Origin of the sequence: Aquimarina callyspongiae, from assembly GCF_034322225.1 — a bacterium.
Taxonomy (GTDB): Bacteria; Bacteroidota; Bacteroidia; order Flavobacteriales; family Flavobacteriaceae; genus Aquimarina.
In genome coordinates this window covers 891,244-948,914 of record NZ_JAXLPA010000003.1, presented here as the reverse complement: position 1 = coordinate 948,914, position 57,671 = coordinate 891,244, and the positions used below count along the sequence as shown (strand labels likewise).

Below are 57,671 nucleotides of genomic sequence, written 5' to 3'. Positions count from 1 at the left end.
CGTATTAGAAATTGATAGTGACGGGTATTTATTAGGATTGGTAAAGTAAGAACGCCACTAGCCAGGAGGCTAGCGGTAGAAAAGGAAATTGTTATGGATGATTTAAATAAACATCGATTAATTCTGGAAAAACTCAAAGAAGTTTATGGAGATTTGGACAATCTCAAAACGAATAATGAAATTTTACATACAAGAATCTTTAAAGACGTAAGCACTTTAAAAATTAATAACAGATTTAAATTAAAAAATACGGAATTACCTGTTTTAGAATGTGAATTAGAAAATAGTAATTATGTTTTAGCAACTACAAGATCATTATATAGTATCTATAACGATGCTAAATATGAAATGAAATATACTGAATTTTTAAAAAGTGATAGAGAGTATTTTTTCAAAAATTCAGATATAGCAGTTGGAAACACACGTGTATTTAGGTATTTTTTTATAAACGGGAAAGATTTTTTTTATGAAATAGATTCTTTATATCCTGCAGATATAGTCCATAATACTATTGTACTTAGCAAACGTTTTCAGAGATATGACGAACAAACTAACTCTCAGATTGATCAGAATGAAAATGAATAATTTCCCTTATTAAACCAAGGAATTACAAACTTACTCTATCTAGGGAATTAATACAGATCTATAGATTATGAAAAAAAGAATATTCATATTTATAATAATTAACATAGTTGGACTTTTTATAGCATACGTTTTAACACCTCAATGTCAGCCTTGTATCGGGAGTAGTTATTGTCCTTCTTGTATTGGTAAAGAAGAAGGAATATTCCTTATCCTGCTAGGACTATTAGATGTTTTTTATATTATTAAATATTTCATTAAACTCCCCGCTACTACTATCCAAGAGGCTAGCGGTAGCAGGGGCTAACGTAAATTTTGAAAGTTTGAAAAAATGACAAAAAACTACCCAAGATAAAGGTTCACAATATGGAACTTTTATATTTGATAAAAACGCACCAACTATACTTAAATTATAAGTTATGAAACAAATATTCGCACTTGTTTTTTTAATAATTTTAATACTCTCTGCCTGTAAGAGTTCAAAAGGAAAAGATTTTAATTCTGGAGAAGTTTTGAACGACAAGATAATTGTATTACAACTGGATGTTAACTGTCAAAGCCAAGAAGAATTAAATCTTTTAATAGACAATAATTCCTATGTTTTAGTTCAGCCTAAATTATGTGATATCTTTGGAGATTATATTACTAGTGGGAAAATAGTTAGCCTACATTTAACAGGAAAATTTAATGATTCAATATTTAATATTTACGATGGAAGCTATGGGATTTTAGAATACGATTCTATTAATAAGTCACTTAGCAAAGTTAAAGCTGAAAGGTTGTCATTTGGAAGCATTGATTTTATTAAAGATTTAAGAGAGTATAGAAAAAGTATTTCATATAGAATTGCCTCTTCTGATTTCAAATTAATTAAAAAGGATGCTAATATTAAGAGTGAAACAAAAGCCAGATATAAGTTGATATATATACTAGGAAGTGGTCGGTAGGGTAATGTAGTAAACTGGTGCTTTTGAAAAAGGGCATAAAATGGATATTGATTATCAGATTTATAAAATGATAAAACCCCAGCTCGTCCCCGCTACCGCTAGCCTCTTGGCTAGTGGCGGCCAAGAGTATACTAACTATAAAGATTATAAAGAGACTGTCTTAAAAGGCAGTCTTTTTTGTATTTTGCTGTAATGAGTAGGAACTATTAATGAAAGACAAGAAAATCTACTTTATTAGTCTCAATACTTTAGATAGTATCATACCAGTTATAATTTCATTTACACTTTGAATTCTCGCAATTAAAACATTCTTTTGAAGAACAATAACAGCATTGTTTTAACCAACTAAAAATATTCACACATTATGACGCGCAAAATTGTATTCTTTTGTTTTATTACTTTAATAGGTTTCAGTTGTAAAAAGAGTAAAGAAGTATCAAATCTTCCAAAAGAAAATACAGAGGTTCCGATCCATGTTTCATCAGATGAAGGTAAAAAGTGGAATGTCTTTGGGGTACAGATCACCGGTAAAATCCTAAGTGATCAATCAAATGATGAGTATTCGGTTATTGTAACAGAAACTCCTGCAAAAGGAGGTCCGCCAATGCATACACATACCCATGAAGATGAACTCTTTTATATTCTAAAAGGCAATTTTATTTTTAATTGTGGCGATAAAAAAATTAGTGCCAAAAAAGGAGATTTCATTCGTTTGCCAAGAGGAATACCTCATAATTTTGTGAATATAGATACTGTTACTGGCATTACTATGAATACTATCACTCCTGGAGGATTTGAGAATTTCTTTAATGATGTTGCCAAAGTTTCTAAAGACAAAACCTTGACAAAACAAAAAGTAGACTCCTTAGCACATAGTTATGGTGTAACATTTATCAAGAATTAATTTGAATGATTGTAAACGCTCTTGTTTTTTAAAGCTTATACATAATCATAATAATATTTCTATAGCAACTATCTTGTATATATAACTTTGGCCCAGGTTCCTGTATCTTTTGATTCTTCTGTTGCCATACCAATAGCTTGCAGTTCTTTGACCAAATTTGCATTAGCAAAACTAGAAGTATCATTTTCAATAGCATCAAAAAAATAAGAAACAGATTCTCGCATTCCCGGCCAATCTGCATAGGGTTGTTTTGAAGGATAAAATTTTGTTTGCCCACTGTTTTTTAACCTTGTCGTTAATTCTCCAGTCAGAATATCGATTAATATTTCTCCCTTATCACCAGTTGCTTCTACTTTTATATCCAATGTATCTACACTATCTATATTTACTTTTAATTGACCCCAAACACCATCATAATCCAGAATACAACTACTTTGTCTTTGTCTTCTTCCGTTAAGACCATGACCGTCCAAAAGCAATACACGATTAGGGTACGCATCTAATAAAATATTAAGTACATGAATATACCAAAGAGATAAGCGATTAATAACATTGGTATCTTGATCTGGTGCTGTTCCCCAGTTAGATCGGAGTGATATACAAACAGATTGAATATTGCCTATTTGCTTTGTTTTTATCAGTGTTGCTGCTTTAGAAATGGCAGGTATAAGTCCTAACTCTAAATCGGCATGTGTGATTTGGGGTGCTGTTTGTAATTTTTCCAAAACCTGGTTTATCAAAGTTCTGGTATGTCCTATAGGAGGTTCATAAAAAAATGGTAAACCAGATTGTATAGCTGCTATTATTATTTCTCCGTGCATGGCATCAGGAACTGCTATCATAACCGCATCTATATGATCAGAGTGTAATAAATCTCTGTAGTCATTATATACTGTTACCGAATCTCCAAATTGATTTTTAATAGTTTTGATAGTAGCATCGCTTTTTGCTGAAATAGCTATAATATCTGCTCTGCCGTCATAGGTTATCGCTGGTATATACGAGTTTTTAACCCAGTTGCCGTAACCTATAATCCCTACTTTAATTTTTGTCATCTTGTTTATGCTCAATTAATATTGAGAACAAAACTAGACACCATAAAAACTAATAAATTGTATATTTTAATCAGATTATAATAACTGGAAGTTATAATTAATTACTTCACTTTTATTAATTCCCTGTTTTATTAATGACTGATAATCTGACGGCGTGTGATTTATGAATTTTTTAAATTCTCGAATAAAATGTGCTTGATCAAAATATCCCGATTCTAAAGCTACTGAGGTTAAATTACCACTGGTGAAAATTAAACTGCAAAGTGATTTTCTAAATTTTATAAGACGTTCAAACTTTTTAGGAGAAATACCAATTATTCTGGTGAAATTACGGTTAAGAGTCGAATAATTGGTTTTTATGGTTTTGCAATATGCTTCAATAGAACAAACATTGTCATTCCATCTAAACTCGTTATAAAAATCTCTAATTTGATAAATACTTTTATAAGATTTTTCAGAAAATAGAGTGTTTAATAATTCATAGGTTTTATGAATCAAATCTATATTTGAATCGGTGTTTGAATATCGAAAAGCTTCGTTTGCTTTTGTGAATTCGAATGAGGTGTTGATTATGTTTTTTCCTTCGATTTGCAGAAAAGGAAATAAACCAAAAGCAAAAAACCGAATTCCGATTAGTTTGGTGCCTGCAGGATAGGTTAACATAGTGTTGGTGGAAGAAACTCCTTCAATACAAGGTGAATGAATCCAAACTTGATTTCGTTTATAGATAGAATTACCTATAGGAATTATCAAATTAACATATTGATTAGGAGGAGTTACTATTTTGATGGGTTGCTCATTATTTTCTGCAATCCATATTCGCTCGATTAAATCAGAAAACAATTTAGGTTTATGTTCATGTATCGTTAGCAACTCGGTATGTTATTTAGATTGTATTACCAATATTAATGATTTATATAAAGAATAAGAGTCATTATGGATATAAAATCTCTTTTCATCAAATAGAATAAAGTAAGTTTTACAAAAAGAGTATTTCTTATAGCGCTCAAAAGAGTAGGAAATATAAATTCTATAATAAGTGTGGGGTATACTTTGTGCGTTTTGAAAAAGTATATTGAATTAGCTAAATACACAATAAGTTTTAAAAGTATATTTGTATCCAGTTGTAGCTTACTCAGGAAAATGCAAGAATTCGAAAAACTTTTTACCGCTTTACAAATCACAGAAGAAGATCTTAAACGCGAAATTCTAAAAGTTGGAGTCGTAGATACAGTTTCTAAAGATACTTTTATCGTAGAACAAGATAAATACATAAAATGGCTTGTCATAGTGATCGACGGAAAAGTAAGAGTTTGGCAGGAACAAGAAGATCGACAAATACTATTGTACTATGTAAACCCGGTTCAAACCTGTGTGTTGTCACTTTCTGCTACGTTTAAAGATTGTCTGAGTATCGTATATGCTAAAACTGAAACCGAAACGACCATCATTAAAATCCCGGTTAGATTTGCTTCAGAATGGGGATTTTCTTTTAAATCCTGGCATCGCTTTACTACAAATTCATTTATGGATAGTTATGATGATCTATTACATTCTTATAAAAATTTAGCGTTCAAAAAAATCGATGAACGTTTAAAAGAATACTTAAGATCTCAAACCGTAAAAAATCGATCTCCAATTATTAAACTATCTCATAACCAATTAGCCAAAGAGATTGGTACCACTCGCGAAGTAATCTCCAAGATTCTAAAACAATTCGAATTAGAACAAAAAGTCGAACTTCGGTTTAAAGAGATCGAGGTTATATCACTATAAAAACACCTCTTTTTTCTGCACTTGTACCAAAAGGTACAAATTTTCACCTATTGCCAGATATACATTTGTCTCATAAGAAAACGAATAATCATATGAAACAAAGATTAAAACTGGCAGCTCTTTTCTTATTAGGAATAGTGCCTTTTTGTAATTCGCAAAACAACCTGAAAAAAAGTAAAATTATGAGTACAGAAAAACAAACGTATGTATTAGTGCATTCTGCCTGGTTAGGAGCCTGGCAATGGAGTGAGGTAACGGCAAAATTAGAAGAACAAGGACATACTGTTATCACACCAGATCTTCCTGGACACGGAAATGATAAAACGCCTCCAGTAGATATAACAATGAATGATTATGTCAAAACCATTACAGATATTTTAGATAATCAGCAACAATCAGTAGTATTAGTAGGACATAGCTTTAACGGGATCACCATTAGCAGAGTTGCCGAGTTACGACCAGAAAAGGTGAAAAGTCTGGTATACCTCGCTGCATTTTTAGTACCCAATGGAGGATCTTTTATTAGTGCTGCACAAACGGTAGAAGGATCAAAAGTTGTTGAGAATTTTTATCTGTCAGATAATAAAACCTATGCATTGATAAAAGAAGAAGAACTACAAAGTGCTTTTGCCCATGATATTCCAAAAGAGAATTTTGACGCAGCAAAACCTTATATTGTTCAAGAGCCTGCAGCTCCATTAATGTATGAGTTAGAGATTACTTCAGAAAACTTCGGAAGAACGCCCAAATACTATATAGAATGTACTGAAGATAGAGCGATTCCTATTGAGGTACAAAGAGCAATGTATGACGGAAAAGTTAAAAAAGCGTATAGCATACATTCTAGTCATACCCCTAATTTTTCACAACCTGATAAAGTAGCCAGTATACTATTGGAAATTGGATCTAAATAGAAAGAGATAAAAGATAATAAAACAACAGCGATTTGAATTCTTATTCAAATCGCTGTTTTATGACTTGCTAAAATCAATTTAAACAATTGATATATTCATTAACGTCTCATCGAGTGGTTTTTATCATTAATGATAGTGATTGATAAAATTGTATCGAGATGTTTTTAGAATAGTTATTTCTATTGGATATTGATTTACCTTTTCTTAATTACATTTCCAAAAAAGCACTTGATCACAAGATCTTTGGTAGAATGAGTCTGAGTCAGTAACTTCAAGTAATCTAAATCTTCTTCTGGTTGATCTTTTCAAAAAATCCTTGTCGGTACGTATCTCCAATAGGAATAACATTGCCGTTTATATATACTGATAAGGAATCCGTTTTGTCAATTTGCCTTAAGGAAACAATGTAAGATTTATGGATTTTTACAAAATCAGTATTTGACAAATACGCTTCAATGTTTTTTAAGGTATTATAGGTGATGATCTGTTGATCTTTTAGATGAATAGCTACATAATTTTTAAGCCCTTCGATATAGCAAACCTCGTTAACGTATACTTTTTCGAAGTTATTTTTACCATCAGTTTTTACAAAAAAATAGGCTTCGGTAGGGCTTTCTTTTTTTTCAGAATTTTCTTCTTTTTTGATTTTTAAAATGGCTTCATAAAATCGCTCAAATTCAAAAGGCTTGAGTAAATAATCTACTGCTTGTAATTCATAACTCTCCAAAGCAAACTGTGGATAGGCAGTAGTAAAGATAACTTTGGTTTGACCTTTTATAATCTTTGATATTTGCAGACCTGTGAGTTCTGGCATCTGGATGTCTAAAAAAACAAGATCAACGGTTTCCTTATTGAGAATGGCAAGAGCTTCCAGAGGACTTGTAGTTGCCTTTACAATAGTAAGAAACGGAACTTTTTTAATATAATTCTCCAACAACCGGATTGCAGGCGGTTCATCATCAACAATAAGGCATCGTATAGAGTTCATATTAATTGTTTATAAAAGGTAATTTTAGATGTGCTTCAAAATACGAATCTTTATAACCATAATCTAGCGTATAGGTATCCTTATATATTAAAGAAAGTCTCTTTTTGAGATTTTCTCTTCCGATACCGCTAGAACTATAGCTACGTACCTTTGATATTCGATTTTTGGTATGCAGCTCTAAGTGGTTTTCAAAAATTTCAACCTTTAATTGAGCTTCGTATTGTTTGTCGTTCAATACTCCATGTTTAAAAATATTCTCTACAAAATGAATGAGCACCAACGATGGTATTTTTTGATCTTTAATAAGCCCTTCAACCTGGTAATTTAAGAAAAGTTGATCTTCAAATCGTTCACGGTTAAGATGAATATAATCATCAATAAATCCTAACTCTTCATCTAATGGCATAAAATCCTTTTGAGCTTTGTAAGTAACGTATCGAAGCATTTCTGATAACTTGTGGATGTTTTTGGCCACTTTGGGTTGTGCATCCACAAGTTCTGTGTAAAACACATTTAAAGTATTAAATAAAAAATGAGGCTCTAGTTGTGTTTTAAGCACGTTGAGTTCTGCTTTTTTATGCTCGATCTCTAGTTTATGGATCTGGGTTTTATTTTCAATATATTGCAATAACAGATATAAAGAAGTGCTAAACAAAATAGCTCTTAAAGCATAATACAGGTTGTCAAATACATAATAACCAAAAACACGTTTACTCTCACCATAGTTATGAGAACCGGTAAGTTGATAACCAATTACTTCTTCAAGAAGAAATCGTATTCCGGAAAAAAGAAAAACCAATCCTATCACGGCTATAATAAAGTAACCTAATCGCTTTCTCGATAATAATTTAGGACATACCCAATTGAAATTTATAAAGTAGATACTAAAAAAAGTGATGAAGAAACTGATTTTAAGAAGAGAAGTGGGAAATTCAAAATTCTCTATAAATCGAGTTCTTCCTCCATAAACATAATCAGCATAATAATTTAAAACAACAATGATGATAGTGAGTACCAGATGATATTTCCAGGTTTGTTTTAATTTCATAGCACGAAAGTATCTAATTTCTCTCAAAAAAATCAAAGCTGCGGATCAACCCTCTATTTTCTTATATCAACACCCCAAAAAAGTGATATCAAACCATTGATCTTGTCATAAATGGTGTTGATGTAGTAGATGAGGGAGTTGATATAAATGTACATTGTTTGATGCAGATCGGTACTAGTTTTGGTGACAACAATAAATCATAATATCATGAAAAAAATACTTTTATTATTACTACTAACAGTATGTATACAAACAACTAATGGGCAACAAACTATAGATGTCAAAAAACATTTTGCTACCGTAGGAACTTCTGAACTAATGATGCTAGGTACTTTTCATTTTAACAATCCAGGACTAGATGATTATAAACCGAAACATGATATAGATATTTTCTCTGCACAAAAACAAAAAGAACTACAAGAAATCCTTGAGGTGATTAAAAAGTTTGGTCCTACAAAAATTGCCGTAGAGTCAAGAAAAACCAATCAAAAACGTATTGACTCTTTATATCAGGAATATCTGGCAGGAAGATTTGAATTGCGTGCCAATGAAATATATCAAATAGGTTTTAGGTTAGCCAAAATGTTAGGACATAAAAAAGTATACGCTGTAGATGCTGGAGCTCGTGGTTATAAAAGCGATTTAAGCGATGAAGATTATAAAAAGAAAGAGCAATACTTTGCACAAAAAGCAGGAATGCAAGTGGTTAAAAGAGAACTGTTGATTGATAAAAAATTCAATGAATTATATGAGATTGAAGATGAATTAAAGACAAAAATGTCTTTGTTAGATTATTTCTTACTTCAAAATGATACTGAGCTGGTGATGGCAAGTCACGGTCATTATCTGATCGGTAATTTTAAAATGGGAGAAGGCAATGATTATTTTGGACCTGATAATGCAATCTGGTGGTATAACCGAAATTTAAGAATCTTTCATAACCTGCTAAACATAAATCAACCAGGAAAAGACAAGGTGTTTTTATTAATAGGATCAGGACATTTGCCGATTCTTAATTTTTTGGCAGATGCTTCAATTGATTTTGATCGTAAAGAATTTAAGGATTATGTAAAAAAGTAGTCAATCAAAAATCAAACAGTTAAGAAAGTAAAGCCTGATGACACAAGTTATATGTGTTGTCGGGCTTTATTTAAATAGAAAAATTTATTAAAAATACATTCTGAATACAAGATTAGGGGTGATTCCCAAAGATTCTTGTCTTAGAATATCTAACTCTACATTTCCGGTAGTAGGATTGTCATCAGCCTGATAACTTATTGAAATAGGAATAATCCGATTATAGATATTAAGTATAGAAGCTCCTAATTGACCTCTCCATTTTCCATTTTTATTAAAATCAAACCTATAGATCAGAGAAGCATCTAATCTGTGATAAGCTTCTAATCGCTCTGCATTTGGTGTACCAAATACAATTTCGTCATTTACTAGATCCGCATCTGTAAAAGGAGCGCCAGATCTCCAGGTCCATCCTAATGAAAACTCCCAATTTTCGGTTTCGTAAGTGTTGGAAAACCTAAAGTTATGTGCAATATCATTATTACCAGAAAAAGAAGCTTGCTGTATTTCTGGAAAGGTATATTGTATATCATTATACGTATACCCAATCCAGGTTCTGAAATTATGAAATCGTTTTTTCAATAATACATCAACACCAAAAATTTCACTCTCTCCAGTAGATAAATCTGTATTAATATTATTGAATCCATTGGTTAGTGATGTAAGACCATCGATTGTTTTATAATATCCATCTACTTCCAGATTCCAACCATCCATAGAAAATAAAAACCCTCCAGAATATTGATAACTATCCAGGAGAGGGATTTCATCATTAGCATGAATCCATAGGTTGTTTTCTATTCGTAATTGAGTGTCTTCAAACTCTACCAACTGACTCATTGGCTGAAACCTGTGTTCTCCGGTAGCTTTTAATCGTAGATATTTAGTAACGGGATATTCAATATTTAATCTGGGTTCTATATAAAATTGATCTACAATAGAATAATGAGATACTCGTACACCCAAGTTAATAAAGCTTTTAGGTATTGGTGAAAATTTATAATTGCCATATAAGGTATTAGCGCTGTTTTTTACAAGGTCAGCTTCATTGATAGGGTTTTCAAATTCACTCTCACGAGTAATATTATAAAATACTTCGTTATTAGAAAACTGATACCCTAATAGTGCAATGTTTTTCTTGTTGATTTCATAGGAAATGCTAAAATCTACTCCGATATCCTCAACAGTGTTTTTACGAATTGATTGTTCTTCAATAATAGTATTTTGCGTCTCTACAAACTGATAATCAGAATCAAATTCAGAGTAATATGCTTTTAACTGATGGGTAATACGATTTAGTTTTGTGCCTTCCCATACAAAGCTAGAACCCGCATTCATGATCTCAAGATCATCGGTCTGAATATCCTCTTCATTGATAATTTCAAAGTTAAGATCATTATTGGTATAAAGACCACTGATTAAAATTTTGTCATTTTCAGTAGGATTAATAATCACCTTCATATTCGTATCATAAAAGAAAAAATTACTTTCTCTGATATCTTCTTCAATTTCATCTTCATCCTCATCTTCGTCACCTTCACCACCTCCATTGGTGGTAGGTTCTTCAACAATTTTAGTATTCTGAAATACTTTGTCAAAATATGCATTATAAGTTGGAGTTTCTTCAACGATATCTGCATAAGATCTTCTGCCAGAAACCACTAATCCCACTTTTTTGCCAATAGGAGCTTTGATGAATACATCACTATGTGTACCATTAATACCGATACCACCACTAAATTTTTCAGGCACTTCTTTGTCACTAGAAATATCAATAACACCAGAGACACGATCTCCGTATTGCGGATCAGCACCTCCTTTAAAAATTTTGGTGTCACTAATTACATTAGGGTTGAAGGCAGAAATCATCCCAAAAAAGTGTCCAGAATTATACATTTTAATATCATCCCAAAGAATCAGATTCTGATCAGGAGAGCCTCCTCGAATCTGAATTCCGGTTGCGCTTTCATCAAGGCTATTAATTCCTGGTACTAGCTGTATACTTTGTAAAACATCAGGATCGGTTTGACCTGGTAAAATCCCTAGTCGTTCATTAGTAATATCTAATGAACCGTCTATACTTTTATCGATTCCTTTGGTAATATATTCTACAATAAGAACTTCTTCTAAAGCTGTACTTTCTACAGTGAGTCCAATTTTAGGACAACGAGAATCTTTAAACGAAGCAACAGTCATTGTTTTTTCTTTATACCCCACATATTGTATGGTAACCGTAGTACCGATATCCAAGTGACCTAATTGAAAAAAACCATCTTCATTAGCGATGGTTCCAATACTGGTATCAGCAATAAAAATTGATGCATACGGAAGTGAAGATTGTGTCGTATTATCAAAAAGATACCCGCAAACTTCAACTTTGTTATCTGGGGCTTTAACTATGATTTGCCGATCAGATATTTTTTTAAATTCAAGATTAGTCAAGTTCTTAAGAGATGTCAATATTTCATCTAAAGTTACATTATTGGTGGCAAGCGTAATGATCTTATTCTGTACCGTAGCATTACTAAAGGAGAAAATGAGGTTATAGGATTCTGAAATTTCTTTAAGTACTTGCTCCAATGGAGTTTCTTTATAGTTTGTGCTAATCTGAGCCTGTGCAGTGCAGATTGCAAAAAACATAAATAAAAAAACTTTCTTCATAGTCAAATGGGCTTTCTTCTAAAGTAAATAATAGTTTTGTTAGTTATTGAGAATCATATGTGATGTATAAAACTGAATATGAAATACGATATCAATTGTTATTTATGGAGACGATAATGTAATTGTTGTATTAGTAACTACATATCTAATTCCCATGGGTTCTAAAACTGACTCTAATGCTATCTTAAGATCTGTGTGAATGAATCCACCAGTAAATAATCGATTTTGATCAATACTGTTTCTAATAAAATTAACATCATATTGTCTTTCGATTTCATCCAGGACATTGCCCAATGCTACACGATCAAACAAGCTTTCACCATTCATCCATAAGGGTTCAGAACCTGTAATATTTTTTTCAATCAATTTTTTACCTTCTAATATCGCGGCTTCTCCTTTTTGTAATGTGGTTTTTGCTGCGTCTGTAGACACCAGAACTTTTCCGTGATAACAGGCTACGTTAAATTCTTCTGATCTTGCTTTTACATTAAACTCTGTACCCAAAACTTTGACATCTCCTAAGTTGGTTTTAACTGTAAACGTTTTACCAGGTGCAACTTTAAAGAAAGCTTCACCATCCAGATCAACAGTACGCTCTTTGGACCAGAAAAAACGTTGGTGTGAAAGGGTAGAGGCAGCGTTAAGTTCGACACTGCTTCCATCTGGTAATGTCGCTACAAGTTGTTTTCCGGGATCTGCAGAATAAGTAACCGTATTAAAGAATAATCCCATTATTAATAATATGCAGGCGGCTGCCGAAATAGCATATATAAAAGGTTTAAAATTAATTACTCTTCCTTTTTTTTGAGTGTTTAATTTACCAATTGTGGTTTCCAGAGATTTTTGAGCATCAAATGTGGGTGCATCAAAATATGTAAGTCCTTCGCGAATTTTTTTATAATCTTCATATTCCGGAAGACCTTTTAACTCACTAAGCTCCTCTGCCGAAAGTTCGTCATTCAACCATTTTGCTAAGTATGTATTGTCTTTTTCAAGCATAATATCTGCTTTTATCAGAGTTATAACCGGTGAGTTTTAAAATACCCTACCTTGATTATCAAATAAATATAAAAATCAAATAATCTTTTATCAGATACCTTTGATATGCTGGCGTAGTTTTTTGAGTGCATTGTGCATTCTTTTTTCTACTGCCTTTACAGAAATCCCTAACATTTCTGCAATCTCGTTATATGTTTTTTTATCAATTCTATTTAATAGGAAAACTTCTCGTTGTGCTTCAGATAATTCTGCAATTGCACGTTGGAGCTTATCCATAAATTCTTTTTCTTCTAAAATAAAATCTGGGGATTCTACATTTTTATTTCGATGAGGCAAGCGAGAATATTCTAATCTCACTTTTTGATGAGCAACCTGATTAAGAAATAAATTAGTGGCCACTTTATATAAAAAAGCCTTGGCTTTTTCTATTAATACCTTTTTACAATTGTTCCATAATCTTATGAAAGCTTCTTGCATAACATCCTCTGCCTGATCTACATCACCACACTTGTAATAGATATGATTTCTGATGGTTTGTGCGTGAGTTAGAAATAACTCATTAAACACGGGTTGTTCACAAACAGACTTTGAAGATTCTTCCATTGGCAAGAATTTTTTTTTCAATCCAGGGTAGGGTATTTTTTTTTTGGCTGGTTATATAGCCAAAAATAACTGATTATGAACTCCAAAACAAATTTTAAAATTATTGTAATATCTATATCGATTCTTGCTCTCGTATCGATAGGAATTAAGATAAAACCAGTTCTTGATAACTATGATAATTTTAATCCAGAAGAAGTTTATAAAGTAAATTATAACTACTTCTTTAAATCTGCTAATAAAAATACAGTTGTAAAATCCTATGTTCCAGAAAGTAATCCAAGACAACGAATTTCACATCAAAAAAATATTTCAGACCATTCTCTGAGTTTTTATAAAGAACCTTTAAATGGTGGAAACGAAAGAGCGGTCTGGAAAACAGATAAAAATGATACATATTACTCCTTAAACTATGAGTTTATTTTTGAAGGAAAAGAAAAACGGTATTTCGTCCCAAACGATTTTAAAAGAAACAATAAAGGCTATGAGCTATATACTCTTCCTACCAAAAACATTCAATCAGAAGACTCAAAGATTGGTGCGTTAGCAGCTCAATTAAGTAAAGGTGCTAAAAATGACAAACAAGTAATCAAAAATATTTTTGATCATGTAGTAAATATACCATCAGCACCAATTATTACATTAACCGATGCTCTTACTGCTATTGAGCAGAACAAAGCTTCGTGTAACGGAAAAAGTAGATTGTTTGCTGCCCTAACAAGAAACCTTGGATACCCCACAAGAATCAAAGCAGGAATCATATTAGAAAAAACGAATAAACGAACTTCTCACGCTTGGGTAGAAATACGAATTAATGATCAATGGGTTCCTTTTGATGGATTAAATAACCATTTTGCCTATCTACCAGCAAATTATTTGGAGATTTATATAGGTGATGAATCCTTTATAACTCACACGGCCAATATTCAGTTTGATTATACTTACCAAATCGATAAGGTAAATCATATTGCTTTTCTAAACATGAGTAATGACCAAATAAGTGCATTACCTGGGTTTTCATTATGGAAATTAATAGATAAAGGAATTATCCCGATGAATTCTTTGCGCTTACTATTGTTATTACCATTAGGAGGACTTCTGGTGGCATTTCTAAGAAATATTGTAGGGATTAAAACTTTTGGGGTTTTTCTTCCTGCACTTATTGCTTTTTCCTTAATCCATACTGGATTTGTAGCAGGAATAATCTTATTTGTCGCATTAATTTTATTAGTAGGATTAATTTCTTACCCCTTTGATAAAATCGGATTACTATACACTCCTAAACTGGTAATATCTCTTACGGTAATGGTAACGATTATGATATTGGCAGCTTATATAGGGTTAAAATATAATATTACCTGGTTAACGACACTTACCTTTTTTCCTACTATCATTCTTACCATAGCAGCAGAGCGATTCTCACGCTCAACAGTTGAAGATGGTTATAAAATAGCAATAGACAAGTTGGTACAAACCTTAATTGCTACTGCGATTTGTTATGCTGTATTATCTGCAAGTTGGTTGCCATCTATTTTGGTCATATTTCCAGAAATCATTCTACTTGTGATTACCACTGCTATGATTCTTGGAAGATATATAGGCATACGATGGATAGAGTTCTATCGATTTAAACCTTTACTGGTCGCACCTGTAAATAAATAACAGAAAACTTAAAAAAATAAAACCTATGCTCTCTAAGATATTTAATATAAAATCTCAAAATAAGGATAAAGTTATTGGTCTTAATGAAAGAAACATCCACCTTATTTACCCTAATAATGCCAAAAAGCATTATCCACTGGCAGATGATAAAGTGCTTACCAAAGAAATATTGCATAAGCATGATATCCCTTGTGCAAAAACCTATGCAGTAATTGAAAGTAATAGTCAGATTAAAAAAGCTTGGAATGTATGTAAGCAATATGATAAAATGGCTATAAAACCTGCTAATGGTTGTGGAGGTGGGGGAATCAAAATTTTAAAAAAAGACGACCAAGGCAATTGGATAAGCAGTGGAAAGATAGTCTCAGAACATCAAATATTTCAGCATATGGCTGCTATTGTTATGGGTTTCTTTTCATTAGGATCTGGAGATAGAGTATTGATTGAAGAATGTATAGAGCCGCATCTGTTTTTTCATGAGATTTACCCGCAAGGAGTACCTGATTTTAGAATAATTACACTTAACCAAACCCCACTTATGGGAATGCTAAGAATGCCGACAGATCGGTCTGACGGCAAGGCGAATCTTCATCAAAATGGAATTGGCATCGGCGTAGATATGATCAATGGAGTATTGACAGAAGTCTATGATGGGAACAAATATTTTGACTGCCACCCCGACAGTAAATATGTTGTTAAAGGAGTGCCAATTCCATATTGGAAAGAAATTCTAGCTATTTCTGTGGCCACCGCCAAAGCTTTTCCATTGAATTACTTGGGTATTGATATCGTGATCGATCAATATAAAGGGCCACAAATTATGGAAATCAATGTTCGTCCGGGACTAGGGATTCAACTAGTTAATAAAAAAGGGCTTAAAGAGGTCATTAATAGTAGAATAGGAAATAAATAAAAGAAGAAATATTGTTATGAATACACATAAAATTGTAATCACATTATTAGTGTTGTTTTCAGGGAAAACGCTTTTTGCTCAAAGCAAAAGTAGTTGGGATATCACTACCCTTGGAGGATATGAATATAATTATTTTAAAAGCCCAACAGAAATACGAACAAACGATATTATACTTACAGAAAGTGATCTGATTTCTAGTAGTATTTATCAGGACGTTGAGGTTAAATATAGATATCGATATAAGTGGGATAAGCATAGAATTCGATTTTCTGCAAATCCTTTCTCAAGAATATATTATGAAAACGTTGATGATAGTTATTGGAGCCTGGATGCAAGAGCTAATTACGATTATAAATTCTCTAAAAGAACAAGGCTTTTTGTTAAAACAAAATTTGTAAGAATGAATAGAGAAGGTCTTGGAGGAGATCAGGATGTTTTAATCAACCCATTAGGATATACTATTTATGGTGGTACTGTAGGAGTAGAATTAACACCATTTAAAAATAACGAACTGACTGTAGGTGGCTTTTATAACTTTAAAAATTTTGACGCATTTGGAGCACGAGATTTGCAATTTAATGAATATGGAGTACAGATATCAAGCGTACAATCGTTTAAAGTGGATCGTCTCGAACACGAGATTGGTATCACAGGATATGTCAAAAAACGCTTGTATGATACTTTTAATGCCAGTGATGTAGATAATATTAATATTGGAGAAAGAGATTGGGATTATGCAAAAGGAACCTTGTTTTATACACTACCATTTAGTAAGAATTTTGAATTACGACCAGAATTTAGCTATTATGTAAGAATTGATAACTCAACAAATCGTTCTGGTTTTAATCAGTTAGGACCAGGAATACGAGCAAAATATGATAACAAGAAAACCAAAATACGTACATCTCTTTCTTACATCACCAGAAATTATACCGATATACAAGCCAGAAATACAGATGGAGAAATAGGAGAGAAGCTGAAGTATGGCTACACTAATTTTGAAATAAATGGAGCGCGAGAGATTGGAGGAGGATTTTCAATAACAGGAACCATATATTCTAAAATCAGAAGTACAAATTATACAGATATAGATGCTCGATCTTTTCGAAATTATAGAAATCAATACGCCGGAATAGGTGTCTTGTGGGAGTTTTAGTTTTTCTCCCAATTTTTAGGTTATTTTTTTATAGTTAAGCGTTACTTTTGTAACGCTTAATTTTTTAATGAGAATGTTTATGAAAACTTGTATAAATCTAACCTCATTAAATCACTAGATTAAAAATTTGCTAAAAAGATATTATGGCCAGAGATGAAAAATTAAAAGAACGTTGGGATGCTCTGGTAGCAAAATTATCGACCCAGTTTGCAGAAGGTGAAGATCTGGATCTTGATGGCATCATTTACCTCATTGGTGTGCAGGAACTAGGTCAGATACATCGCTCCTTTAAAAAAGATGAGAAACTGGATCTCATGCATATTGCCATTTGTAGGCTTTTAGAACCTTATGGATATTATGAGTTTGATTATTACGATGATGAAGGATGGCCACATTATAAAGTAAAAGAACAACTTCCTAGTCTTAAAGCAGGGGAACAATCTGTATTAATGAAAGAGGCTATTGTCAATTATTTTTTAGTTAGTAAATACATAGATTAGACAATACTGGTTTATCCTGGAAAATATTTAATTCTGAATTTTTAATCTAAAAATAGATTTTAAAGGATTGATTGTGGTTTTTACTACAATTTACAATCTCATTTTTCTACACCTGATAACTTCGTTGTTTTTTTAAGTCGAATATCGTTTTTACCCAGTTAGCCTCATTAAATTTAGCAGTTTTGATACTGTATCGCGTAGACAATATCAATATTGGTTATAATAAAAAACTGTTACTCCTTTATAATATATAAGATAAAGAAACGCAATTAAAAAGTACAACTTTAGGCGTTTTTTTCGTACCCCTTTCTTAAGTATTCGTCCCCATATTTGCAATGTAATTAAGAACATAATTGTTTAAAAAACATTTAAAAATATGAACATTAAAGAACAAGCAACAAAAATGGACAGCATAGTAGCTCAAGGAGCAATCGTAGATGCTGTAAAACAATTTTTTGCAGAAGATGCACTAACTTCAGATTATAATGGAGTAGCAACTACTACCAAACAACAAATGGTAGAAAAAATGGAAGGTTTTGCAGGAGCAATTGCTCAGGTAAACGGGATTACTCATCATCACACTATTGTTGATGGAAATGTATCTGCTTCAGAATTCACTTTTGATTTTAATATGGCTGATGGTAGTAAAATTTATTGGCACGAAATCATCAGACGTATCTGGAATAATAAAGGAGAAGTAAATCAAGAAGAATATTTTAATGCACAATAATCAATATTTATTAACACTAATAAAAAAATCACAATGAAAAATTTAATAAAAATATCAACAGTAATAGTAGCTTTATTAATAAGTACAGTAACATTAGGTCAGGATAAGAAAGCTAATAATTTAGATAATAGTAATATTGCTCTGCAAGGGTATAGCCCAGTATCGTATTTAGATTTAGGGATTGCTCAAAAAGGATTGAAACAATATAAATCAGAACACGAAAAAGTGATCTATTATTTTACTTCTGCAGATCAGAAAAAAACTTTTGACAAGAATCCTGCAAAATACAAACCCCAATATGGCGGATTTTGTGCTTTTGGAACATATGCAGGAGCTAAATTTAGACCAGACCCAAACAAGTTTATCGTAAAAGATGGTAAGTACTTCTTATATCTTTATAACCTTGAGTTAGATGCTCAACAGCTATGGTTAGCAGAAAAGAACCACAAGAAACTTGTTTCTGTAGCCAACAAAAATTGGGAAAAATTAAGTAAAACTTATAACTAATTCAATTCCCAAGAGAGTAATTTAGATTTTGATGACGCTAGAGCACATTGGTAACTATAAACTGATGTGCTTTAGTTTTTTATAAACATATGATAATAAAATTACTTGATTCAAATAAGGTTATTTAATTAAGGACTTTATTCTATATTTTAAGATCTTATAAGTACATCGGTTATTTGAAAAAACTTTAAATGTTTTAAGAATCAAACAAAATACAACGTATTCGGTGCATTTTTGGTTTAAAATACAATACTTTCCAGATACATATCTTAAATTTGCGCTTCTATTAAGAAAATAGTGATGATTGATAAGATTAAAGAGTATATCTCAGAGGTAGACGAGTTTAAAGCAAAGTCTAAGGAAGAAGTTGAAGCGTTTAGAATTAAGTTCTTAGGTCGTAAAGGAATCCTTAAAGAGTTTTTTGCGGAATTTAAGAATGTAGCAAATGACCAAAAGAAAGAATTTGGGCAAACTATAAATAATCTTCAAAATAAGGTACAAAATAAAGTTGAAGCATTAAAAGAAAACTTAGAATCTAAAGATGAAGAACAGGGAATTTATGGAGATTTAACAAGACCTTCAGAGCCTATAGCTTTAGGAGCACGTCACCCTATTTCTTTGGTAAAAAATCAAATCACAGATATTTTCTCACGTATAGGATTTAATGTAAGTGAAGGACCAGAGATAGAAGATGATTGGCATAACTTTACTGCATTGAACTTGCCAGAATATCACCCTGCCAGAGATATGCAGGACACCTTTTTTATACAAACAGATCCGGATATTTTATTGCGTACGCATACTTCTTCGGTGCAAGTTCGATATATGGAGAATAATAAACCTCCAATTCGTACTATTTCTCCAGGAAGAGTATATCGTAATGAGGCTATTTCTGCCAGATCACATTGTTTTTTCCATCAGGTAGAAGGATTGTATATTGATAAAGGGGTTTCGTTTGCAGATTTAAAACAGACATTGCAATATTTTACTACAGAGATGTTTGGGAAATCTAAGATTAGACTACGTCCATCTTATTTTCCATTTACAGAACCAAGTGCTGAGGTAGATGTATACTGGGGACTTGAAACAGAAACTGATTATAAAATGACCAAAGGCACAGGATGGTTAGAGATCATGGGATGCGGAATGGTAGACCCTAACGTCTTAAAAAATTGTGGTATCGACCCTACTGAATATAGTGGATTTGCTTTCGGAATGGGGATTGACCGTATTGCCTTATTATTATATGGTATCTCAGATATTCGTATGTTAAGCGAAAATGACGTTCGCTTCCTGGAACAGTTTAAGTCATCGCTATAAATAGAATTATATATAAACCAGTTTTCTCTTATTTATAGAGAAGGTTGATGAGAGAAGGATATATGAAAAAAGATATAGAAATACCAGTAGTTGAAAACGTTTACATTGCAGTGACTAAAGAATGGAATGAAGAATTTTTAGCAAAAGACTGGAACTCCTATATTATTAATGACAGAGATACCTCAATCGAAATGGTTTTGGTCGTGACTAAAGGGTATGATGAAGAAAGAAAAACGTCATTATTGAGACATGGTATTGGTACAATAGAGGCCAAATCATCTGCAAAGATTGAACTGCTTCAAGAAGAACTTTTATCAATGAATAATGAATTTTCTGTGACTTTCTTTTCAGGAGGTAAATTGTATGATAAGAAATATATATTTAGAAAAAACACCATTAATGAAAATGCTTTTCAAGAATTGCCTGTGATGGAACAACGAGGTGTTTTGATGAAATAAGATACACACTAATAAAAAAAGCAAACTACTCTTAGTTTGCTTTTTTTATTAGTGCTCTTTATGATTTTATTCTTTTAAATCAAATACAATAGGCATAGAATATTGCACAGCAACAGGGATGCCTTCCTGAATTCCTGGTTGCATTTGTGGTAATTTACTAACCACTCGTATTGCTTCTTGTTCAAGCTCAGAATGATCTGCTCTTGCATGAATATTGGTTACCTTACCAGTATTATCAATTTTAAATTTTACGACAATCTTTTGACGACCTTTAATATCTAGTTTCTCACCTATTTTGGTATTAAATTCAGTAGCTACAAATTGCGAAACTTTTTGACTATAACATTTTTTAGCTTCTTTTTGTGATAGACCTTCACAACCTGGATATACTGGGATTTTCTCTATTACTCCAAAAGGAATCTCTACTAATTCATGCGCTTCCTTATGGATAGGATTAGAAAAATCATCACTTACTAATAAAGCTAATACTTTTAAAGCTTTTTCTTCTTCTGGACTAATGTTGCCTTGTACTTGGATTTGATTGTGTACGGCATCAATCTTTTGAAGGAGTGTGGTTTTTCCTGATGCAAGCTCCGTTTCAGAACTTGTTTGAGCAATACTTTCTTGAGTACAAGAGGTATATACAAGCATAGTGCAAACTACAGGAACTAATAACAAATACTTTAATTGAAAAATTTTCTTTGATCTTGATTTTTGTAACATAACTATTCGATGTTTGATTAATGAATGATTGAAAAATGTATTGATAAATGATATTTTATCAGTTTGAAAGACTTGCGATAACAAATCTTGATAATATTCTTTTTTGTCAACTTCTGAGATAGCTCTTTGATCAGCAATATACTCCTGAAGCATCGCCATTCTCTTTTGATAGACATATACCAGAGGGTTGAACCAAAAGAGAATTCGTAAAACCTCAAAGAAGATTAGATCCAGAGAGTGATATTCTATTACGTGAATTTTTTCATGCAGTAGAATGTTTGTTTTTTTAGCTTCAGAAAGAGTTTCACCTAAAAATATCGTGTTAAAAAAGGAGAAAGCTATATTCGTATCCGGCAGTGAAACCAAATTAAAACGTTTCAAAGAGGTTGTGTTACCAGATTTTTTAAGAGATATGATCTTATAGATCTTATAGGAAAATAAGAATAAGCTGATAACCATTCCCAGATACCAAAGAAATTGAAATACCATGGAAGTTGAGAACGATTCAAAATACCCAGGTGTATGCAGAATAACTTCGTCAAGTATAAATTCGGGTGATTCACTACCACCTATCAGTACTGCTGGTAATTGAATCATATACTCCTCCGGGATATTTTCTTGAATGAGATCAACTTGAATAAAAGGAAGAATAAAACTAAGAATAGGAGTAATGATAAGGTAAGCTCGATTCCAATTAAAAAATGTCTCTTTTTTAAGAAATAGGTCATATACAACTAGAAATAGTAGTTGAAAAGCAAGTATTTGTAAGATATAATGTATCATTTTTTCTTTTCTTCTTTGTTAATCTCTTTAAGAGCATCTTCCATTTCGGTGATACTGATATCATTCTTTTTCATAAAAAATGAGACCATACTTTTAAATGAACCTTGAAAATATCCATCAACAAGCTTATTGATACTCTGATTGCTATAATCGGTTTTTTTAAGCAACGGAAAATAGATGTGTATCCGCCCTTCTTTTCTATAATTCACAAAACCTTTGTCTTCTAATATTCTAACAATGGTTGAAACTGTATTATAGGCTGGTTTAGGTTCTGGCAATTGCTCGAGTATGGAGATTATGCTTCCCTCATCTAAACTCCATAGAATTTTCATAATATCTTCTTCTGCCTTAGTGAGTTGTTTCATCTTTTTGTCTTTTGCATTTATCAATAGTTATTGGGTAAAAACCTAGATGTTTTTTATTGGTTTTTCAAACTAAATGTTTAGTTTGAGAATGCTAATATAAACTAATTTTTTAGTTTGAACTAATAATTTAGTTTGAATTTAAAAAAAATACCTTCTAAATACGGTATCTATAGGGTAGGGAGATGTGGATTATATTATGATTAAAAACAATCAGAACGGTTGTTAGTCCCAGATAAGAGGTCGTTCAATATTGATTATTCTTAAATAATGAAGCATTTGACCGGTATGTACTGATTCGTGATACGCAATTCGATTTAAGTAATCTCCGAGTTTTTTAATTTGTCCTACCTCTGTTCGTTTAATACTGATATTTTCAAGGTCAGAAACAGTAAGTGTTTTAATCATATTGATAAAATCATTCCTGTATTTTTCGGCAAATTTTAATTCTTCTCGTAAAGTAGAATAGGATCTATTTTGCCACGGAGATGCATAATCACCAAGATTTCCTTTGTTTTCGATTATTTTATGATACAAATGTTCTCCTTCTAGTACATGTCGTATCATTTCTATAATACTAAATGCTTCTTTATCAGGTTTCCAATTCATATATTGTTCGGGTATCCCTTGCCAAAGCTTTATGCTACGTCTCCTTATTTCAGAAAAATTGAGCAGTATAATTTCAATTGAATCCATATAGATATAGGTAATCTTTAATCTGTTTTTACAATGTAATATCCAGCCTTTTTCGTAATTCCGTGGCACCTTTAGAAGTAATAAAAACTTCTCTTGAATGTTGAATCTTTCTAATCCAATCATGTTCTAGTATTGTAGAAAAGAAAACAGCTCCTAAAGCTCCTCCTAAATGATGTTTCCTTTCTGTCCAGTCAAGACAGGGAAATGCAAATTTACGCTTCATCTGTTCTACAGTCTTAAGCTGTATTCCTATATCTGAGAACCATTGTTCTCCTGATGGTGTAACTGAATAATTATTAGAATCAAAAACAAGAATTCCTTTGTTTATAAATGCAGTTGTTATTTCTACACCAGCTCTACCGGCAAGATGGTCATAACAGGTTCTGGCATATTGTATTCCTTTAGGGTTTTGTTGGATGATATCTTTTTTTAAATCTGGAACAGGTAGTAAACCAGCAATATTTTCTATTACCAAAGCAACTTTATCGTTTGCAAACCTATAATACTTATGTCTGCCTTGTTTCTCTACAACAAGTAATTGTCCTTTTACTAGTTTAGAAAGATGATTACTGGCTGCTTGTGCCGATATTTCAGCACAAGTTGCTAATTCATTAGCAGTATATGCTCGACCATCTAATAAGTTCCAAAGCATTATAGCTCTGGATTTTTCTCCAATCAAAACGGCTATATTACCAAAGTGTTGTTCTATATTTTCAGGTAGATTATGCATATATACTTTTTGATTGATTTCTTGAAATGACCTTTTTCTTTTTCAAGATTATCTACTACTAAGACAGGTTCATTATCGTAATCGTTATGTTATTTTGTGCAAACCTAATCTGTATTTTTTTGTAATAGTTCATTTTAAAATGAACTATATAATTTATACAAGGAATTTTATTCAGCCATTTGATAGGCTTCTTTTAACCAACTAATAAGTTCAGAATCTACTTCTTCAACTGATGTAATCCGTACGCGATGTGTACACATGGTGCCAAAAGGACCAGAATTTTCAAGACGATCGGTTGTAGGTTTTCCTTTAAGCTTTAAGCCCAGATCAATTCTAGTTTTTGTAGCAGGTTTGATGAGTGCAAATTGTTTTTTTCTAATCATACTTACACTGTCTTTTTTAGGAGTCTTTGTAATATCATTTCCAAAAACCTTTATTGCCTTTAACAGCTCTTCATAAATAGGTTTTAAATGCTCTTTTCCTTTATACTGATTAGTTAATAAATCGGTATCATCAATAGAACCTGCATCTGATTTTTTTGCTTTTAACGCTACAAAATTTGCATAACCATAAGTAAATCCGTGTTCTGATTTTAAAAAATCAATAATAGCTTTATGCTTCTCAATGTTACTTTTTTGAACAACGTCAATCCAATGTTCCAATGATTTGCCTGTTTTTTCTAATAGTCCTTTTTCCATAATTAAAATATTACCAGATGCCCAAAATGGCTCCTATTATTGTTAATGAAATGATACAATATCCTGCATTGATAAGATACGCTTTTAAAGATTGCATTTCAAAAACATATAAAATCCCAAGAAAAGTGGCTACCCAACCTACTCCTGCAAAAAAACCTGCCAAAGCACCAAAAACGAGATCAGCTTCTGCACCAATAAACATTTCTAAATTTACTGTTGCAATAAAAGCAAGTAAAATAGATATCCCAAAAGTTTTGGGGATGCTTCTTTTTTTGAGATCTTCTATTGTAAAATTAAATGCTGCCATCCAGGCTTTACCAAATAAAGGGCCATACCAAATCCCACCAATAATGAATGATGATACAGTCCCTGCAAGTACTGATAACCAGTTAATATTTGTAAATGCTGTTATTAAATCCATAAAGTGTTGTTTTAAAAAGCAATGTTAATAAAACCACTTTTATGGATATAGTAAAAAATTAACCTTCGCGATCTAGCGGAAAAAAATTCTGTTCATCAGGATCAAAATCTTGTTTGATAAACTCTTCTGGGTTAAAACCAGAAAAATGCTTGAATTCTTTTATAAAATGTGATTGATCTGAATATCCACATTGATAAGCAATTTGCGACCAGGAGATTTTTTCTTTTTGCTGGAGTTGTTTGAAAATTTCATTAAAACGTAAGATTCGTTGAAAATACTTTGGGGTTAGTCCAATATATTTCTTGCATTGATCAATCAAATGTTTTTGAGTATTTGGATATTTATTGATTACTGCCGGATAGTTTGTTGCAGATTCTTGTTGCAATGTTTCTAATACTTGTAACAGATCTAAAGGAGGTGTTTTTTGAGAGTCAAACCTGTTTTTTAACCATTTTTCTACCAGAATAAACTTCGATTTAGAGTCGTTTTGTGCGTAAATGTCTTCTCGTAGATTTATAACGTCATCTCCTAAAATTTCCTGGGCGGGAAGAATTTTTTGATTTAACTCATGTATTGGAAAGTGAAAGAAAGGGTGAGCACCAAAAGGTTTAAACTGAATAACAAACATTTCAGAATTGTGATGTGCTGAAATTGAAATATAATTTTTGTGCATTCCTGAAATCCATACTTTAGTATAGGTATTATTAGGTTGCAAAGTTTCATTATCAAAAGTATTTCTAGGGATATTGTCCAATTCAAAAATGATAAAAATATGACCGGTTGGCACTACTCGTTCAATAGAATGATCCGGAATGAAATCTTTAAAATGGAATATTGATTCGATATATTGATCAATAGGTGATGAAAGTACGTGGGTTTCAAAATGCATATCCTAAATATAAATTTTGATTAATAAATGGTATTACTATATGTCATAGATGTCAAGATAACGTAACAGAGAGATTATTTTTTATCTGTAAAAAGCATTTTCATTAAATAAACTTTTGGATAATTGGATTAAAAGCTTTGGAAGCTACAATAACAGTATCACCAGGGTTTATGTCTGTAATTTCTGATGATTGTGCAATGACCTTAACCATCGTATTGCCAATTAAAATACTTACAATATATATTACATCTTCTTTTTGGATTTTAATAACTTCTCCTGTAAACTGAAATTTACCGCTAATTTTATTAGTACTAAAAAGTTCTGCGGGATCACCTTGTTGTATTATTTTACCTTGATCGATACAAATCATGTGATCAGATAATTTTATAATTTCTCCAATATTATGACTGACCAAAATGGTGGTTAATTGATATTGGCGATGTACTTTTAGAATATAATCCTGTAGTTTGTTACGCATGGTTACATCCAATGCAGAAAGAGGTTCATCAAGTAATAGAATTTCTGGTTTTTGAACCAATGCGCGAGCCAGAGCCACTCTTTGTTTTTGTCCACCAGATAGTGTATGCGGATTTCTATGTTGTAATTCACCCAACTCCATAAGATCAATTAGCTCTTCTATACTATGATTATCCTGTCCTTTTTTTAAAGCAAATTCAAGGTTTTTACGGATAGTCATATTAGGAAAAAGCGCATATTCCTGAAAAACATAACCTATTTTACGTTGTTGTGGAGGAATTTGAATTTTTTTTGTAGTATCCAACCAAGTTTGTTCATGTACCAAAATTGTTCCCTTATCTGGATTCATTAGTCCGGCGAGAATTCTTAGAATCGATGTTTTTCCTGCTCCCGATATTCCGTATAAAGACACTAACTGTCCTTTAGTGATTGTACAGTTAATATCTAACACCATATCTCCTTGAGCGGCCTGAAGTGTTTTATAAATACTTAAATCAATCATTTCAAGAATTTTTTTAAATACCTTCCATTAGTAAGATATACCGCTAATAATATGATAAATGTAATCACAAATAAGATAAGAGAATAGGTATTGGCTGCTCCATAATTAAGCGCTTCGACTTCATCATAAATAGCTATAGAAGCAACTTTTGTTTTTTCCGGAATATTACCACCAATCATCAATACAACACCAAACTCACCTATGGTATGAGCAAAAGTCAGTACAATCCCTGTTAAAAGAGCTGGTTTAATATTTGGAAGTAGAACCTTAAATAAGGTAGTCATTTTAGATTTTCCTAAAGTATAAGATACTTCTGCCAATGTTGGAGAGAGACTGGATAAACCAGATTGAATAGGGTGTACCATAAATGGTAAGCTATATAAAACGGATGCTATAACAAGACCAGAAAATGAAAAAATAAGCCGTATACCCAACCATTCGTCTAACCAACTTCCAAAAGCATTTCCAGGACTAAAAGCCATTAGTAGATAAAACCCCAAAACAGTTGGTGGTAATACCAAAGGCATACTCACAAGAGTTTCGATAATAGGTTTGATTCGAGATTTTGAATATGCTAACCAATAGGCTAGAGGTAATGAAACTATCAATAGTATTATTGTAGTGACTAGTGCTAGTTTAAAAGTTAATATTAAAGGCGCCCAATCAATCATGTGATAACATTATTTCATTAATCTTAATCATAACAACAACTTCTTTGTGATTTGTCAAATTGAGGTTGTTGATAGCTTCAGTTGCTATAATAGAAATGATTTCACCTATTTCTGTATCAATTGTAATCTTACTAAGTAATATTCCTTTTTCGATAGTGAGAATAGTACCTTTAATTTTGTTTAATAACCCAATATTAGAAACATCATTTGTCGCTAAGATTACTTCAGTTTCTTTGAACAATACCTTAACAGGATTTTTTAATTGTAAATACGAAGCTGTTTTGGGTGTTTCTACAACAATAGCTTTTAATTCAATGTTTTCATTGATTTTTACTGAAACCAGTGATAAATTGGTATTTACCTGTATGTTTGATATTTGTCCTTGTAAATTGTTCATGGTTGTGATACTAAATATCCGAAATCTTCTAATATTTTTTTGGCTTCTTTAGAAAAAAGAAATTCATAAAACTTTTCTGCATTAGGGTGAAGAGACTTCTGATTAATAAGAACGACTCCTTGCTTTATAGGAGAGTAAATAGCAGGATCAATTTCTGACCAGTTACCTTTCCCTTTCATTTTGGCAGATAAAACAACCGATTTAGAAGTAAAACCTATTTCTGCCGACTTAGAAGTGATAAATTGGTTTGTTTGCGCAATGCTTTCTCCGTATACGAGCTTATTGAGTATTGTATCATAGATGTCATAATTTTGTAAAGTTTCAATAGCCGCTACTCCATAAGGTGCGGTTTTAGGGTTGGCAAGAGCAATATGATGTATTTTAGGATGCATTAACCTATTTATAGATGGTTGAATACTATCATTCATAGACCATAAAACTAATGTACCATAAGCATACACTTTTGGGGGATACACGGCTAGATTACTATGTTGAATCTCTTCTGGGTATTTTAAGTTTGCGGCAACAAATAAATCGTAAGGGGCACCTTCTTTAATTTGAGCAGTAAGCTTGCCAGAAGAACCGATGATCAATTGACATTGAATCCCTGTTTGTTTTGTAAAAGTTTGAACAAGTGAATTCATAGCAAACTGCATATTAGCAGCAGTGGCAATAGTTATATGTTGATTTTTTTCTGTTTTACAACTAGAAAAAATCAGTATAGCTATTACTAGGAAAAGAGTGCTGATGCAGGTTTTTGCAATTTTCATTAATTCATATCTGTACGGATGAAAAATACAAAAAGCTATAGTATTTTGGAGACAACTTTATTTTATTTTAAGACTCCAGAGCAACATATTTAGCAGAAACGATCAGAATTATCGATATAATAATAAAAAATCTCCTCTTCGTAAAGAAGAGGAGATTTGGTAATTATATGTCTGTTATGTCCCCCAACTGGTTCGAATCTTAGGTCTTCCTTCTCAGACAATTCGTACCATACTTCGATATAATTACAAAATGGAGTGCAAAAATAATTTTGCACCAGTAAGTATTATTCAATAACTGATGTATGATCATTAGCCTTTTCAGGACATATTTGATCTATTAACATTGTTCTTAATAGAAGAGTAAGATTAAATAAAGATGTGCCGTGTGAATGCTGTGTGAAGCTCCTTAGGAGAGGCGAATATAGAAATTACTTTTCATAAAACAGCTATTTTATTAACATTTTTTTAAGATTTTCTTTTAATTTTCCTGATTTTTTCTGTTTACCATCGCCATAATATTGACACTAAACGGTAAAGAACTTCACAAGACCACAACTAGAAATAGTTGCCTATGGTCTTGTTTTGTTTTTAAAATACTAATCTTAAAACCGTTTTAATTATGAAAAAATTATCAGTATTAATTGTAGCGATTGTGCTAATTTCTTTCGCGGCTTGCGAAAAAGAAACAATTAAAGAAGAATCAACTGATGTGGAGTTGATTGAAAATGAAAGTAACCTAGAAACAGCCTCAAAAGCAAGTGGGAGAAATTGCTTTTATTATATTGAAAAGGGCTTGAAATTGGGAAGCACTTGTTATTCGCAATTTCACGGGATATGCGATATACACGTATTCTGTATTCCGGATATTTATATTGATCCTTGTGCTTTAATACCTTGTTGGATAGATTTTCTGGATCCGTGGATTATTTATGAGAAAATACGTCCAGAAGAGTTTAGATCTTTTAGAGATAAATTAGAACTAGATATTGACCCAAAAAGAGGAGCAGTACCTTTTGCTTTAAATAAGCAAGTAATGGGTTTACAATATTACTCTCAAAATGAGTTAATGACCGTAGGTGCAAACCCTACTCCTTATCCACACCCTACACCAATATTGACGTATACTCTTAAAGAAAGCGCAACTTTTGATGCAGAAACGAGTAAAGCACTTGGACTACAAGGTAATGTTGTAAAAGCAGGCGAGTATCCTGTGATTTTTAATAGAAAAAATAAAACTTACAATGTAATTCTATCGGTTGAAGAAGGATTTCGCCACTAGGGGATCTTAAAAAGAATCAGCCTATCTAAGCGAATAGATAGGCTGATCTTTATTTTGTTATATTATTTTTGAAATATGCTTTTTTAATGAGTACAAAATATATCATCACAGGAATAAATACACAAATAATAACTGAAGTAGTTTTATAAGTACTTCCTACGCTGTTAAAAAGATTAAGAAATCTAACGGATTTATCAAAAAGCAACATTGAAAAACTCTTAAAACTTTTTATAGTTATTAAAGAAATAAGAATTATTATCGTAAAACCAATCTTAAAATAATGTTTTTTAGAAATTTTATCTAATAAAATTACCCAAGTAAAAGGTATTAGAATAAACCAGATTATGATATTAATTTCTTCATAAGATAAACCTGTTAGTTTTTCTAAAAATTTTAGAAAATCATATATGATTTTAAAGACATCATCCATACAATATATTTATGTAATGATTGTTTTCTTCAAAATTGTATGTATCTAAAAATAGGATAATTAATATCCAACTTTTTCACGTACTCTGGCTAAAACTTTATTTGCGACTTCAGTAGCTTTTTTGGCTCCTATAGCTAGTGCTTCATCAACTTCATTAAGATTTTGCATATAATAATTATAGCGTTCTCTTGGAGTGGCATATGTATCAATAAGCAATTCATACAAAGCTTGTTTTGCATGCCCATAACCATAATTACCACCTAGATAATTTTTACGCATTTCTGCAAGTTGTTCTGGAGACGCAATCAATTTGTATAAAGCAAATACATTGCAAGTATCAGGGTTTTTAGGCTCCTCAAGAGGAGTACTGTCTGTTTCAATAGACATAATCTGTTTACGTAATTTTTTATCAGGTAAAAACAAATTGATGATATTGCCTTTTGATTTACTCATCTTGCTACCATCAGTTCCTGGAACATACATAGTATCTTTTTGTACCTGTGCTTCTGGTAGTACAAACATTTCACCTACTTGATTATGCATTCTAGAAGCTACATCTCTTGTCATTTCAAGATGTTGTAGTTGATCTTTACCTACAGGAACTATATCTGCATCATATAACAAGATATCTGCAGCCATAAGCATAGGATAGGTAAATAATCCTGCGTTAACATCTTCAAGCCGATCAGCTTTATCTTTAAATGAATGAGCTAATGTAAGTCTCTGATATGGGAAGAAACAACTTAAGTACCAGGATAATTCTGTAACCTGTGGAATATCACTTTGTCGATAAAAGACAGTTTTTTCTATATCCAGTCCAAAAGCTAACCAGGTAGCTGCTGTAGAATAGGTATTCTCTCGTAAAATACTTGCATCTTTTATTTGTGTAAGCGAATGCATATCAGCAATAAATAAAAAGGAATCATTTTCAGGTTGATTTGCCATTTTGATTGCCGGTATAATGGCTCCTAATAAGTTTCCTAAGTGAGGAGTTCCTGTACTTTGTACTCCTGTAAGAATTCTGGACATAGTTACTTTTTAGTGGTACTAATTATAATTAATAATAATGCGTTTTTGATACAAAATTATTTGCTTCACGCAAAGGTAATTTTTTTGTTCACATACCTCAAAGCAATTATGTATTTTTGGGGAGATGTCAATTTTAAAGAAAATACTTATTCTGCTGTGGCGCATTTGGTTTTATATTATGATGGGAGTTCCTATCATTATTATGTTTCCAATATTATTAATCTTTACTTCTAGAGAAGAGTGGTATTCTAAGTTTTTTGTAGTGGCTCGGTTTTGGGCCAAAATAGTGTTGTATGGATCTGGTTTTATCCCCAGAGTTACTAAAGAGGCTCAGGTAGATCCTCATAAGAGTTATATGTTTGTTGCAAACCACACTTCTATGACAGATATTATGTTGATGTTATATTGTGTAAAAAATCCTTTTGTCTTTGTAGGTAAAAAAGAATTGGCTAAAATTCCGATTTTTGGATTTTTCTATAAACGCACCTGCATATTGGTAGATCGCAATAATCAACGTAGTAGAAAAGAAGTTTTTGATCGGGCACAAGCAAGGTTGAATGCTGGAGCAAGTATCTGTATCTTTCCTGAAGGAGGTGTGCCAGAAGATCAATCTATTATTTTGGATAATTTTAAAGATGGAGCTTTTCGGCTAGCGATAGATCACCACATCCCAATACTACCTTTAGTGTTTTTTGATAATAAAAAACGATTTTCATATACATTTTTTAGTGGAAGCCCTGGAGTTATGAGAGCGCTTGTTCTTAAGGAAATTTCTACAGAAGGAATGACGCAGGAAGATAAAAAACCATTAAACGAAAAAACTCGGAATACGATTTTGGAAAAATTGAAAACCGATACTCTTTAAAGTATTGTTTTTTTTACGAAACTTATATAAAAAATCAAAGCCATTCCTCCCCAGGAATGGCTTTGTTCATCATTGCTTTTTCAAGCAACAATTCATCTAACCAACTAAATGAACCTAAAACACATTTATTTTAACCATTAAAACTTAAAGCTTACCCCTGTATAAACGCCAAAGTAATAAGGTCTGAAACTATTTGCACTTTCATCAAATGCATTAAATTGATATTTAAAAATGGGCTCAAGATTTATCTGAAATTCTTTAGTTATTTCATAATCAAAACCGAGTCCTATATTTCCACTAAAACTTATATTATTAAGATTGTTTGCTTGCCCAATAGGAGTTTTAAAATCACCTGCTTCAATAGATATTTCATTATCTTGAAGGAATAAGGTACTTACTCCACCAATCATATTTATTCCTATTTTTTTATCGACCAAATTGTATTTCATTTCCAAAGGAACCTCTAGATATCCAATACGTTGATTTAATAATCCTTCATTTTGATTTTGTAACGCATCGTTATTAACATCCGGAGCTAATGAAGGTGGAGTATTTCTGAAATCTGAAACAAAAATGGAAGTAGAATTTGCATTGTAATTGATATTCTCAAGATTTTGAGCAACTACTGATGGAGCAAATCCAACACCTTCGGTATTATAACCAAGATCTACTTTGTGCACTCCGGAGCGAATGCTTAATTTTTTGTTGACATTATAAGATATTTGCACTCCATAACTAAGATTTACCTGACCAGTTTTACCATTGTCAGAAAACTGTCCATCTATAGAAGATCCATTTCCAAAAGAATCGTAATATACAGGAGCAATATTGGGTGAAACATTCCATTTTTTTGATGGTTCAGAATTCTCAGCAAGAGCTTCTTCTTCATCTTTATTAATAGCGTCAAAAATGGATATTTTTGAGTTTTCTTCTACAGTCTTTTCTTCTTGATTTTGAGTTTCTGATTCTTTACCAGGTATTGTTTCAGAATTTTTATCGTTTATCGCAATACCAGTTTTAGCAATGTTATCATTTTTATTATCTGGGTTTACAAACAATGGATTTTCTTCTTTTTGCTTAGGTGATTGCTTTTGATTTTCTGCAATAGCATTTTTCTCTATTAAATCTTCTTTCAAAACATCAGAGTTTTCTGGACTATTGTTTTTTGTAATAGCATTTTTGTCGTTAGAAGACTTGTTAGTGGCCAAAGCATTACTGTTTTTAGTATTTACTTTATCTTCAGAAAAAATAGGCGGATTAACATTTTTATTATTTACAGGAAGTTTTTCTTTTATAGTATTAGATACAATAGCATCTTTTGAATTTGTAGTTCTGGAAGAATTTGTAAACTGTTCTGTTGAAGGATCAGAATCTTTAAGCTTTTTATTCTCATCAGGAGAAATTACAACATCTTGAGTAGTTGTATTATTTTGTTCCTCCTTTGATGTAACAGCATCTTCTGGACTATCGGTATCCTTAGTATTGGTTACTATTTTTTCTTCAGTAGGGTTAGCATCATCAAAAGAAACATTGTATCCTACAGTAAATAGAATAGCAACTAATGCTGCAACTCCCGCAACTCGATACCAAAATGGTATTAAGATTCCGCGTCTACGATTTTTATTCTGACGGGCTTTGATTTTTTCCCAAACAGCGTCATCTGGAGTAACTTCAAAATCTTTGAACTTCTCCTGAAATAATCTGTCTATGTTTTTTTTATCACTCATCTTCATCCTTCAATTGATTGAATATAAGGTTCTTGGTTGGTTTCTATTTTTTCTTTTAAAATGTACCTGGCTCGTGCCAGATTAGATTTAGAAGTTCCGGTAGAAATATCTAACATCTCTGCAATTTCTTTATGTGAATAACCGTCTAATACATAAAGATTAAATACCAATCGATATCGATCTGGTAATTGCTGAATGATTTCTAATAAATAATCCAATGAGATTTGTTCATCGTCTATTTCTACTTCAGCTTCTTCTATTTGCTCTTCATTAATGATCTCAAATACCTTTTGTTTTCGATATTTCTGAAGTGCGGTATTTATTGTTATTCGTTTTATCCAACCCTCAAAAGAACCTTGACCTTTATATTGTTCTATTTTATCAAAAATTGTTATAAAAGCATCTTGCAATGTATCTTCAGCACTCGAGTAATTGTTAGAGTACTTAAGACAGATTGAAAACAGTTTACTGCCATATAGCCTGTACAATTGCTCTTGCGCTTTGGCATCTTGTTTTTTACATTTTTTTATGAGTTGATCTAAACTCACGAATAGCCTTTATTTTAATTAATGATTTCAATTACTACTGTACTACGGGAACTTCTATAGTCAAAAACTGATTTTCTCCTTGATCATTTCTTCCTTGCCAGAACCTGAATACATAAGAATCTTCGTTTCCTACAAAAAAGTCAAAGGAAACATCGATAGTATCAGTTTGATCCAGATTGTCACACGGACGATCTTCAAATACAACATTTACTACAGATACTGTGCGCTCATTACTTAACCTATCATAATCAAATCCACTAAAAGAATGACAAGTAGAAGGTCTGAAATAAGAAGTAGTTATTTGATAAGTTCGTCCTCTTTCAAATTCGTCTGGAATATTAACCGCTTCAATTGGAACTAATTCATAAAAAAAACTAGTTCTCTCATCATCATCAAGTGAACAACCTGTAAAACAAAAGGTTATTGCAATGATTAGGAAAATTTTTATCTCTTTCATATCACTAATTTTGGGGTATATACATACCTAATCTATTAACTAGATGTCATGTGTAGTGTATGGTTGCGTTTAAGGTATAAAAAAATCCTGATCTCTGTAGATATTGAGATCAGGATTAGTATATGTTCTACTAAAGAGAAGTGTTTTATTCTTTTATAATCTTTATAGCTTCTTTAATTTTCTCTTCTAATTCTTCCATTAATTCAGGATTATCATTAAGCAATGTTTTTACTGAATCTCGTCCCTGACCAAGTTTGGTATCTTGATAACTAAACCAGGATCCACTCTTTTTGACAATTTCATAATCAACACCGATATCAATGATTTCACCGGTTTTAGATACACCTTCACCATACATAATATCGAACTCTGCAGTTCTAAAAGGAGGAGCTACCTTATTCTTCACAACTTTAACGCGGGTTTTATTTCCCATTACTTCGCTATTGCTATTTTTGATTTGAGCAGAACGGCGTATATCCAAACGTACAGAAGCATAGAATTTTAAGGCATTACCACCAGTAGTTGTTTCAGGATTTCCAAACATTACCCCAATCTTTTCACGTAACTGGTTGATAAATATTACTGTACAATTTGTTTTGCTAATTGAACTGGTGAGTTTTCTAAGTGCCTGAGACATTAACCTAGCGTGAAGTCCCATTTTAGAATCTCCCATTTCTCCTTCGATCTCACTTTTAGGAGTCAAAGCAGCAACAGAGTCAATTACGATAATATCAATTGCTCCAGATCTGATTAAATTATCTGCTATTTCTAGTGCCTGTTCTCCATGATCAGGTTGAGAAATAATTAAATTATCAATCTCTACACCTAATTTTTCTGCATAAAAACGATCAAAAGCATGTTCTGCATCAATAAACGCTGCGATACCACCAGCTTTTTGCGCTTGTGCAATTGCATGAAGAGTAAGAGTTGTTTTACCCGAAGATTCTGGTCCATAAATTTCTACCACTCTTCCTCTTGGATAACCACCTACACCTAATGCAAGATCAAGACCTAGAGATCCGGTCGAGATCACATCTACTTCCTGAACGGCACTATCGCCCATTTTCATTACAGTACCTTTACCGTAAGCTTTATCAAGTTTATCTAGTGTAAGTTTTAGTGCTTTTAGTTTTGCTTCTTTTTCCGTACTCATTTGTTATTCAAATATACCCTTTCGAGACAATTAGTAAATGTCAGCTAAAGTACTATTTCTTTTCGTAGTTACCTTGTAGATTTTAAAATCGTTATCAACAAAAAACTAACGTATACAAAGAGAAAAAATGCTATTAAAATGATAAGAGTTTTAAGTGTTCTAACAAGTCAAAAAAGAAAAATGTTATTTTTTTCTAAAAATTTACGCAACCTTTTATTTTGAAGTGCATCTAGTAAGAAAGCAAACTTGAACAAAAATTTAGAAAGAAGGAATGTTAGATGAAATTTCTTAAAAGAGTCATAAGACATAACCTTGATGGTTGTACAGTTACTAAGATTAGTAATTGTATAGTAGAAGGTGGCTAGCTTCGTTATTATAATTAGTTGTAATTAAATTAATTAGATTAACGAATTAGCTCAAAAAATGCCTTGGTAATATGTCAAGGCATTTTTTTATGAAATAGGTTTCTGAGTATTATTAAAATACGTCTACAGTTGCCCATCCTCCCAGAGCTTCACATTTATCTCCTAGTGCCCTTACTCCTTGATAATCGTGTTCTGACACAGTGCCTATAAGCCAATGCCTATCATCCTTACAACAAAACACCCAAGCACTTCTCTCGGATCCTATTTCTAATTTTCCTCCCTTAAGATTTTTTAATTCTGTTTTTTGAAGTTGTTTCACTCCTTTTAAATTCTCGATTTTTTTTAACATAACTATACTTTTTAATTAATAATCGAACTGTTATAAAAAAGAAGATTTTGTTACCCAGTTTTTTCAAAAAAATGACAAAAACACACGGGATTGAGTGTAATTATTTGATTTGCAAATTGTTATAATTGAAACTAAAACTGCTAAATATACTTTTTAGATGATTTTTATCTTCAATAAAGGGTTAGTTTATTTTATATACTATTTGTACTTTTGCCCGAAATAAATTATTTCTTTTAACTTAAAACATTAGTATAGCATGCAACTGTACAATAAATTAAGTGCAAAGGAAAGAGCAGCACTTATTGATGAAGCCGGAACAAACCGACTTACGCTATCTTTCTATCAATATGCACATATCGGCAATGTCGAAATCTTCAGAAATCACCTTTTTATCAAATGGAATGAACTAGATGTTCTTGGTAGAATTTATATTGCTAACGAAGGAATTAATGGACAACTTTCAGTACCAGCGCCTAATTTTTTAGTTTTTAAAGAACATCTTGATAGTATTTCCTTTTTAGAAAATGTACGGCTTAATATTGCCAGAGAACAAGACTTGAAATCTTTCTTAAAACTAAAAGTGAAGATTCGTCATAAGATTGTTGCTGATGGATTAGATGACAATACATTTGATGTAACTAATAAAGGAGTTCATGTGGATGCCAATGCTTTTAATGAATTAATAGAAGATCCGAATACAGTATTGGTAGATATGCGTAATCATTATGAAAGTGAAATCGGGCATTTTAAAGGTGCTGTTACACCAGATGTAGATACTTTTAGAGATTCGTTAGATATTATAGAGGAAGATCTTAAAGATCACAAAGAAGATAAGAAACTGGTAATGTATTGTACTGGTGGGATACGTTGTGAGAAAGCTAGTGCGTATTATAAACATAAAGGTTTTAAAAACGTTTTTCAATTAGAAGGAGGGATTATTGAATATGCACGACAGGTTGAAGAAAAAGGTTTAGAAAATAAGTTTTTAGGAAAGAATTTTGTCTTTGACCATAGAAGAGCAGAGCGTATATCTGATGATGTGATTGCAAATTGTCATCAATGTGGTGCAACTTGTGATACTCATGTAAATTGTGCAAATGAAGCTTGTCATCTTTTGTTTATTCAATGCCCTAATTGTGCAGCAGAACTAGAAAATTGCTGTTCAACAGAATGTATGGAAATAAACAGACTACCTTATGAAGAACAAAAGGCATTGAGAAAAGGTCAAGGAAACAGCAATAAAATATTTAAAAAAGGACGCTCAGAAGTGCTTAAATACAAGCAGTAGCACTAAAATAACTTTGGATACTATGGTAGATACGTTTTTTCATAGTATCTTTATCAATTAAGATGTCAGATATAAGAAAATTCTGACTTAAGTAAGAACCGTATTTGTTGTAATCTTTTTTAAGATTGCAGACAAATTTCAATATAGCAGGAAAATATGGGGTGCAGTAGTTGTTCTTCCGGTAAAGACGGACAACCAAAGGGATGTAAGAATAATGGTACTTGTGGTACAGATGGTTGTAATAAGTTAACGGTTTTTGATTGGCTATCCAATATGTCGCTACCTAGCGGGATTACACCTTTTCATTGTATCGAAGTACGGTTCAAAAATGGTAGAAAATCTTTCTTTAAAAACACAGAAAATCTTTCTTTAAGTATTGGTGATATCGTTGCTACAGAAGCTTCTCCTGGACATGATGTGGGTATAGTAACACTTACAGGTGAACTGGTGAGGATTCAGATGAAAAAGAAGAAGATAGAAGTTGATGACGAGGAAATCAAAAAGGTATACCGAAAAGCTTCACAAAAAGATATAGATATTTGGCAAAAAGCACGTGATCGTGAGGAGAGTATGAAAGTTCGTGCTCGCGAAATTGCAATCAGGCTTAAACTGGAAATGAAAATTTCTGATATCGAATTTCAGGGAGATGGTTCTAAAGCTACTTTTTATTATACGGCAGAAGAGCGTGTAGATTTTAGACAGTTGATCAAAGAGTTTGCTCACGAATTTAGTACCAGAATTGAAATGCGTCAGGTAGGATTTCGTCAAGAAGCTGCAAGACTGGGAGGTATTGGATCTTGCGGACGCGAATTATGCTGTTCTACGTGGCTTACAGATTTTAGGTCAGTTAATACCAGTGCAGCTAGATATCAGCAGTTATCATTAAATCCTCAAAAATTAGCTGGTCAATGTGGAAAGCTAAAATGTTGTCTTAATTATGAATTAGACGCATATATTGATGCTTTGCACGAATTCCCGAAAACAGAAACCAAATTGCATACTGAAAAAGGAACAGCAGTTTGTCAAAAAATAGATATTTTTAAAGGGTTATTGTGGTATGCTTATGAAGGAGAATGGATGCATTGGCATAAAATTACAGCAGAAGATGCAAATGAAATTATTGCTGCCAATAATAATAAAGAAAAGATAGCAAGTTTGGAGGAATTCGCTTCAGATTTAATAGAAGATACTAAAACTGATTTTGAGAACGTTGTAGGACAAGATAGTCTAACAAGGTTTGATAAGCCCAAGACGAATAGAAGAAGACGAAAAAATCGTAATAAAAAAAGAAATTCAGGAAAAGGGAACGCACCTGTAAAGCAGAATGCAGCACCTAACAAGTCAAAAGAAGGGAATACTGAAAACAAAAAATCAAATAGGTCAAAAAATCAACGTAATAAAAAAAGAAGACCTCAGCAGAGAAATAATAATGACAAAGCTTAGGATTATTTTGATATTTTATGGACTTATGAGTTTGATTTCCTGTGATGATCATCAGGTATTTGATAATTATCAAACAGTATCAGATTCATGGGAAAAAGGGGAGAAAGTACAGTTTAATCTACCTAAACTGGACTCCACACATGCCTATAACTTATTTATTAATATTCGAAACGATAATTCATATAGATATAGTAACTTATTTTTGATAAGTGAAATGAGATTTCCTAATGGAAAAGTAATAACGGATACGCTTGAATATGAAATGGCTATGCCAGATGGCACTTGGTTAGGAACCGGATTTACAGACTTGAAGGAAAACAAATTGTGGTATAAAGAAAATGTGAGTTTTACCGAAGAAGGAGAATATAATATAATTTTGCAGCACGCAATGCGCAAAAATGGAGAAGTAGAAGGTATAAACTCATTAGAAGGCATTACAGACGTTGGTTTTAGAATAGAATATGCTAAAAAACCTTAAAAACACATGGCAAAAGCAACACCCAAATCGAGAAAAAAAACATCAAAACCGGCTCAAATAAGTGTGTTAAAATACATTAAGTGGTTTTGGATCACCTTTGCAACGGGAGCACTTTTATTAATCTTATTGTTTTTGCTGGCAAGCTGGGGAGCTTTTGGCGAAATGCCAACTTTTGAAGAACTAGAGAATCCACAAAATGATCTTGCTACTCAAATCATTTCTTCAGATGGGGTGCAAATAGGAACTTTTTTTAAAGAAAATAGAACTCCGGTCAATTATGAAGATTTACCGCAACATCTGGTAGATGCATTAGTAGCAACAGAGGATGCTCGTTATTATGATCATTCTGGGATAGATGCCAGAGGAACATTACGTGCTTTTGTGTTTTTAGGAAAAAAAGGAGGAGCAAGTACAATTACACAACAGTTAGCAAAACTTCTTTTTCATGGAGAACGAGCAAAAGGTTGGCAAAAGTATACTCAAAAAATTAAAGAATGGGTAATTTCTGTTAGATTAGAAAGACAATATACTAAGGACGAGATCATTGCTATGTATCTTAATAAGCAAGGCTTTCTCTTTCAGGCAACAGGTGTTAGTTCTGCTTCCAGAATTTATTTTAACAAAAGTGTAAATGATCTAAAAATAGAAGAAGCTGCCGTTTTAGTAGCGATGCTTAAAAACCCAAGGCAGTTTAATCCACATAGAGAGATTTCTAAGAAAAAATCTCTGAATCGCAGAAATGTGGTTTTTAGTCAAATGGAAAAATATGGGTATATAAATAGTAAGCAAAGAGATAGTTTGCAACAATTACCAATGGTGTTAGATTTTTCGCCAGAAGGACATTCTGATGGAATAGCTACTTATTTTAGAGAATTTGTAAGAAGTTGGATGCAAAATTGGGTAAAAAACAACCCTAAAGGAGAAAATGAAGAAGGTAATACCGAGTATTATGATATTTACAGAGATGGCCTTAAGATCAATGTAACCATTGATTCTCGTATGCAGAGATATGCTGAAGAAGCTGTGCAAGAACATATGGCTAACCTTCAAAAAGAATTTGATAAACAAGAACTAAAAAATAAAACATCTCCTTTTAGAGATCTTACCAAACAACAAGTAGAAGGTATCATTAAAAGAAGTATCAGAACTTCAGCCAGAAGAAAGGCAATGTTGAAGGAGGGTAAAAGTGAAAAAGAGATACTTGCGTCTTTTAATGAAAAAACAGAAATGAAAATATTTTCCTGGAAAGGAACTATAGATACTATAATGACTCCCAGAGATTCTATTCTGTATTATAAAAGATTCTTAAGATCAGGAATGATGTCTATGGAGCCACAAACAGGACAGGTAAAAGCTTGGGTAGGTGGTGTAGATATTAAGCACTTTCAATATGATCAGGTGTATCAAGGTACCCGTCAAGTGGGATCAACATTTAAGCCGTTTGTATACGCAACAGCAATTGATCAGTTAAAACTTTCTCCTTGTGATACCATTCCAAGATCTCAGATCACGATTGCTGCCGGGACTCATGGTGTTACAGAAGATTGGACACCTAAAAACAGTGATGGTAAGTATGAAGGATATATGAGTCTTAAAAGTGCTCTTGCGCAATCGGTAAATACTATTTCTGCCAGATTAATGGATAGAATAGGACCAGAACCTATTGTACGTTTGGCAAAAAGAGCAGGTGTTACTTCAGATATTGTTGAAGTAGCATCGATATCATTAGGATCTGTAGATTTAAAGCTGTCAGAAATGGTAGGAGCATATAGTACATTTGCTAATAAAGGTATCTATACAAAACCTGTAATGATTACTAGTATCCAAGATAAAAATGGTACGGTATTATATCAATTCGTTCCAGAAACTCGCGATGTGATAAGTAAAGAAGCAGCATATGTAACCATTAATCTAATGGAGGGAGTTACGCAATCAGGATCAGGAGTGCGTTTGCGTACAGGCCCATCTAATAGATATGATATAAAGAATGTAGTGACGGGCCATCCTTATCTATTTGATAATCCGATTGCAGGTAAAACAGGAACTACACAAAACCAGAGTGATGGTTGGTTTATGGGGATTGTTCCAAATCTATGTACAGGTGTATGGGTAGGTGGAGAAGAACGATCCGTCCACTTCTCGACTACTACTTTTGGACAAGGAGCAGCTATGGCATTACCTATATGGGGTTTATATATGAAAAAGTGCTATGCAGATAAAACTTTAAAAGTGTCAAAAGAGGCATTTGAAAAACCTGAAGGACTTACGATCGAAGTCGATTGTAAGAAATTTAAAGAAGCGATTATAAAGGATGAAAATCCAGAAGATGAATTTGGGTTTTAATGCAGAACATCTTTCCTTAAATATTTGTAAAACTTAGTAGTGTTCAAACGATATAGTTCTGTTTTTTTAGTACTTTTAGGCTGCTAAAATTACAACACTATGATTCGTAAAACGGTAAGCGGAGTTACCGAAGCTTTGCAGGGAGTCGATGATAATATGACTTTAATGCTTGGCGGTTTTGGGCTATGTGGTATTCCTGAGAATGCTATTGCAGAACTGGTTAGGCTTAATAATAAAGGTCTTACCTGTATTTCTAATAATGCTGGAGTCGATGACTTTGGATTAGGGCTTTTACTTCAAAAGAGACAAATCAAAAAAATGGTTTCTTCTTATGTGGGAGAAAACGATGAATTCGAACGGCAGATGCTAAGCGGTGAGCTAGACGTAGAATTAATTCCGCAAGGAACACTTGCAGAGAGGTGTCGTGCAGCTCAAGGTGGTTTTCCTGCGTTTTATACACCTGCCGGTTATGGTACAGAGGTAGCAGAAGGAAAAGAAAGCAGAGAATTTAATGGTAAGATGTATATTTTAGAAAAGGCTTTTGAAGCTGATTTTGCTTTTGTAAAAGCCTGGAAAGGTGATGAGGCAGGAAATTTAATTTTTAAAGGAACAGCAAGAAACTTTAATCCGTGTATGTGTGGAGCTGCAAAAATTACTGTGGCAGAAGTTGAAGAATTAGTACCAGCAGGAAGTTTAAATCCAGATCACATTCATGTTCCCGGAATTTTTGTACAAAGAATTTTTCAGGGAGAACAATACGAAAAAAGAATTGAACAAAGAACAGTTCGTAAAAAATAACAAATCAACAAGGTTAATAATACTTTGTTACAAATTAATATAACACACAAATCATGGCAGTATTACGATTAGGTGATGAAGCACCAAATTTCAACGCACAAACTACAGAAGGAGAAATTAATTTTCACAATTGGTTAGGAGATCATTGGGGTATTTTATTTTCTCATCCGGCAGACTATACACCTGTTTGTACTACAGAGCTAGGTACCGTTGCCAAATATGCAGATGCTTTTAATAAACGTAATGTAAAAGTAGCAGCATTAAGTGTCGATGGAGTAGAATCACATCACGGATGGATTAAAGATATTAATGAAACGCAAAGCACTACAGTCAATTTTCCAATCATTGCGGATGAAGACAGAAAAGTATCAGAATTATATGATATGATACATCCTAATGCGGATAGTCAGCTTACAGTGCGTTCTGTTTTTGTAATAGGACCTGATAAAAAAATCAAATTAACTATTACATATCCAGCTTCAACAGGTAGAAATTTTGATGAGTTACTAAGAGTTATTGATTCATTACAGTTAACGGCTTATCATAAAGTAGCAACACCTGCAAACTGGAATCATGGAGAAGATTGTGTAATTGTACCTTCGGTTACTAATGAGGAGATTCCAGAGTTATTCCCAAAAGGGCATAAGGAAGTGAAACCTTATCTAAGAATGACACCACAGCCTAATTTAAATTAAGTTAGAGGTTAAAAATGGAGTTGGATGAGGTTAGAATATACATGCGCAGGTTGTAAAAAACAAAATAACTTTACCCCAGTAACCACTACTAGAGGAGATTTGCAAATGAAAGTGGGAGATGAGGTGAATATCAATTGTGATCATTGTGGTAAAGATGATATAAAACATATCAATAGAATTGATGCTGTAGTAGATAATAGAAAAATATTGATAGCATTAGCAATAAGTGCAGTGATTACAATATTTCTTTGGAGCTTTTACGGAGCAATTGGAACGATAACAGGAACGATACCAATTTTTGTTTGGATCTATGAGAGTAGAGCAACCAACGATTTTAATTCATATAAGATAAGAAGAAGATAAAATTATGCTAGACAAAAACGGAATAGCAAGAAGAATAGCTAAAGAACTTAAGGATGGATATTTTGTAAACCTGGGGATTGGTATCCCCACTTTGGTTGCTAATTATATACCAGAAGGAATAGAAGTTGAGTTTCAAAGCGAAAATGGAGTTTTAGGCATGGGGCCATTTCCTTTTGAGGGAGATGAAGATGCTGATATTATCAATGCAGGTAAACAAACTATTACAACAATGCCTGGTGCATCATTTTTTGATTCTGCTACGAGTTTTGGAATGATTAGAGGGCAACATGTGGATCTAACTATTCTTGGTGCAATGGAAGTGGCAGAAAATGGAGATATTGCCAATTGGAAAATCCCAGGTAAAATGGTAAAAGGAATGGGAGGAGCTATGGATTTGGTTGCTAGTGCCGAAAACATAATAGTGGCAATGATGCATACAAACCGTGCCGGGCAATCTAAACTTTTGAAAGAATGTTCACTTCCATTAACAGGAGTGAACTGCGTGAAAAAAGTGGTTACTAATATGGCAGTACTTGAAATTACCAGTAATGGATTTAAACTTTTGGAAAGAGCTCCTGGAGTTAGTGTAGAAGATATCCAAAACGCCACAGAAGGTAAACTTATTATTGAGGGAAATATCCCCGAAATGATTTTAGATTAATAGGCAAATTCTAAAAATGTAACTACGATTATCTGCCTAATCTCTACGAATAATAAATTTTAAAAAAATACGTTCTTAGTAAATAGATTGTAAAATCATTGATTTTGTAGTATTTTTCCTTCAACATCAACGGTTTTTTTATGGCCTTAAAGTAATGCTTTAAGCAGTAAAACCGGTTATATCTTATCAAAATGTTAAAATTATGTGTATTTTATCGATTTTATCCGTACTTTAACCTTAATGTGTAAAATATTTTGCATATTAGTGATCCCTGAAAAAATAACCCCCGTTAGTGGTGTTTTATTTTTTAAACAAATAAATTTTTAAATTAACCACACATTTGCCCTATTATGAAGAAACGTATAAATCGCCTGCAGAAATCAGTAAAACCTACTGTCGAATTAATTTCTAACTGCATGTACCTGGCGAAAAAAGTATTTTTGTTGATGTGATTTTTTGTTGTTAATCAATCGCAGTTTCCCCGAATCGCGATGAATTAGACCTGTTAAACTTATAAAACAAGCTTAACAGGTTTTTTTATATCCCTTTAGGAATGGCATCAATAAGTTTTTGGGTATATTTCTTTTTTGGGTTTTCATAGATCTCATCAGCATCTCCGTGTTCTTCAATTTGACCCTTGTTCATCACTAATAATTGATCTGACATATACTTTACTACAGCAAGATCGTGAGAAATAAAAATATAGGTGAAACCAAAGTTTTCTTTTAATTCATTAAGTAAATTTAAAACACGAGCTTGTACAGATATATCGAGTGCGCTAACAGATTCATCACATATGATAAGTTTAGGTTGTAGTGCAATTGTTCGTGCAATACCTACTCGTTGCCTTTGCCCTCCACTAAATTCGTGCGGATACCTATCAAAGTGAACAGCTGTTAATCCTACACGTTCTAATAGATTAATTGTTTTTTCCTTTCTTTCAGCATCATTATTATATAATTGATGTGCCTGCATAGGTTCCATGATTGCTTTTCCAATAGGTAACCTTGGATTAAGCGATGCAAAAGGATCCTGAAATATTAATTGAATCTCTTTTCTAAGTTTTCTTATTTGAGCAGAATTGAGTTTGGTAATATCCTCGCCTTTATATAAGATTTGTCCAGAATTAGCTTTATCAAGCTGTAAAATAGTATTTCCTAAGGTAGATTTACCACATCCGGATTCTCCTACCAAACCTAATGTCTCTCCTTCATAAAGTTTAAAGCTAACGTTGTCAACGGCCAGAAATTCTGATTTGCCAAACAAACCAACTTTTGAAAGATAACTCTTTTTTACATCGACAACTTCTAATAATGGAGGTTGATCATAAAGTTCCTTATGATGCTGCTCTCTTTGCGTTTTGGTAATTATTTCATTCTGATAGTTAGTATTGTCAAGAAAATCTGCAATCGTGGGTAGTTTTTTTAACCTGGTATCCAGAGAGGGTCTTGAACTGATTAGTGCTCGGGTATAATCTTGTTTAGGATGATGAAATATTTCATTAGCAGAACCACTTTCTACTATTTTTCCCTGATACATGACCAAAACATTGTCGGCAATTTCTGATATCAAAGAAAGGTCGTGAGAAATAAACAAAATACTCATATTATAAGCCTTCTGTAATTCTTTGAGTAAACCTATAATATCTCGTTGTACAGTTACATCAAGTGCAGTAGTTGGCTCATCGGCGATCAATAACTTAGGTTTACAGGCAACAGCCATGGCAATCATAATACGTTGTTTCTGGCCACCACTGAGTTGATGCGGATAGGACCGAAAAGCTCGATCAGGATCGGGTAATTTAACTTTTTGAAATAAAGTAATTACTTCTGCTTTAGCTTCAGTTTTGGATAAATTAGTATGTTGAAGCAATATTTCTATAACCTGCTTACCACATCTCATAGAAGGATTCAGAGAACTCATGGGTTCCTGAAAAATCATAGCTATTTCATTTCCTCTAATTTTTCTAAACTCTTTTTCCTTTAATTCTAACAATGAAACATTCTTGTAGAAGATATTACCTCTTGGAATCTTAGCTGTTTTTTTTGGTAACAACCCTAAAATAGCTAATGAAGTTACAGATTTACCACTTCCTGATTCACCTACAACTCCCAGGATTTCATCGGTATGAATATCAAAAGTAATATCGTGTAAAACCCGATTCTCATTTCCTGAACTAGGAAAACTTACATCAAGATTTTGTACAGAAAGTAAAACAGTATTTTCCATAAATATAAGTGATAGGTAAATTTAGGGAATTCTATATTCTTTGGTATTTCTTTTCAAAAGTATTTTGGTGTGATATTTGTTATCTTTACCTACCAAAAAGTAATATAAACAAATCTACCTGTTTGGCCGGATCCATTATTTCTGTTTCATAAGAAATAACTAACCCTTTCTATATATGAAGTTGTTAAAACTCTCTCTTCGTACACGAATTTTTATTTCTATGACCTTTCTGGTTTTAATAGCATCAATTCTTATTGCGGCTGTTACAATTTATCAATATAGAGAAGAAGCTCAGGATTATCACAGAGAACGATTAGAGCGAAAAGAAAGTGCAATTAGAGAGAACATAGATTTAGTACTTAGAAATACCACTTTTCAAGTTATTACTGAGAAGGTGCCGTTTATTTTTAATGAGCGTAATCGTATTAATATTTATGAATTGTCGGCAATACACAAGTTGCCGATTGATATTTATAATCTAGAGGGAGAGTTACTTATTAAATCCAAAGGTACGTTTGCTAATGATACTGCGGATTTTCAAATAGATACAAATGTTCTTAATGAGTTAAGAACAAATTTTGATAGGAGACATTTGGTTAAATTTCAGAAAGATGATATAGAATACCAATCTTCATATACCTATATAAATGATAGTAATTCAAAATCTATTGCTATACTAAAGCTTACCTATGTTCAAGATGATGATTTGATCACACGTGAGCTTCGAGAGTTCTTACAACGCCTGGGTGAAATCTATGTTTTAATGTTATTGATTGCTATCGCACTAGCGTACTTTTTATCAAAATATATTACAAGATCTTTGAAAACGATCTCGGAAACTATTGATCAAACTCGTCTGGACAAAAGAAATAAACGAATTGAAATTGGTGATGCTAGCGAAGAGATATATTCTTTGGTCAATGCATACAACAGTATGATAGATGAGCTAGAAGAAAGTGCAGCTATGTTGGCTAAGAGTGAGCGTGAAGCTGCTTGGCGTGAAATGGCGAAACAAGTTGCGCACGAGATCAAAAATCCATTAACACCGATGCGACTTACGGTTCAAAGTTTTCATCGAAAATTTGATCCTAATGATCCTAATGTTAACCAAAAAGTACAAGAGTATAGTGATACTCTGATACAGCAAATAGATACCATGAGTTCGATAGCTTCTGCATTTTCAAATTTTGCTCAGATGCCAGCACAAAAGAGCGAAACCCTGGATGTAGTAAAAATTGTTAGGCTGGCATTGGATATCTTTAATGAAGACTATATTATTTTTCCGGTCGTTAGAGATGAGGTAATTGCTAAATTTGATCGTACTCAATTGATACGAGTGGTTACGAATTTGGTAAAGAATGGTATACAAGCTATTCCAGAAGATCGTGTTCCTAAAATTTTAGTTGATGTATTTTCTGAAAATGGAGAAGTTGTAATTACAGTTGCCGATAATGGAGTCGGGATCGATGAAGAAAATAAAAAGAAAGTTTTTGAACCTAAGTTTACAACCAAAACTAGTGGAATGGGATTAGGGTTAGGAATGGTAAAAAATATTGTGGAAACCTATCAAGGAAGTATTACCTTTACTTCCAAAGAAGGAAAAGGAACAGTCTTTAAGGTTAAGTTTCCAAAGGAATATACTCCTTAATAAGTTCTGGTTTTAGTTCATTTTTATTCTAATACCTGTTATTTGTGAAAAAAGTTAAATGGAGAAAATACGCATTTGAATTTCTATCGATATTTATTGCTGTGCTATCTGCATTTACTCTTAATAAATGTAATGAAAACAGAGCTGATAGACTTTCTGAAGAGAAAATTCTTAAAGAAATAAAAAATGGTATCGAATTAGATCTTAAAGATTTTAATGGTAATACTTATGGTCATCTCAAGAGTTTAGAATCTAATCAATTATTTAGAGACTTGATTAATAATAAAAAAGTTAACCAAGACTCGATAGATATAGCATATATAACTCTATTTAGAGATTATGCACCTATTGTGAATTTATCAGGATATGAATCTCTAAAAGCAAGTGGTCTTAAAACGGTCGAAAAAGATGCATTAAGAATTGAGATTATAACATTGTATGATTATTATTATAAGATCATTACTATAATTGAGAATAATGTAGATGAAATGAAATCTTTTTCTAACTATTTTAAACCTGTAAATGACATTCTTAAAAAATACATGGTTTTTGATACAAAAGGAAAATTGGTTGAGATTAAGCAACCTATTGAAATATCTTTGAATCAAAAAAATGAAATTTTAAGTTATTTATGGCGTCTGGAGACAAATAGAAACTATAGATTGAAAAAATATAAATTGGTTGAAGAAAAGATGAAACTATTGAAACATCACATAGAACAAGAATTAGAATAAGAAGATTAAAACAAATAAGATTAACTCATGTATACAAACATTATCACGTCTCAAAACAATGGGATTACTACAATAACCATAAATCGTCCTTCAAAGTTAAATGCGCTTAATACTGAAACTATTCAAGAATTACATGCAGCTTTTAGAGTGGCAGATCTAGATGCAGATACCAAAGTTATTCTAATAACGGGTAGTGGAGAAAAAGCCTTTGTAGCAGGAGCAGATATAAGTGAGTTTGCAGATTTTACAGTAAATCAAGGAAGAGAACTAGCGGCAAACGGACAAAAAGTATTGTTTGATTTTGTTGCAAACCTATCAACACCTGTGATTGCAGCTGTAAATGGATTTGCATTAGGAGGAGGATTAGAATTGGCTATGGCAGCACACTTTAGAGTTGCTAGTGATAATGCCAAAATGGGGTTGCCAGAAGTTTCATTAGGAGTGATTCCTGGATATGGTGGCACGCAACGTTTAACTCATCTTGTGGGAAAAGGTAGAGCCATGGAAATGATTATGACAGCAGGTATGATTGATGCTAATCAGGCACAACAATACGGTTTAGTTAATTATGTAACTACCCAAGAAGAGCTATTACCATTGGCAGAAAAATTGGCAAGTAAAATAAAGCGTAACTCCTCTGTAGCTATAAGCTCAGCTATACGAGCAATAAATGCTGTTCATGAAGATGGAGTAAATGGATTTAATGTTGAAATTGAAGAATTTGGTAATTGTTTTGGAACCGAAGATTTTAAAGAAGGAACTACTGCGTTTTTAGAAAAACGCAAAGCTGACTTTCCTGGTAAGTAATAAGAAAAAAAGCCTTGAAGGTTTTCAAAATCTTCAAGGTTTGAAAATTACTTTTGATTAGCGATAAAAATTCATTTTATCAATATACTCCCAGGCTTCTATAGGTAATAAAGGCTTGATGTTTTTATTTTCTGCAATTGATTTTCTTATAAAAGTAGAAGAAATTTCCATTATTGGAGCATTGACTCTATGGATCTTAGGATGTTCTTTAAATTGGTTTTCTACTTTTCCTTCAGCAATTCTGGGATACACATAGATATGATGATTCTCTAGAATCACTTCATAGTTTTTCCACTTATGAAAGCTGTTAAGATTGTCTTCACCCATAATTAGATTAAACATATAATCAGGATACTTTTCTTGCAAATGAGCTAATGTATATACGGTGTAATTTGGTTGCGGTAACTTAAACTCAATATCACTTGGTTTAAGTTTTGGGTATCCTTCTGTAGCTCGATATACCATCTCATACCGATGGTGATTATCAAGAAGAGAGGTTTTCTTTTTAAAAGGGTTATGAGGAGTTACTACCATCCAGATTTCATCCAGATCAGAGAACTCTGCCATATGATTTGCAATAGTTAAATGGCCAATATGAATTGGATTAAAAGTGCCAAAGTATAATCCTATTTTTTTCATGAAAACGTAGTTTTCGTACCTGTTCAACTGCGATCAGATTACTTAAAAATAAACTTTTTAACCAATTGATACACCTCGCTTTTAGCTTTTTCCAGATCATCATTGGTTACAATAGCATCAAACTGAGGTGCAGTAGCCATTTCTGTAGAAGCTTTGGCTACTCTCATATTGATCTTGTCTTCAGACTCTGTCTTACGCTTTTTTAAACGAATTTTTAGTTCTTCTATACTAGGCGGTTTTACAAAAACAGCCAATGTTCGATCGGGGTATATTCTTTTAATATCTAAACCACCTACAACATCGATATCAAAAATTACATGTTTACCATTATCCCAAAGTCGTTGAACTTCCGTTTTTAAAGTACCGTAAAAGTTATCACGATATACTTCTTCCCATTCAAGAAATTCATCTGCTTTAATTTTATCTTTAAACTCGCGTAGAGATAAAAAATAGTAATCTTTTCCGTGAATCTCACCACCTCTTGGTTCTCGAGAGGCTGCAGATATAGAAAACCCTAAGTTCAATTCTTCCTGATGAAGTAAATATTTTACCAAAGTAGTTTTTCCACTACCTGATGGTGCCGAAAGTACGATAAGCTTACCTTCCTTCATTACACTATAATACGTTTAGCAGTTGTTCTTTAATTTTCTCAAGTTCATCTTTCATTTGCACTACCAGCTGTTGCATAGGTGCATAATTAGATTTACTACCAATAGTGTTGATCTCACGACCTATTTCTTGAGTAATAAATCCAAGTTTTTTTCCATTGGATTGAGAAGAATTTAAGGTAGTAGTAAAATATTCTAAATGATTGGCAAGACGAACTTTCTCTTCAGTTATATCAAATTTTTCAAGATAATAGATTAGTTCTTGTTCAAAACGATTTTGATCTACTTCTTCTTTTAGATCAGAAACGGCTTTATGTAATCGTTCTCTAACAGCATCCATACGCTCAGGATCCATTTCAATTACCTGATCAAGTAGCTGACCTATATTTGTTTTTCTAAGGTTAAAGTCCTTTTCAAGTGCTTTTCCTTCGTCAACCCTATATTCTTCTATAGCCTTTAATGCATCTTTTAGAGAGTTCTCAATAGCGGTAAACTCTTTTTCATTAATCTCTTCACGTACAGTTTTTAAAGCATCAGGCATGCGAACAGCCATTTTGATCAGTTCTATAGTTTCTCCAGAATTGTGAATTGCCTCTAACTGTTTTATATAATCTTTTACTACTGCTTCATTGATTTTTGTAGAAGTTTCTTCTGCAGTAATTTCTACATATAGACCAAAATCTACCTTTCCTCTTACAAGAGTTTTGGCAATGGTATTACGCATTTGTAATTCTTTTTCTCTGTACTGCGATGGAATTCGAGCGTTAAGATCTAGATTTTTACTATTAAGTGATTTTACTTCAATAGTAATTTTTTTTGTAGGAAGTTGAAGAATCGACTTCCCAAAACCTGTCATAGATTTGATCATATAATTATGCTAAAAGTTGCACGAAGATAAGGAAAAGTTGGAAGTACGAAGTAAATATGATTTTAGTTTTCAGAAACTTCTATAGACATGATAATCTTATCGATGTATTTTTGCTTTTCATGAAAGAAGTTCTTGATTCTTCCTACTTCTTTGAATCCAGATTTTTTGTATAGTGTTCTTCCTGCATTGTTTGTTTCGTAAACTTCTAACCAGATAGTCTTGAGTAAGTCATTCGTTTTGGACCAATCCATCACATTCTGAATTAAAAGTGTTCCTAAACCTTGATTTTGCCATTGTGTATGAATCCCCATTCCTATTACCGCAGTATGTTGCATTTTTTTTCTCCAACTTCCGGTGAGATCAATGTTTCCTACAATAATTCCTTTATACTCTGCTACTAATAAAATACTATTCTGTTGTTTATGATAGTTTTTAATCAATTCACACTCCTCTTTAATTGTATTAGAATACTCATAATCAAACAAGGGTATCGTATTGGTATCCTTTAGATATTGATGTTTTAGTTTTAATAATTGCGTTGCATCTTCAGGAATGGCTTCTCTTACCGTAATTGGTTTATTAGACTTGGTTTGATATGTTTTTGAAATAAAATCCAATATCGAGTAGTTAAAATGAAATTATAAGCGATTTTTTAAAAATTAAGCTTCGGGATTTTTATCTCTGATTCTTTTGTAGAGTCTAATTCCTAGCATTAATGCTATAGAGAGTGAGAGAATACCAATTACACCAAATATCCAGTTTACCGCGTCTCGAACAACAACCAAAAAAATTACAGAGAACAAAATAATGGTTGAACCTTCATTCCAGATCCGCATTTGGTTAGAAGACCATTTTACAACATCTTTTTGTAATTGTTTGTAGATATGATGGCATTTTAAATGATATATAATAAGTAATACAACAAATCCTAATTTTACGTGCATCCAAGGTTGTTGTAACCAGCCAGGCATTAAAATTAAAAGCCAAACCGCAAATAAAGTTGCTAATATAGCCGATGGCCACGTTATTATAAACCATAACCGCTTAGCCATTAGCTTAAGTTGTTTTCCTAATATTTCTTTTTCAGGAGAAGGTTTTTGAAAAGCCTCAATCTGATAAATAAATAATCTTGGAATATAAAAAAGCCCTGCAAACCATGTGATTACAAAAATGAGGTGTAGAGATTTTATGTAAGGGTAGTATTCTAGCATTCTTTGTTTTTAAGATAACAAACAATAAAGTTTAGTTTCAAAAGTAAGAAATCTGAAATGATTTACTACTGCACTTTTGCGAACCTGCTTAAAATGCTTGATCTGGACAACTCTTTATTTTGATTAACAGAATGTCATAAAGACAAGAAAGCCTTTGTAATTAGTATACAATGGCTTTCTTCTTTTTTTCCATATTAGATAAATATCTGATATTTTAGTTTGGTAATTCTTATTCTTTAATAGACAAGTAGTTTAATTGTAATGTATTAAATTGAGTATTAAAACTTTTGATTTCTTCTGAAATGAGTTTGTCAAAAGCATTTAATTGCTTATTTATTTTTTGGGTCAGTTCATTTTTTACAGCAATATCTTGTGCAGTTGGACCAAAATCACCCATACCAACTAATGAATTTAGGTGTCCTAATTTATTAGTCAATTTAATCGGAAAATTAAGAGGATCTTGCCCGCTTCTGTTTTTAGTTTGGTATAATGCTTTTTCAATTTCACCAAATTGCTTTTGTAAGTCTTTTGCTTTTTTAACGAGTTCTTCTGTAGCAGTGTTGTCTTTGTATTGTTTTGCAAATGCTTTAAGCTGTGTATTGATCTTTCGGATCTTTTTAATGGATTTATGTGCCCTGTCTACAGTTTCATTTACACTAGTGATAAAATCAAACTGTGCTTGCATTTGCTGAGGAGTAGATTCGGCTCTTGGGTCAGCAATAATAGTAATGGGTTGAGAAACTTCTGATCCATTTACATTAAGGCTTACCTTATAATTTCCAGGAACTGCTTTTGGGCCGTTAAGATTTGCCCACCATAATATCATTCCTTTTAATCGTTCGGCACCATCGCCTCTCATATTCCAGTTAAATTGATTACCCCCTTTTTTAAGATCTTTTAATTTATCTTTTTCCTCTTTTGCTTTATTACTGAAAGATTTAATAGTGTCATTTTTTGAGTTAAAATAAGTCAATGAAATGGTGTCTTTCTTTGCATCATAATTCTTGAGGTAGAAATAAGTTACTACTCCAGATGGATGATTCGTTCCTTCGGTTTTGGACCCTTTACGACTTCCACCTGCCATTCGATACGTTTGTTTTGGTTTGAATAAAATGTGATCTTTACTTTTTAATGTGGTGTTAAGTTGATGTAAAAGAGTGAGATCATCAATGATCCATAGGCTTCTTCCCTGAGTTGCAACAATAAGATTGTTTTCTTTAATAGTTAAATCGGTAATAGGAACGATTGGAAGATTTAACTGAAAAGGTTGCCAATTGGTTCCATTGTTAAATGATATATACATCCCGGTTTCTGTTCCGGCATAAAGTAACCCTTTACGTTTAGGATCTTCTCTAAGTACTCGAGTAAAATGTTCCGGTTGTATCCCGTTAGTGATTTTGGTCCACGATTTACCGTAATCAGTGGTTTTGTATAGATATGGCGCAAAATCTCCGGATTTATATCGTGTTCCCGCAATATAACAGGTGCCTTCATCAAAAGCACTGGGTTCAATACTATTGATCATCATCCATTCTGGCATGCCTTTAGGTGTAGCATTATTCCATGATTTTCCTCCATCTTGGCTTATATGTACTAACCCATCATCGCTTCCTACCCATAGTAACCCTTCTTTAAGAGGGCTTTCTGCGGCAGCAAAAATTGTACAGTAATATTCTACTGATGTGTTATCCTGGGTAATAGGACCGCCAGAAGATTTTAGTTTTTCCGGATCATTTCTTGTAAGATCAGGACTAATTACTTCCCAACTTTGTCCTTCATTTTCGGTTACGTGTACATGATTTGAGAATGTATACAATCGATTAGGATTGTGTTTGGAAAACAGTATAGGAAAATTCCATTGGAAACGATATTTCATGTCTTCTGCTCCGTGCCCCATTGGATTATCAGGCCATACGCTAATTGATCTAACGGTTTCAGTTTTGTGATTAACTCTCGTTAGAAATCCATCATAACTACCACCATAAACAATATCATTATTTTTTGGATCTACAGCTATATGCGCAGATTCTCCACCAGCAGTTCTTTCCCAATCATTTTCAGAAATAGAAAACCCTGTACTTCTGTGATTGATTCTTATAGTAGAATTATCCTGTTGTGCGACATAGATCCTATATGGAAAACTATTGTCTGTTGTTACTCTATAAAACTGTGAGGTAGGTTGATTATGATACGTACTCCAGGTTTTGCCACCATCATAGGTGATTTGTGCTCCACCATCATCTCCTATAATCATACGTTTAGGATTTTCAGGGGATATCCAAAGATCATGATGATCTCCGTGAGGTGCTCTATAACTACTAAAGTTCTTACCTCCATCCTTACTTTTGTGATACGATACATTTACCACATATACAACATCTTTGTCTTTGGGATCGGCATAAATCCTGGAATAATACCAGGCTCTTTGTCTAAGGCTTCGATCACTATTGAGCTGATTCCAGGTTTCTCCGCCATCATCACTACGATACACTCCACCTTTTTCTTTGTTTTCTACAATTGCCCACACACGTTCACTATCCACCGGAGAAACGGTTACTCCGATAATACCTAGTGTATCTTTGGCAAAACCTTTATTTTTTGAGATTTCCTTCCAATTTTTTCCACTATCTGTACTTTTCCATAAAGCAGAACCATCTCCTCCTGAGCTTAAACTGTAAGGAGTTCTTCTGGCATTCCAGGTAGAGGCATATAGAATTCGCGGATTATTAGGATCCATAATCAGATCAACAGCACCAGCATCTTGATTAGCAAATAAGACTTTGCCCCAGGTTTTTCCTCCATCTGTGCTTTTATACACTCCACGATCTTGGGTAGGCTTATAGATGTTTCCTAAAACTCCGGCATAAACTATATCTGGATTTGTAGGATGAATTGCTATTCTAGGAATATGCCTGCTTTTAGGAAGTCCAGATTCTGTCCAGGTTTTTCCTGCATCCACACTTTTCCAAACTCCATACCCTGAAGAAACATTACCACGAAGTGTTTTTTCTCCTCCACCAACATATATAACATTAGGATCGCTTTTGGAAACAGCAATAGCACCAATAGAACCACCAAAGAAACCATCAGAAATATTCTCCCAGGTTCTTCCGCCATCAGTAGTTTTCCAGATACCACCACCGGTTGCTCCAAAGTAGAATAAATTAGGTTTTCCTGGTACCCCAGTAACAGCGGCACTTCGACCGCCTCTAAAAGGACCAATTAGGCGATACTCTAGGGCATCATAAAGTTCTGAATTATAGGTTTGTGATTGTGAGGTAAAAAGACTTCCAAAGACAAAAAAGATGATGAAAATTACTTTGGTGAATTGTGAATTCATGTTAGTTGAGTTTTAGTTAAAACCAAGATATATAAGAGATAATTAGAACAAAAGTAGATTTGATGGGATACTAAAGTCAGGAATTAAAAATTATTCCAAAAGATTTTCACGTAATTTTAACCTTGATGTATGTATGAACCTTATACCATTTCTCAAATGAAATTACCTGCTAAGATCATATCTTTTTACTCTATACTTCAAAATAAAATACATCGATAGCGTTGCTAGCCCAGAATTTTCTTTTTTGTCTAAATCAAAAATATTTCAATTTAACCTACGGTAATTTCATATAAGAATTGGTATTACTATTTTTGAAAAATGTTGCAGCAAGGATTTATATTGGTATTAAGTTGTTTGGGATTGGCTCAAGCACTCTTTTTATGTTTCTACCTTTTTACTT

Annotated in this window: 60 protein-coding genes (2 of these 60 only partly in view); 29 read left to right on the top strand and 31 right to left on the bottom strand. The window is 32.6% G+C overall.

Annotated elements, in window-relative coordinates; genetic code table 11:
- From U0D62_RS16430 to U0D62_RS16415, 4 genes are all read left to right on the top strand, one after another.
- Positions 1-49, top strand: the 3' end of a protein-coding gene (locus U0D62_RS16430; protein WP_322288397.1) for an REP-associated tyrosine transposase. It extends 521 nt beyond the left edge of the window; the window shows 49 of its 570 coding nt (coding positions 522-570); its start codon lies off the left edge, out of view; the stop codon is at positions 47-49.
- A 44-nt stretch (positions 50-93) separates the two neighbouring features.
- Positions 94-585, top strand: coding sequence for a hypothetical protein (locus U0D62_RS16425; protein ID WP_322288396.1), 492 nt, complete (start codon positions 94-96; stop codon positions 583-585).
- 416 nt (positions 586-1,001) lie between these two features.
- A complete protein-coding gene (locus U0D62_RS16420) occupies positions 1,002-1,529 on the top strand; it encodes a hypothetical protein (RefSeq protein ID WP_322288395.1) in 528 nt (175 codons plus the stop codon).
- A 364-nt stretch (positions 1,530-1,893) separates the two neighbouring features.
- On the top strand, positions 1,894-2,433 hold the full coding sequence (locus tag U0D62_RS16415) for a cupin domain-containing protein (protein WP_322288394.1): 540 nt from the start codon (positions 1,894-1,896) through the stop codon (positions 2,431-2,433).
- Positions 2,434-2,501: 68 nt separating this feature from the next.
- On the opposite strand, the gene U0D62_RS16410 is transcribed toward U0D62_RS16415, so the two are convergent.
- Together U0D62_RS16410 and U0D62_RS16405 are read right to left on the bottom strand one after the other, a co-directional pair.
- The gene (locus U0D62_RS16410) at positions 2,502-3,488 is read right to left on the bottom strand and encodes a Gfo/Idh/MocA family protein (RefSeq protein WP_322288393.1); all 987 of its coding nucleotides are present in this window, start codon (positions 3,486-3,488) and stop codon (positions 2,502-2,504) included.
- Between the two features lie 75 nt (positions 3,489-3,563).
- Complete coding sequence (locus U0D62_RS16405; protein ID WP_322288392.1) at positions 3,564-4,361, bottom strand: AraC family transcriptional regulator; 798 nt, start codon at positions 4,359-4,361, stop codon at positions 3,564-3,566.
- Positions 4,362-4,550: 189 nt separating this feature from the next.
- Between U0D62_RS16405 and U0D62_RS16400 the strand changes: the two genes are divergently transcribed.
- The gene (locus U0D62_RS16400) at positions 4,551-5,264 is read left to right on the top strand and encodes a Crp/Fnr family transcriptional regulator (protein WP_322288391.1); all 714 of its coding nucleotides are present in this window, start codon (positions 4,551-4,553) and stop codon (positions 5,262-5,264) included.
- A 92-nt stretch (positions 5,265-5,356) separates the two neighbouring features.
- Positions 5,357-6,178 (top strand): alpha/beta fold hydrolase, encoded by an 822-nt coding sequence (locus U0D62_RS16395; protein ID WP_322288390.1) that lies wholly within the window; start codon positions 5,357-5,359, stop codon positions 6,176-6,178.
- A 280-nt stretch (positions 6,179-6,458) separates the two neighbouring features.
- On the opposite strand, the gene U0D62_RS16390 is transcribed toward U0D62_RS16395, so the two are convergent.
- Both U0D62_RS16390 and U0D62_RS16385 read right to left on the bottom strand, forming a co-directional pair.
- The gene (locus U0D62_RS16390; RefSeq protein ID WP_322288389.1) at positions 6,459-7,166 is read right to left on the bottom strand and encodes a LytR/AlgR family response regulator transcription factor; all 708 of its coding nucleotides are present in this window, start codon (positions 7,164-7,166) and stop codon (positions 6,459-6,461) included.
- Position 7,167: 1 nt separating this feature from the next.
- On the bottom strand, positions 7,168-8,214 hold the full coding sequence (locus U0D62_RS16385) for a sensor histidine kinase (RefSeq protein WP_322288388.1): 1,047 nt from the start codon (positions 8,212-8,214) through the stop codon (positions 7,168-7,170).
- 207 nt (positions 8,215-8,421) lie between these two features.
- Here U0D62_RS16385 and U0D62_RS16380 point away from each other — a divergent pair, with 207 nt between their 5' ends.
- Complete coding sequence (locus tag U0D62_RS16380; RefSeq protein ID WP_322288387.1) at positions 8,422-9,294, top strand: DUF5694 domain-containing protein; 873 nt, start codon at positions 8,422-8,424, stop codon at positions 9,292-9,294.
- 87 nt (positions 9,295-9,381) lie between these two features.
- On the opposite strand, the gene U0D62_RS16375 is transcribed toward U0D62_RS16380, so the two are convergent.
- The 3 genes from U0D62_RS16375 to U0D62_RS16365 form a co-directional block, all read right to left on the bottom strand.
- Positions 9,382-11,952 carry a carboxypeptidase-like regulatory domain-containing protein gene (locus tag U0D62_RS16375; protein WP_322288386.1) on the bottom strand — a complete coding sequence of 857 codons (2,571 nt, stop codon included), beginning with the start codon at positions 11,950-11,952 and terminating at the stop codon, positions 9,382-9,384.
- Positions 11,953-12,054: 102 nt separating this feature from the next.
- Entirely contained in the window at positions 12,055-12,951 is an 897-nt protein-coding gene (locus U0D62_RS16370) for a FecR family protein (RefSeq protein WP_322288385.1), read from the bottom strand.
- 90 nt (positions 12,952-13,041) lie between these two features.
- Positions 13,042-13,554: an RNA polymerase sigma factor gene (locus tag U0D62_RS16365; protein WP_322288384.1), complete on the bottom strand. Its 513-nt coding sequence runs from the start codon at positions 13,552-13,554 to the stop codon at positions 13,042-13,044.
- A gap of 75 nt (positions 13,555-13,629) precedes the next feature.
- Here U0D62_RS16365 and U0D62_RS16360 point away from each other — a divergent pair, with 75 nt between their 5' ends.
- The 8 genes from U0D62_RS16360 to U0D62_RS16325 all read left to right on the top strand — a co-directional run bounded on the left by U0D62_RS16360 (position 13,630) and on the right by U0D62_RS16325 (position 20,797).
- On the top strand, positions 13,630-15,213 hold the full coding sequence (locus U0D62_RS16360) for a 7TM domain-containing protein (RefSeq protein ID WP_322288383.1): 1,584 nt from the start codon (positions 13,630-13,632) through the stop codon (positions 15,211-15,213).
- A gap of 25 nt (positions 15,214-15,238) precedes the next feature.
- Positions 15,239-16,126, top strand: a complete 888-nt coding sequence (locus U0D62_RS16355) for a sugar-transfer associated ATP-grasp domain-containing protein (protein WP_322288382.1) — start codon at positions 15,239-15,241, stop codon at positions 16,124-16,126.
- 16 nt (positions 16,127-16,142) lie between these two features.
- Positions 16,143-17,282 carry a porin family protein gene (locus U0D62_RS16350; protein ID WP_322288381.1) on the top strand — a complete coding sequence of 380 codons (1,140 nt, stop codon included), beginning with the start codon at positions 16,143-16,145 and terminating at the stop codon, positions 17,280-17,282.
- A 143-nt stretch (positions 17,283-17,425) separates the two neighbouring features.
- The gene (locus tag U0D62_RS16345) at positions 17,426-17,782 is read left to right on the top strand and encodes a hypothetical protein (RefSeq protein ID WP_322288380.1); all 357 of its coding nucleotides are present in this window, start codon (positions 17,426-17,428) and stop codon (positions 17,780-17,782) included.
- Between the two features lie 376 nt (positions 17,783-18,158).
- Positions 18,159-18,512: a hypothetical protein gene (locus tag U0D62_RS16340; protein ID WP_322288379.1), complete on the top strand. Its 354-nt coding sequence runs from the start codon at positions 18,159-18,161 to the stop codon at positions 18,510-18,512.
- A gap of 33 nt (positions 18,513-18,545) precedes the next feature.
- Positions 18,546-19,019 (top strand): YHS domain-containing (seleno)protein, encoded by a 474-nt coding sequence (locus tag U0D62_RS16335; RefSeq protein ID WP_322288378.1) that lies wholly within the window; start codon positions 18,546-18,548, stop codon positions 19,017-19,019.
- A gap of 300 nt (positions 19,020-19,319) precedes the next feature.
- On the top strand, positions 19,320-20,339 hold the full coding sequence (pheS, locus tag U0D62_RS16330) for a phenylalanine--tRNA ligase subunit alpha (protein WP_322288377.1): 1,020 nt from the start codon (positions 19,320-19,322) through the stop codon (positions 20,337-20,339).
- 62 nt (positions 20,340-20,401) lie between these two features.
- The gene (locus U0D62_RS16325) at positions 20,402-20,797 is read left to right on the top strand and encodes a hypothetical protein (RefSeq protein WP_322288376.1); all 396 of its coding nucleotides are present in this window, start codon (positions 20,402-20,404) and stop codon (positions 20,795-20,797) included.
- Positions 20,798-20,863: 66 nt separating this feature from the next.
- On the opposite strand, the gene U0D62_RS16320 is transcribed toward U0D62_RS16325, so the two are convergent.
- The 11 genes from U0D62_RS16320 to modA form a co-directional block, all read right to left on the bottom strand.
- Positions 20,864-22,303 carry a M56 family metallopeptidase gene (locus U0D62_RS16320; protein WP_322288375.1) on the bottom strand — a complete coding sequence of 480 codons (1,440 nt, stop codon included), beginning with the start codon at positions 22,301-22,303 and terminating at the stop codon, positions 20,864-20,866.
- On the bottom strand, positions 22,300-22,668 hold the full coding sequence (locus tag U0D62_RS16315) for a BlaI/MecI/CopY family transcriptional regulator (RefSeq protein WP_322288374.1): 369 nt from the start codon (positions 22,666-22,668) through the stop codon (positions 22,300-22,302). Before U0D62_RS16315 ends, U0D62_RS16320 begins: the two co-directional genes overlap by 4 nt.
- Before the next feature lie 222 nt (positions 22,669-22,890).
- Positions 22,891-23,361 carry a DinB family protein gene (locus tag U0D62_RS16310; RefSeq protein ID WP_322288373.1) on the bottom strand — a complete coding sequence of 157 codons (471 nt, stop codon included), beginning with the start codon at positions 23,359-23,361 and terminating at the stop codon, positions 22,891-22,893.
- Positions 23,362-23,389: 28 nt separating this feature from the next.
- Positions 23,390-24,091 (bottom strand): ArsR/SmtB family transcription factor, encoded by a 702-nt coding sequence (locus tag U0D62_RS16305; RefSeq protein ID WP_322288372.1) that lies wholly within the window; start codon positions 24,089-24,091, stop codon positions 23,390-23,392.
- A 167-nt stretch (positions 24,092-24,258) separates the two neighbouring features.
- On the bottom strand, positions 24,259-24,789 hold the full coding sequence (locus U0D62_RS16300) for a DUF5655 domain-containing protein (RefSeq protein ID WP_322288371.1): 531 nt from the start codon (positions 24,787-24,789) through the stop codon (positions 24,259-24,261).
- A gap of 10 nt (positions 24,790-24,799) precedes the next feature.
- Positions 24,800-25,210, bottom strand: coding sequence for a DUF1761 domain-containing protein (locus U0D62_RS16295; protein ID WP_322288370.1), 411 nt, complete (start codon positions 25,208-25,210; stop codon positions 24,800-24,802).
- Between the two features lie 58 nt (positions 25,211-25,268).
- Positions 25,269-26,099 (bottom strand): helix-turn-helix domain-containing protein, encoded by an 831-nt coding sequence (locus tag U0D62_RS16290; protein ID WP_322288369.1) that lies wholly within the window; start codon positions 26,097-26,099, stop codon positions 25,269-25,271.
- 103 nt (positions 26,100-26,202) lie between these two features.
- Complete coding sequence (locus tag U0D62_RS16285) at positions 26,203-27,078, bottom strand: ATP-binding cassette domain-containing protein (RefSeq protein WP_322288368.1); 876 nt, start codon at positions 27,076-27,078, stop codon at positions 26,203-26,205.
- Positions 27,075-27,746 carry a molybdate ABC transporter permease subunit gene (gene modB / locus U0D62_RS16280; RefSeq protein ID WP_322288416.1) on the bottom strand — a complete coding sequence of 224 codons (672 nt, stop codon included), beginning with the start codon at positions 27,744-27,746 and terminating at the stop codon, positions 27,075-27,077. The genes U0D62_RS16285 and modB overlap by 4 nt, the downstream gene beginning before the upstream one ends.
- The gene (locus U0D62_RS16275) at positions 27,742-28,146 is read right to left on the bottom strand and encodes a TOBE domain-containing protein (RefSeq protein WP_322288367.1); all 405 of its coding nucleotides are present in this window, start codon (positions 28,144-28,146) and stop codon (positions 27,742-27,744) included. Before U0D62_RS16275 ends, modB begins: the two co-directional genes overlap by 5 nt.
- Positions 28,143-28,916: a molybdate ABC transporter substrate-binding protein gene (modA, locus tag U0D62_RS16270; protein WP_322288366.1), complete on the bottom strand. Its 774-nt coding sequence runs from the start codon at positions 28,914-28,916 to the stop codon at positions 28,143-28,145. Before modA ends, U0D62_RS16275 begins: the two co-directional genes overlap by 4 nt.
- 619 nt (positions 28,917-29,535) lie before the next feature.
- On the opposite strand from modA, the gene U0D62_RS16265 reads away from it, so the two are divergent.
- Positions 29,536-30,195 carry a hypothetical protein gene (locus U0D62_RS16265; protein WP_322288365.1) on the top strand — a complete coding sequence of 220 codons (660 nt, stop codon included), beginning with the start codon at positions 29,536-29,538 and terminating at the stop codon, positions 30,193-30,195.
- A 490-nt stretch (positions 30,196-30,685) separates the two neighbouring features.
- Here the strand turns inward: U0D62_RS16265 and trpS are convergent, their stop codons facing one another.
- Positions 30,686-31,654, bottom strand: a complete 969-nt coding sequence (gene trpS, locus U0D62_RS16260; protein WP_322288364.1) for a tryptophan--tRNA ligase — start codon at positions 31,652-31,654, stop codon at positions 30,686-30,688.
- A 124-nt stretch (positions 31,655-31,778) separates the two neighbouring features.
- On the opposite strand from trpS, the gene U0D62_RS16255 reads away from it, so the two are divergent.
- Positions 31,779-32,519, top strand: a complete 741-nt coding sequence (locus U0D62_RS16255) for a lysophospholipid acyltransferase family protein (protein WP_322288363.1) — start codon at positions 31,779-31,781, stop codon at positions 32,517-32,519.
- A gap of 137 nt (positions 32,520-32,656) precedes the next feature.
- Here U0D62_RS16255 and U0D62_RS16250 read toward each other — a convergent pair whose 3' ends face one another.
- The 5 genes from U0D62_RS16250 to U0D62_RS16230 all read right to left on the bottom strand — a co-directional run bounded on the left by U0D62_RS16250 (position 32,657) and on the right by U0D62_RS16230 (position 37,118).
- On the bottom strand, positions 32,657-34,246 hold the full coding sequence (locus tag U0D62_RS16250) for a hypothetical protein (RefSeq protein WP_322288362.1): 1,590 nt from the start codon (positions 34,244-34,246) through the stop codon (positions 32,657-32,659).
- Between the two features lie 2 nt (positions 34,247-34,248).
- Positions 34,249-34,794, bottom strand: a complete 546-nt coding sequence (locus tag U0D62_RS16245) for an RNA polymerase sigma factor (protein WP_322288361.1) — start codon at positions 34,792-34,794, stop codon at positions 34,249-34,251.
- Between the two features lie 34 nt (positions 34,795-34,828).
- Positions 34,829-35,251 (bottom strand): hypothetical protein, encoded by a 423-nt coding sequence (locus tag U0D62_RS16240; protein WP_322288360.1) that lies wholly within the window; start codon positions 35,249-35,251, stop codon positions 34,829-34,831.
- A gap of 145 nt (positions 35,252-35,396) precedes the next feature.
- The gene (gene recA / locus U0D62_RS16235) at positions 35,397-36,404 is read right to left on the bottom strand and encodes a recombinase RecA (protein ID WP_322288359.1); all 1,008 of its coding nucleotides are present in this window, start codon (positions 36,402-36,404) and stop codon (positions 35,397-35,399) included.
- A gap of 477 nt (positions 36,405-36,881) precedes the next feature.
- Positions 36,882-37,118 (bottom strand): hypothetical protein, encoded by a 237-nt coding sequence (locus U0D62_RS16230; RefSeq protein ID WP_322288358.1) that lies wholly within the window; start codon positions 37,116-37,118, stop codon positions 36,882-36,884.
- A gap of 256 nt (positions 37,119-37,374) precedes the next feature.
- Between U0D62_RS16230 and trhO the strand changes: the two genes are divergently transcribed.
- From trhO to U0D62_RS16190, 8 genes are all read left to right on the top strand, one after another.
- On the top strand, positions 37,375-38,406 hold the full coding sequence (trhO, locus tag U0D62_RS16225) for an oxygen-dependent tRNA uridine(34) hydroxylase TrhO (RefSeq protein WP_322288357.1): 1,032 nt from the start codon (positions 37,375-37,377) through the stop codon (positions 38,404-38,406).
- Between the two features lie 156 nt (positions 38,407-38,562).
- Positions 38,563-39,849: a PSP1 domain-containing protein gene (locus U0D62_RS16220; RefSeq protein ID WP_322288356.1), complete on the top strand. Its 1,287-nt coding sequence runs from the start codon at positions 38,563-38,565 to the stop codon at positions 39,847-39,849.
- Positions 39,836-40,327, top strand: coding sequence for a gliding motility lipoprotein GldH (locus tag U0D62_RS16215; protein ID WP_322288355.1), 492 nt, complete (start codon positions 39,836-39,838; stop codon positions 40,325-40,327). Before U0D62_RS16220 ends, U0D62_RS16215 begins: the two co-directional genes overlap by 14 nt.
- A 6-nt stretch (positions 40,328-40,333) precedes the next feature.
- Positions 40,334-42,670, top strand: coding sequence for a penicillin-binding protein 1A (locus U0D62_RS16210; protein ID WP_322288354.1), 2,337 nt, complete (start codon positions 40,334-40,336; stop codon positions 42,668-42,670).
- Between the two features lie 99 nt (positions 42,671-42,769).
- Positions 42,770-43,468, top strand: coding sequence for a CoA transferase subunit A (locus U0D62_RS16205; protein WP_322288353.1), 699 nt, complete (start codon positions 42,770-42,772; stop codon positions 43,466-43,468).
- Between the two features lie 53 nt (positions 43,469-43,521).
- A complete protein-coding gene (locus U0D62_RS16200) occupies positions 43,522-44,163 on the top strand; it encodes a peroxiredoxin (protein ID WP_322288352.1) in 642 nt (213 codons plus the stop codon).
- Between the two features lie 24 nt (positions 44,164-44,187).
- Positions 44,188-44,526 (top strand): hypothetical protein, encoded by a 339-nt coding sequence (locus U0D62_RS16195; RefSeq protein ID WP_322288351.1) that lies wholly within the window; start codon positions 44,188-44,190, stop codon positions 44,524-44,526.
- A 4-nt stretch (positions 44,527-44,530) separates the two neighbouring features.
- Complete coding sequence (locus U0D62_RS16190) at positions 44,531-45,187, top strand: CoA transferase subunit B (protein ID WP_322288350.1); 657 nt, start codon at positions 44,531-44,533, stop codon at positions 45,185-45,187.
- Positions 45,188-45,724: 537 nt separating this feature from the next.
- Here the strand turns inward: U0D62_RS16190 and U0D62_RS16185 are convergent.
- The gene (locus tag U0D62_RS16185; protein ID WP_322288349.1) at positions 45,725-47,416 is read right to left on the bottom strand and encodes an ABC transporter ATP-binding protein; all 1,692 of its coding nucleotides are present in this window, start codon (positions 47,414-47,416) and stop codon (positions 45,725-45,727) included.
- A gap of 175 nt (positions 47,417-47,591) precedes the next feature.
- On the opposite strand from U0D62_RS16185, the gene U0D62_RS16180 reads away from it, so the two are divergent.
- From U0D62_RS16180 to U0D62_RS16170, 3 genes are read left to right on the top strand one after another with little or no spacing between them, the layout of a single operon-like run.
- The gene (locus U0D62_RS16180; protein ID WP_322288348.1) at positions 47,592-49,064 is read left to right on the top strand and encodes a sensor histidine kinase; all 1,473 of its coding nucleotides are present in this window, start codon (positions 47,592-47,594) and stop codon (positions 49,062-49,064) included.
- Positions 49,065-49,108: 44 nt separating this feature from the next.
- Positions 49,109-49,798, top strand: a complete 690-nt coding sequence (locus U0D62_RS16175) for a hypothetical protein (protein ID WP_322288347.1) — start codon at positions 49,109-49,111, stop codon at positions 49,796-49,798.
- Positions 49,799-49,825: 27 nt separating this feature from the next.
- Entirely contained in the window at positions 49,826-50,605 is a 780-nt protein-coding gene (locus U0D62_RS16170; RefSeq protein WP_322288346.1) for an enoyl-CoA hydratase/isomerase family protein, read from the top strand.
- A 57-nt stretch (positions 50,606-50,662) separates the two neighbouring features.
- Here U0D62_RS16170 and nadD read toward each other — a convergent pair whose 3' ends face one another.
- From nadD to U0D62_RS16140, 6 genes are all read right to left on the bottom strand, one after another.
- Complete coding sequence (nadD, locus tag U0D62_RS16165) at positions 50,663-51,244, bottom strand: nicotinate (nicotinamide) nucleotide adenylyltransferase (RefSeq protein ID WP_322288345.1); 582 nt, start codon at positions 51,242-51,244, stop codon at positions 50,663-50,665.
- A gap of 38 nt (positions 51,245-51,282) precedes the next feature.
- Positions 51,283-51,855, bottom strand: coding sequence for a guanylate kinase (gene gmk, locus U0D62_RS16160; protein WP_322288344.1), 573 nt, complete (start codon positions 51,853-51,855; stop codon positions 51,283-51,285).
- 4 nt (positions 51,856-51,859) lie between these two features.
- Positions 51,860-52,720, bottom strand: coding sequence for a YicC/YloC family endoribonuclease (locus U0D62_RS16155; protein WP_322288343.1), 861 nt, complete (start codon positions 52,718-52,720; stop codon positions 51,860-51,862).
- Between the two features lie 62 nt (positions 52,721-52,782).
- Positions 52,783-53,337 (bottom strand): GNAT family N-acetyltransferase, encoded by a 555-nt coding sequence (locus U0D62_RS16150; RefSeq protein WP_322288342.1) that lies wholly within the window; start codon positions 53,335-53,337, stop codon positions 52,783-52,785.
- A gap of 42 nt (positions 53,338-53,379) precedes the next feature.
- On the bottom strand, positions 53,380-53,931 hold the full coding sequence (locus tag U0D62_RS16145; RefSeq protein ID WP_322288341.1) for a CopD family protein: 552 nt from the start codon (positions 53,929-53,931) through the stop codon (positions 53,380-53,382).
- A 229-nt stretch (positions 53,932-54,160) separates the two neighbouring features.
- Positions 54,161-57,271 carry a VPS10 domain-containing protein gene (locus tag U0D62_RS16140; protein WP_322288340.1) on the bottom strand — a complete coding sequence of 1,037 codons (3,111 nt, stop codon included), beginning with the start codon at positions 57,269-57,271 and terminating at the stop codon, positions 54,161-54,163.
- Between the two features lie 318 nt (positions 57,272-57,589).
- Between U0D62_RS16140 and U0D62_RS16135 the strand changes: the two genes are divergently transcribed.
- Positions 57,590-57,671 carry the beginning of a helix-turn-helix domain-containing protein gene (locus U0D62_RS16135; RefSeq protein WP_322288339.1) on the top strand. 932 nt of this gene lie beyond the right edge of the window, so only the first 82 of its 1,014 coding nucleotides appear in the window; it begins with the start codon at positions 57,590-57,592; its stop codon lies off the right edge, out of view.

Coding starts and splice junctions, on each gene's coding strand:
- U0D62_RS16305 (WP_322288372.1), bottom strand. CDS start 24,091: ATGCATAATCTACCTGAAAATATAGAACAACACTTTGGTAATATAGCC.
- U0D62_RS16315 (WP_322288374.1), bottom strand. CDS start 22,668: ATGAAACAACTCACTAAGGCAGAAGAAGATATTATGAAAATTCTATGG.
- U0D62_RS16290 (WP_322288369.1), bottom strand. CDS start 26,099: ATGCATTTTGAAACCCACGTACTTTCATCACCTATTGATCAATATATC.
- trhO (WP_322288357.1), top strand. CDS start 37,375: ATGCAACTGTACAATAAATTAAGTGCAAAGGAAAGAGCAGCACTTATT.
- U0D62_RS16250 (WP_322288362.1), bottom strand. CDS start 34,246: ATGAGTGATAAAAAAAACATAGACAGATTATTTCAGGAGAAGTTCAAA.
- U0D62_RS16320 (WP_322288375.1), bottom strand. CDS start 22,303: ATGATACATTATATCTTACAAATACTTGCTTTTCAACTACTATTTCTA.
- U0D62_RS16295 (WP_322288370.1), bottom strand. CDS start 25,210: ATGGATTTAATAACAGCATTTACAAATATTAACTGGTTATCAGTACTT.
- U0D62_RS16240 (WP_322288360.1), bottom strand. CDS start 35,251: ATGAAAGAGATAAAAATTTTCCTAATCATTGCAATAACCTTTTGTTTT.
- U0D62_RS16265 (WP_322288365.1), top strand. CDS start 29,536: ATGAAAAAATTATCAGTATTAATTGTAGCGATTGTGCTAATTTCTTTC.
- U0D62_RS16415 (WP_322288394.1), top strand. CDS start 1,894: ATGACGCGCAAAATTGTATTCTTTTGTTTTATTACTTTAATAGGTTTC.
- U0D62_RS16365 (WP_322288384.1), bottom strand. CDS start 13,554: ATGGAAGAATCTTCAAAGTCTGTTTGTGAACAACCCGTGTTTAATGAG.
- U0D62_RS16350 (WP_322288381.1), top strand. CDS start 16,143: ATGAATACACATAAAATTGTAATCACATTATTAGTGTTGTTTTCAGGG.
- U0D62_RS16370 (WP_322288385.1), bottom strand. CDS start 12,951: ATGCTTGAAAAAGACAATACATACTTAGCAAAATGGTTGAATGACGAA.
- U0D62_RS16180 (WP_322288348.1), top strand. CDS start 47,592: ATGAAGTTGTTAAAACTCTCTCTTCGTACACGAATTTTTATTTCTATG.
- U0D62_RS16420 (WP_322288395.1), top strand. CDS start 1,002: ATGAAACAAATATTCGCACTTGTTTTTTTAATAATTTTAATACTCTCT.
- U0D62_RS16385 (WP_322288388.1), bottom strand. CDS start 8,214: ATGAAATTAAAACAAACCTGGAAATATCATCTGGTACTCACTATCATC.
- U0D62_RS16255 (WP_322288363.1), top strand. CDS start 31,779: ATGTCAATTTTAAAGAAAATACTTATTCTGCTGTGGCGCATTTGGTTT.
- U0D62_RS16275 (WP_322288367.1), bottom strand. CDS start 28,146: ATGAACAATTTACAAGGACAAATATCAAACATACAGGTAAATACCAAT.
- modA (WP_322288366.1), bottom strand. CDS start 28,916: ATGAAAATTGCAAAAACCTGCATCAGCACTCTTTTCCTAGTAATAGCT.
- U0D62_RS16300 (WP_322288371.1), bottom strand. CDS start 24,789: ATGGAAAAAGGACTATTAGAAAAAACAGGCAAATCATTGGAACATTGG.
- U0D62_RS16285 (WP_322288368.1), bottom strand. CDS start 27,078: ATGATTGATTTAAGTATTTATAAAACACTTCAGGCCGCTCAAGGAGAT.
- pheS (WP_322288377.1), top strand. CDS start 19,320: ATGATTGATAAGATTAAAGAGTATATCTCAGAGGTAGACGAGTTTAAA.
- U0D62_RS16230 (WP_322288358.1), bottom strand. CDS start 37,118: ATGTTAAAAAAAATCGAGAATTTAAAAGGAGTGAAACAACTTCAAAAA.
- U0D62_RS16155 (WP_322288343.1), bottom strand. CDS start 52,720: ATGATCAAATCTATGACAGGTTTTGGGAAGTCGATTCTTCAACTTCCT.
- recA (WP_322288359.1), bottom strand. CDS start 36,404: ATGAGTACGGAAAAAGAAGCAAAACTAAAAGCACTAAAACTTACACTA.
- U0D62_RS16185 (WP_322288349.1), bottom strand. CDS start 47,416: ATGGAAAATACTGTTTTACTTTCTGTACAAAATCTTGATGTAAGTTTT.
- U0D62_RS16375 (WP_322288386.1), bottom strand. CDS start 11,952: ATGAAGAAAGTTTTTTTATTTATGTTTTTTGCAATCTGCACTGCACAG.
- U0D62_RS16195 (WP_322288351.1), top strand. CDS start 44,188: ATGAGGTTAGAATATACATGCGCAGGTTGTAAAAAACAAAATAACTTT.
- U0D62_RS16200 (WP_322288352.1), top strand. CDS start 43,522: ATGGCAGTATTACGATTAGGTGATGAAGCACCAAATTTCAACGCACAA.
- U0D62_RS16325 (WP_322288376.1), top strand. CDS start 20,402: ATGAAAAAAGATATAGAAATACCAGTAGTTGAAAACGTTTACATTGCA.
- U0D62_RS16220 (WP_322288356.1), top strand. CDS start 38,563: ATGGGGTGCAGTAGTTGTTCTTCCGGTAAAGACGGACAACCAAAGGGA.
- U0D62_RS16425 (WP_322288396.1), top strand. CDS start 94: ATGGATGATTTAAATAAACATCGATTAATTCTGGAAAAACTCAAAGAA.
- U0D62_RS16140 (WP_322288340.1), bottom strand. CDS start 57,271: ATGAATTCACAATTCACCAAAGTAATTTTCATCATCTTTTTTGTCTTT.
- U0D62_RS16310 (WP_322288373.1), bottom strand. CDS start 23,361: ATGGATTCAATTGAAATTATACTGCTCAATTTTTCTGAAATAAGGAGA.
- U0D62_RS16210 (WP_322288354.1), top strand. CDS start 40,334: ATGGCAAAAGCAACACCCAAATCGAGAAAAAAAACATCAAAACCGGCT.
- U0D62_RS16390 (WP_322288389.1), bottom strand. CDS start 7,166: ATGAACTCTATACGATGCCTTATTGTTGATGATGAACCGCCTGCAATC.
- trpS (WP_322288364.1), bottom strand. CDS start 31,654: ATGTCCAGAATTCTTACAGGAGTACAAAGTACAGGAACTCCTCACTTA.
- U0D62_RS16410 (WP_322288393.1), bottom strand. CDS start 3,488: ATGACAAAAATTAAAGTAGGGATTATAGGTTACGGCAACTGGGTTAAA.
- U0D62_RS16205 (WP_322288353.1), top strand. CDS start 42,770: ATGATTCGTAAAACGGTAAGCGGAGTTACCGAAGCTTTGCAGGGAGTC.
- U0D62_RS16215 (WP_322288355.1), top strand. CDS start 39,836: ATGACAAAGCTTAGGATTATTTTGATATTTTATGGACTTATGAGTTTG.
- nadD (WP_322288345.1), bottom strand. CDS start 51,244: ATGAAAAAAATAGGATTATACTTTGGCACTTTTAATCCAATTCATATT.
- U0D62_RS16395 (WP_322288390.1), top strand. CDS start 5,357: ATGAAACAAAGATTAAAACTGGCAGCTCTTTTCTTATTAGGAATAGTG.
- U0D62_RS16360 (WP_322288383.1), top strand. CDS start 13,630: ATGAACTCCAAAACAAATTTTAAAATTATTGTAATATCTATATCGATT.
- U0D62_RS16335 (WP_322288378.1), top strand. CDS start 18,546: ATGAAAAATTTAATAAAAATATCAACAGTAATAGTAGCTTTATTAATA.
- U0D62_RS16380 (WP_322288387.1), top strand. CDS start 8,422: ATGAAAAAAATACTTTTATTATTACTACTAACAGTATGTATACAAACA.
- U0D62_RS16190 (WP_322288350.1), top strand. CDS start 44,531: ATGCTAGACAAAAACGGAATAGCAAGAAGAATAGCTAAAGAACTTAAG.
- U0D62_RS16170 (WP_322288346.1), top strand. CDS start 49,826: ATGTATACAAACATTATCACGTCTCAAAACAATGGGATTACTACAATA.
- U0D62_RS16355 (WP_322288382.1), top strand. CDS start 15,239: ATGCTCTCTAAGATATTTAATATAAAATCTCAAAATAAGGATAAAGTT.
- U0D62_RS16345 (WP_322288380.1), top strand. CDS start 17,426: ATGGCCAGAGATGAAAAATTAAAAGAACGTTGGGATGCTCTGGTAGCA.
- U0D62_RS16340 (WP_322288379.1), top strand. CDS start 18,159: ATGAACATTAAAGAACAAGCAACAAAAATGGACAGCATAGTAGCTCAA.
- gmk (WP_322288344.1), bottom strand. CDS start 51,855: ATGAAGGAAGGTAAGCTTATCGTACTTTCGGCACCATCAGGTAGTGGA.
- U0D62_RS16145 (WP_322288341.1), bottom strand. CDS start 53,931: ATGCTAGAATACTACCCTTACATAAAATCTCTACACCTCATTTTTGTA.